General features: G+C 41.7%; 37 protein-coding genes and 1 pseudogene. 25 read left to right on the forward strand and 13 right to left on the reverse strand.

The window, feature by feature from the left end; translation table 11 throughout:
* The 5 genes from glmS to ACT8YW_RS06990 all read left to right on the forward strand — a co-directional run.
* Positions 1–1081 (forward strand): glutamine--fructose-6-phosphate transaminase (isomerizing) (gene glmS, locus ACT8YW_RS06970; RefSeq protein ID WP_444104463.1); only part of this gene is annotated, 1081 nt, incomplete at its 5' end.
* Positions 1082–1199: 118 nt separating this feature from the next.
* Positions 1200–3083, forward strand: coding sequence for an amidophosphoribosyltransferase (locus tag ACT8YW_RS06975; RefSeq protein WP_444104464.1), 1884 nt, complete (start codon positions 1200–1202; stop codon positions 3081–3083).
* Positions 3084–3110: 27 nt separating this feature from the next.
* Complete coding sequence (gene carA / locus ACT8YW_RS06980) at positions 3111–4256, forward strand: glutamine-hydrolyzing carbamoyl-phosphate synthase small subunit (protein ID WP_444104465.1); 1146 nt, start codon at positions 3111–3113, stop codon at positions 4254–4256.
* A gap of 2 nt (positions 4257–4258) precedes the next feature.
* Positions 4259–7486 (forward strand): carbamoyl-phosphate synthase (glutamine-hydrolyzing) large subunit, encoded by a 3228-nt coding sequence (gene carB, locus ACT8YW_RS06985; protein WP_444104466.1) that lies wholly within the window; start codon positions 4259–4261, stop codon positions 7484–7486.
* Positions 7487–7666: 180 nt separating this feature from the next.
* Positions 7667–8713, forward strand: a complete 1047-nt coding sequence (locus tag ACT8YW_RS06990) for a mannose-1-phosphate guanylyltransferase (RefSeq protein ID WP_004325717.1) — start codon at positions 7667–7669, stop codon at positions 8711–8713.
* 3 nt (positions 8714–8716) lie between these two features.
* Here the strand turns inward: ACT8YW_RS06990 and ACT8YW_RS06995 are convergent, their stop codons facing one another.
* On the reverse strand, positions 8717–9613 hold the full coding sequence (locus ACT8YW_RS06995; protein ID WP_444104467.1) for a helix-turn-helix domain-containing protein: 897 nt from the start codon (positions 9611–9613) through the stop codon (positions 8717–8719).
* Between the two features lie 160 nt (positions 9614–9773).
* Here ACT8YW_RS06995 and ACT8YW_RS07000 point away from each other — a divergent pair, with 160 nt between their 5' ends.
* The 5 genes from ACT8YW_RS07000 (at position 9774) to ACT8YW_RS07020 (ending at position 15749) form a co-directional block, all read left to right on the forward strand.
* The gene (locus tag ACT8YW_RS07000) at positions 9774–11033 is read left to right on the forward strand and encodes a TolC family protein (protein WP_186968163.1); all 1260 of its coding nucleotides are present in this window, start codon (positions 9774–9776) and stop codon (positions 11031–11033) included.
* Between the two features lie 16 nt (positions 11034–11049).
* Entirely contained in the window at positions 11050–11970 is a 921-nt protein-coding gene (locus ACT8YW_RS07005) for an HlyD family secretion protein (RefSeq protein ID WP_444104468.1), read from the forward strand.
* 10 nt (positions 11971–11980) lie between these two features.
* Complete coding sequence (locus tag ACT8YW_RS07010; RefSeq protein ID WP_444104469.1) at positions 11981–13450, forward strand: ATP-binding cassette domain-containing protein; 1470 nt, start codon at positions 11981–11983, stop codon at positions 13448–13450.
* A gap of 2 nt (positions 13451–13452) precedes the next feature.
* On the forward strand, positions 13453–14556 hold the full coding sequence (locus tag ACT8YW_RS07015) for an ABC transporter permease (RefSeq protein ID WP_004300010.1): 1104 nt from the start codon (positions 13453–13455) through the stop codon (positions 14554–14556).
* Positions 14557–14633: 77 nt separating this feature from the next.
* On the forward strand, positions 14634–15749 hold the full coding sequence (locus ACT8YW_RS07020) for an ABC transporter permease (RefSeq protein WP_444104485.1): 1116 nt from the start codon (positions 14634–14636) through the stop codon (positions 15747–15749).
* Positions 15750–15846: 97 nt separating this feature from the next.
* Here ACT8YW_RS07020 and ACT8YW_RS07025 read toward each other — a convergent pair whose 3' ends face one another.
* The 3 genes and pseudogenes from ACT8YW_RS07025 to ACT8YW_RS07035 form a co-directional block, all read right to left on the reverse strand.
* The gene (locus ACT8YW_RS07025) at positions 15847–16275 is read right to left on the reverse strand and encodes an Hsp20/alpha crystallin family protein (protein ID WP_004300008.1); all 429 of its coding nucleotides are present in this window, start codon (positions 16273–16275) and stop codon (positions 15847–15849) included.
* 271 nt (positions 16276–16546) lie between these two features.
* Positions 16547–17023 (reverse strand): hypothetical protein, encoded by a 477-nt coding sequence (locus tag ACT8YW_RS07030; protein ID WP_444104470.1) that lies wholly within the window; start codon positions 17021–17023, stop codon positions 16547–16549.
* A 179-nt stretch (positions 17024–17202) separates the two neighbouring features.
* Positions 17203–17322: pseudogene (locus ACT8YW_RS07035) on the reverse strand (vancomycin high temperature exclusion protein); the annotation flags it as partial.
* Positions 17323–18179: 857 nt separating this feature from the next.
* On the opposite strand from ACT8YW_RS07035, the gene ACT8YW_RS07040 reads away from it, so the two are divergent.
* Positions 18180–18884 carry an SGNH/GDSL hydrolase family protein gene (locus tag ACT8YW_RS07040; RefSeq protein WP_444104471.1) on the forward strand — a complete coding sequence of 235 codons (705 nt, stop codon included), beginning with the start codon at positions 18180–18182 and terminating at the stop codon, positions 18882–18884.
* Between the two features lie 114 nt (positions 18885–18998).
* Here the strand turns inward: ACT8YW_RS07040 and ACT8YW_RS07045 are convergent, their stop codons facing one another.
* Positions 18999–19508 carry a 5' nucleotidase, NT5C type gene (locus tag ACT8YW_RS07045; protein WP_444104472.1) on the reverse strand — a complete coding sequence of 170 codons (510 nt, stop codon included), beginning with the start codon at positions 19506–19508 and terminating at the stop codon, positions 18999–19001.
* A gap of 226 nt (positions 19509–19734) precedes the next feature.
* Between ACT8YW_RS07045 and ACT8YW_RS07050 the strand changes: the two genes are divergently transcribed.
* Positions 19735–20484 carry a DeoR/GlpR family DNA-binding transcription regulator gene (locus ACT8YW_RS07050; protein WP_258975922.1) on the forward strand — a complete coding sequence of 250 codons (750 nt, stop codon included), beginning with the start codon at positions 19735–19737 and terminating at the stop codon, positions 20482–20484.
* A gap of 250 nt (positions 20485–20734) precedes the next feature.
* Here the strand turns inward: ACT8YW_RS07050 and uvrB are convergent, their stop codons facing one another.
* On the reverse strand, positions 20735–22765 hold the full coding sequence (gene uvrB / locus ACT8YW_RS07055) for an excinuclease ABC subunit UvrB (RefSeq protein ID WP_444104473.1): 2031 nt from the start codon (positions 22763–22765) through the stop codon (positions 20735–20737).
* Positions 22766–22900: 135 nt separating this feature from the next.
* On the opposite strand from uvrB, the gene ACT8YW_RS07060 reads away from it, so the two are divergent.
* The 5 genes from ACT8YW_RS07060 to ACT8YW_RS07080 all read left to right on the forward strand — a co-directional run bounded on the left by ACT8YW_RS07060 (position 22901) and on the right by ACT8YW_RS07080 (position 26680).
* Positions 22901–24199: a phenylacetate--CoA ligase family protein gene (locus ACT8YW_RS07060; RefSeq protein ID WP_287645623.1), complete on the forward strand. Its 1299-nt coding sequence runs from the start codon at positions 22901–22903 to the stop codon at positions 24197–24199.
* 19 nt (positions 24200–24218) lie between these two features.
* A complete protein-coding gene (locus ACT8YW_RS07065) occupies positions 24219–24644 on the forward strand; it encodes an amino acid-binding protein (RefSeq protein WP_444104474.1) in 426 nt (141 codons plus the stop codon).
* A gap of 330 nt (positions 24645–24974) precedes the next feature.
* The gene (locus ACT8YW_RS07070) at positions 24975–25778 is read left to right on the forward strand and encodes an outer membrane protein assembly factor BamD (protein ID WP_004299990.1); all 804 of its coding nucleotides are present in this window, start codon (positions 24975–24977) and stop codon (positions 25776–25778) included.
* A gap of 14 nt (positions 25779–25792) precedes the next feature.
* The gene (locus tag ACT8YW_RS07075; protein WP_004299989.1) at positions 25793–26128 is read left to right on the forward strand and encodes a DNA-directed RNA polymerase subunit omega; all 336 of its coding nucleotides are present in this window, start codon (positions 25793–25795) and stop codon (positions 26126–26128) included.
* Between the two features lie 108 nt (positions 26129–26236).
* Entirely contained in the window at positions 26237–26680 is a 444-nt protein-coding gene (locus ACT8YW_RS07080; protein WP_444104475.1) for a DUF4293 domain-containing protein, read from the forward strand.
* A gap of 265 nt (positions 26681–26945) precedes the next feature.
* Here the strand turns inward: ACT8YW_RS07080 and ACT8YW_RS07085 are convergent, their stop codons facing one another.
* Positions 26946–27680: a porin family protein gene (locus tag ACT8YW_RS07085; protein ID WP_444104476.1), complete on the reverse strand. Its 735-nt coding sequence runs from the start codon at positions 27678–27680 to the stop codon at positions 26946–26948.
* A 7-nt stretch (positions 27681–27687) separates the two neighbouring features.
* Entirely contained in the window at positions 27688–29454 is a 1767-nt protein-coding gene (locus ACT8YW_RS07090; RefSeq protein ID WP_444104477.1) for a LysM peptidoglycan-binding domain-containing protein, read from the reverse strand.
* A 158-nt stretch (positions 29455–29612) separates the two neighbouring features.
* Between ACT8YW_RS07090 and uvrA the strand changes: the two genes are divergently transcribed.
* From uvrA to ACT8YW_RS07105, 3 genes are all read left to right on the forward strand, one after another.
* Entirely contained in the window at positions 29613–32438 is a 2826-nt protein-coding gene (uvrA, locus tag ACT8YW_RS07095) for an excinuclease ABC subunit UvrA (protein ID WP_004317904.1), read from the forward strand.
* A 104-nt stretch (positions 32439–32542) separates the two neighbouring features.
* The gene (gene ybaK, locus ACT8YW_RS07100; protein ID WP_444104478.1) at positions 32543–33022 is read left to right on the forward strand and encodes a Cys-tRNA(Pro) deacylase; all 480 of its coding nucleotides are present in this window, start codon (positions 32543–32545) and stop codon (positions 33020–33022) included.
* Between the two features lie 98 nt (positions 33023–33120).
* Complete coding sequence (locus ACT8YW_RS07105) at positions 33121–34635, forward strand: peptide MFS transporter (RefSeq protein WP_004299982.1); 1515 nt, start codon at positions 33121–33123, stop codon at positions 34633–34635.
* A gap of 76 nt (positions 34636–34711) precedes the next feature.
* Here ACT8YW_RS07105 and ACT8YW_RS07110 read toward each other — a convergent pair whose 3' ends face one another.
* Entirely contained in the window at positions 34712–35209 is a 498-nt protein-coding gene (locus ACT8YW_RS07110; protein WP_444104479.1) for a GNAT family N-acetyltransferase, read from the reverse strand.
* A gap of 163 nt (positions 35210–35372) precedes the next feature.
* Here ACT8YW_RS07110 and ACT8YW_RS07115 point away from each other — a divergent pair, with 163 nt between their 5' ends.
* From ACT8YW_RS07115 to ACT8YW_RS07130, 4 genes are all read left to right on the forward strand, one after another.
* Positions 35373–35699, forward strand: a complete 327-nt coding sequence (locus ACT8YW_RS07115; protein ID WP_120490036.1) for a PadR family transcriptional regulator — start codon at positions 35373–35375, stop codon at positions 35697–35699.
* 21 nt (positions 35700–35720) lie between these two features.
* Positions 35721–36818 carry a PspC domain-containing protein gene (locus ACT8YW_RS07120; RefSeq protein ID WP_444104480.1) on the forward strand — a complete coding sequence of 366 codons (1098 nt, stop codon included), beginning with the start codon at positions 35721–35723 and terminating at the stop codon, positions 36816–36818.
* A gap of 154 nt (positions 36819–36972) precedes the next feature.
* Entirely contained in the window at positions 36973–37971 is a 999-nt protein-coding gene (locus ACT8YW_RS07125; RefSeq protein WP_444104481.1) for an MBL fold metallo-hydrolase, read from the forward strand.
* A 160-nt stretch (positions 37972–38131) separates the two neighbouring features.
* Positions 38132–38638, forward strand: coding sequence for a flavin reductase family protein (locus ACT8YW_RS07130; protein WP_444104482.1), 507 nt, complete (start codon positions 38132–38134; stop codon positions 38636–38638).
* Positions 38639–38771: 133 nt separating this feature from the next.
* Here the strand turns inward: ACT8YW_RS07130 and ACT8YW_RS07135 are convergent, their stop codons facing one another.
* The 4 genes from ACT8YW_RS07135 to ACT8YW_RS07150 all read right to left on the reverse strand — a co-directional run bounded on the left by ACT8YW_RS07135 (position 38772) and on the right by ACT8YW_RS07150 (position 45875).
* Complete coding sequence (locus ACT8YW_RS07135; protein ID WP_444104483.1) at positions 38772–40874, reverse strand: prolyl oligopeptidase family serine peptidase; 2103 nt, start codon at positions 40872–40874, stop codon at positions 38772–38774.
* Positions 40875–40922: 48 nt separating this feature from the next.
* Positions 40923–42254 carry a multidrug efflux MATE transporter BexA gene (bexA, locus tag ACT8YW_RS07140; RefSeq protein WP_118029784.1) on the reverse strand — a complete coding sequence of 444 codons (1332 nt, stop codon included), beginning with the start codon at positions 42252–42254 and terminating at the stop codon, positions 40923–40925.
* Positions 42255–42337: 83 nt separating this feature from the next.
* Positions 42338–44191, reverse strand: coding sequence for a membrane protein insertase YidC (gene yidC / locus ACT8YW_RS07145; RefSeq protein ID WP_444104484.1), 1854 nt, complete (start codon positions 44189–44191; stop codon positions 42338–42340).
* A gap of 58 nt (positions 44192–44249) precedes the next feature.
* The gene (locus tag ACT8YW_RS07150) at positions 44250–45875 is read right to left on the reverse strand and encodes a CTP synthase (RefSeq protein ID WP_117610616.1); all 1626 of its coding nucleotides are present in this window, start codon (positions 45873–45875) and stop codon (positions 44250–44252) included.
* A gap of 189 nt (positions 45876–46064) precedes the next feature.
* On the opposite strand from ACT8YW_RS07150, the gene ACT8YW_RS07155 reads away from it, so the two are divergent.
* Positions 46065–47573 carry a DUF3078 domain-containing protein gene (locus tag ACT8YW_RS07155; RefSeq protein WP_004299972.1) on the forward strand — a complete coding sequence of 503 codons (1509 nt, stop codon included), beginning with the start codon at positions 46065–46067 and terminating at the stop codon, positions 47571–47573.
* Positions 47574–47778: the final 205 nt, after the last annotated feature.

Consider the following 47778-nt stretch of genomic DNA (forward strand, 5'->3'; position numbering starts at 1 on the left):
CTTTATGTTGAAAGAGATTTTCGAACAGCCCGATTGTATTCATGATTGTATGCGCGGACGTATTAATGTGGAAGCTGATAATGTGGTACTTTCTGCTGTGATAGATCATCGGGAAAAGCTGCTGAATGCCAAACGGTTTATTATTGTTGCTTGCGGAACTTCCTGGCATGCCGGACTGATCGGTAAGCATTTGATTGAGAGTTTCTGCCGCATACCGGTGGAAGTGGAGTATGCTTCCGAATTCCGCTACCGTGATCCGGTGATTGACGGGCAGGATGTGGTGATAGCAATTTCCCAGAGTGGCGAGACGGCAGATACATTGGCTGCTGTGGAATTGGCGAAAAGCCGCGGGGCATTTATATATGGTATTTGCAATGCGATTGGCTCTTCTATTCCCCGTGCCACTCATACCGGTTCATATATTCATGTGGGTCCGGAGATCGGAGTGGCTTCTACCAAAGCATTTACCGGACAGGTCACTGTATTGGCGATGTTGGCATTGACACTTGCCAAAGCGAAAGGAACCATTGACGAACAGCATTATCTTTCAATCGTACAGGAGTTAAATCATATTCCGGAAAAAATGAAAGAGGTGTTGGATTTGAATGATACTTTGGCGGAGTTATCGAAAACTTTCACTTATGCGCATAATTTTATTTACCTGGGACGCGGATATAGTTATCCCGTTGCTCTGGAAGGTGCATTGAAATTGAAAGAAATATCGTATATTCACGCCGAAGGTTATCCGGCTGCGGAGATGAAGCATGGACCGATTGCCCTGATCGATGCGGAAATGCCGGTAGTGGTGATTGCTACCCAGAATGGATTGTATGAGAAAGTATTAAGTAATATTCAGGAGATTAAGGCACGGAAAGGAAAAGTGATTGCATTTGTGACGAAAGGAGATACCGTTATCAGCAAAATCGCTGACTGTAGTATCGAACTTCCTGAAACAATCGAATGTCTCGATCCGTTAATTACTACGGTACCTCTGCAACTTCTTGCTTACCACATTGCGGTATGCAAAGGGATGGATGTGGATCAGCCGAGAAATCTGGCGAAGTCGGTAACAGTAGAGTAATGTAATTTACAATTAGACAATTTACGATTGAAGAATCAATGATGGATAGTAAGTTGTTTGATTGGCGGGTGGTAATTTAAATTGTAAATAGTAAATCGTCAAATCGTAAATAGTATAGATGGAACAATTGAAACATGAATGTGGCGTTGCCATGATACGCTTGCTCAAACCGTTAGAGTATTACGAGAAAAAGTACGGGACATGGATGTATGGTCTTAATAAACTCTACCTGTTGATGGAGAAGCAGCATAATCGTGGACAGGAAGGTGCGGGACTGGCATGTGTGAAACTGGAAGCAAATCCGGGTGAAGAATATATGTTTCGTGAACGCGCTTTAGGTTCCGGAGCCATTACGGAAATCTTTGAAAACGTTCAAAACAATTTTAAGGATCTCACTCCCGAACAGTTGCACGATGCAGCGTATGCCAAACGAACTTTGCCTTTTGCCGGTGAAGTATATATGGGACATCTTCGTTATTCCACTACGGGAAAATCCGGAATCTCTTATGTGCATCCATTTTTAAGAAGAAATAACTGGCGTGCCAAGAATCTGGCCCTCTGCGGAAATTTCAATATGACAAATGTGGACGAGATATTTGCCCGTATCACTGCCATTGGTCAGCATCCGCGTAAATATGCCGATACATATATCATGTTGGAGCAGGTGGGACACCGTCTTGACCGTGAAGTGGAGCGTGTATTCAATCTTGCCGAAGCCGAGGGGCTTACGGGCATGGGAATCACTCATTATATAGAAGAATATATTGATTTGGCAAACGTGTTGCGCACTTCCAGCCGCGAATGGGATGGGGGATACGTGATCTGCGGATTGACCGGGAGCGGCGAGTCCTTCGCCATCCGCGACCCGTGGGGAATCCGGCCTGCATTCTGGTATCAGGATGATGAGATAGCTGTTCTTGCTTCCGAACGTCCGGTGATCCAGACTGCTTTGAATGTTCCGTTTGAGGAAATCAAAGAATTGCAACCGGGGCAAGCATTGTTAATCAGCAAAGAAGGTAAAATCCGTACTTCGCAAATTAACAAGCCGCGCGAAAATCATGCCTGTTCTTTCGAACGTATCTATTTCTCCCGTGGGAGTGATGTCGATATTTATAAGGAAAGGAAACGGTTGGGTGAAAAGTTGGTTCCGAGAATATTGAAAGCTATCAATAATGACATCGATCATACGGTTTTTTCTTTTATTCCCAATACTGCGGAGGTGGCTTTCTACGGAATGTTACAGGGACTGGACGATTACTTGAATGAGGAGAAAGTGCAGCAAATTGCTGCATTAGGGCATCATCCGGATATGGAGGAACTGGAAGTCATTCTTTCCCGCCGCATCCGTAGCGAAAAGGTGGCGATCAAGGATATCAAACTCCGTACGTTTATTGCCGAAGGAAACAGTCGTAATGATCTGGCAGCCCATGTGTATGACATTACATACGGAAGTCTGGTACCCGGTGTTGATAATCTGGTGATTATTGACGACAGCATTGTGCGTGGTACTACGTTGAAACAAAGTATTATCGGTATTCTCGACCGTCTCGGTCCGAAGAAGATTGTGATAGTATCTTCTTCTCCGCAAGTACGTTATCCTGACTATTACGGTATCGATATGGCAAAGATGAGCGAGTTTATCGCTTTCAGGGCTGCTGTCGAACTTTTAAAGGAGCGGGATATGAAAGATGTGATTGCGGCTGCCTACCGTAAATCGAAAGAGCAGGTAGGACTGCCGAAAGAGCAGATGGTAAACTATGTGAAAGACATTTATGCTCCGTTCACTGATGAGGAAATCTCTGCCAAAATGGTAGAACTGCTGACACCCAAGGGAACCAAGGCGAAAGTGGAAATCGTCTATCAACCGTTGGAGGGATTGCACGAGGCTTGTCCGCATCATAAAGGCGACTGGTATTTTAGCGGTAACTACCCTACACCGGGAGGTGTGAGAATGGTGAACCGGGCGTTCATCGACTATATAGAACAAATGTATCAATTCTAACAACCATACAACGATTCAATAATAAGAATGAGAAATGTGACATTAATCCTTGACGACGGGAGCCGGTTTTCCGGTAAGTCGTTTGGCTACGAGAAGCCGGTGGCAGGCGAAGTAGTTTTTAATACTGCCATGACCGGATATCCGGAGAGCCTCACTGACCCTTCATACGCCGGACAGTTGATGACGCTTACCTATCCTCTGGTAGGCAACTACGGTGTTCCTCCTTTTACCATCGAACCGAATGGACTTGCCACTTTCATGGAAAGTGAGAAAATCCACGCGGAAGCGATTATCGTAAGTGACTATTCTTATGAATACAGTCACTGGAATGCGGTGGAAAGTCTCGGTGACTGGTTGAAACGCGAGCAGATTCCCGGTATCACAGGCATTGATACGCGCGAGCTGACTAAGGTTCTTCGTGAACATGGAGTAATGATGGGAAAAATCGTTTTCGATGATGAACCGGATAATGTGCCTGAAGCAGTATACGCAGGCGTCAATTATGTAGATCGTGTATCTTGCAAAGAGATTATTTGCTATCTTCCTGCCGGAGCTTCACAAACTTTCTCTGTAAATAGCTCTTATGCGCAGCTTAATTCTCAATTCTCAACTTTCAATTCTCAATTTAAGAAGGTTGTCCTGGTAGATTGCGGTGTAAAGACAAATATTATTCGTTGTCTGCTGAAACGTAATGTAGAAGTGATCCGTGTACCTTGGGATTATGATTATAACGGACTTGAATTTGACGGGTTGTTTATCTCCAACGGACCGGGTGACCCGGATACTTGTGATGCTGCGGTACAGAATATACGGAAGGCGATGGTAAACGAGAAACTGCCTATCTTCGGCATCTGTATGGGTAACCAGTTGCTTTCAAAAGCGGGCGGAGCCAAGATTTATAAATTGAAATACGGACATCGTAGCCACAATCAGCCGGTGCGTATGGTAGGTACGGAACGTTGTTTCATTACTTCACAAAATCATGGTTATGCCGTAGACAATAATACGTTGACTGCAGAGTGGGAACCGTTGTTTATCAATATGAACGATGGGTCCAACGAGGGAATCAAACATAAAAAGAATCCCTGGTTCTCTGCGCAATTCCACCCGGAAGCTGCGAGTGGACCTACGGATACGGAATTCCTGTTCGACGAATTTGTAAAACTATTGTAACAATGAAAGAAAATATAAAGAAAGTATTGCTATTAGGTTCAGGTGCTCTGAAAATCGGTGAGGCTGGTGAATTTGACTATTCCGGTTCACAGGCACTTAAAGCCTTGAAAGAAGAGGGTATTGAAACCATTCTTATCAATCCGAATATTGCTACGGTGCAGACTTCCGAAGGAGTGGCAGATCAAATTTACTTTCTTCCGGTGACTCCGTACTTCGTAGAGAAAGTAATCCAGAAAGAAAAACCGGAAGGAATTATGCTGGCGTTCGGTGGTCAGACGGCTCTGAACTGTGGAGTAGCATTGTATAAAGAAGGTATTCTTGAAAAATATAATGTAAAAGTGCTGGGTACTCCGGTACAGGCCATTATGGATACCGAGGATCGTGAACTTTTCGTTCAGAAACTGAATGAAATCAATGTAAAGACCATTAAGAGTGAAGCCGTAGAAAATGCGGAAGATGCGCGTCGCGCAGCAAAAGAACTGGGATATCCGGTGATTGTTCGTGCTGCTTATGCATTGGGAGGTTTGGGCTCCGGTTTCTGTGATAATGAACAGCAATTGGATGTTTTGGTAGAAAAGGCATTCTCTTTCTCTCCGCAGGTATTGGTGGAAAAATCTCTTCGCGGCTGGAAAGAAGTGGAATATGAAGTGGTACGTGACCGTTTCGATAACTGTATCACCGTTTGTAATATGGAAAACTTCGATCCGCTGGGTATCCATACCGGTGAGTCTATCGTTATTGCTCCTTCACAGACGCTTACCAATAAAGAGTATCATAAACTTCGGGAATTGGCAATACGTATCATCCGCCATATCGGTATCGTGGGTGAATGTAACGTACAATATGCCTTCGATCCCGAATCCGAAGATTACCGGGTGATCGAAGTAAATGCCCGTCTTTCCCGTTCATCGGCTTTAGCATCTAAGGCAACCGGTTATCCGCTGGCTTTCGTTGCTGCCAAATTGGGATTGGGTTATGGACTCTTCGACCTGAAGAACTCTGTAACCAAGACTACTTCCGCTTTCTTCGAACCGGCACTGGATTATGTCGTATGTAAGATTCCGCGTTGGGATTTAGGAAAATTCCACGGTGTAGATAAAGAGTTGGGTTCTTCTATGAAATCTGTGGGTGAAGTGATGGCTATCGGACGCACTTTTGAAGAAGCTATCCAGAAAGGTCTTCGTATGATCGGACAGGGAATGCATGGTTTTGTGGAGAACAAAGAATTGGTTATTTCCGACATCGACAAAGCCTTGCGCGAACCGACCGATAAACGTATTTTCGTGATCTCGAAAGCGTTTCGTGCCGGCTACACCATCGATCAGGTGCATGAATTGACTAAGATTGATAAATGGTTCTTGCAGAAGTTGATGAATATCATGAAGACTTCTGAAGAACTGCATAGTTGGGGAAACAATCACAAACAGATTGCCGATCTGCCGAACGAATTGCTTCGTAAAGCTAAGGTTCAAGGTTTCTCTGATTTTCAGATTGCCCGTGCCATCGGTTACGAAGGGGATATGGAAGATGGGATTCTTTATATCCGCAAATACCGTAAAGAGGCAGGCATTCTTCCGGTAGTGAAACAGATCGATACGTTGGCAGCCGAATACCCGGCACAAACCAATTATCTGTATCTTACTTATAGCGGTGTAGCAAATGATGTGCGTTATCTGGGCGACCATAAATCCATCGTCGTATTGGGTTCCGGTGCTTATCGTATCGGTTCTTCCGTAGAATTCGACTGGTGTGGCGTACAGGCTTTGAATACCATTCGCAAAGAGGGATGGCGCAGTGTCATGATTAACTATAATCCTGAAACCGTATCTACGGACTACGATATGTGTGACCGTTTGTACTTTGATGAATTGACTTTTGAACGTGTGATGGATATTCTGGAACTGGAAAATCCGCATGGGGTAATTGTATCTACCGGTGGTCAGATTCCAAATAACCTTGCTTTGCGTCTGGATGCACAGAAGATTAATATTCTAGGTACGAGTGCCAAGAGTATTGATAATGCCGAAGATCGTGAGAAATTCTCTGCCATGCTTGACCGTATCGGTGTGGATCAGCCTCGTTGGCGTGAGTTGACTTCTATGGATGACATTCAGGAGTTTGTTGAGGAGGTAGGTTTCCCCGTACTTGTTCGTCCGTCTTATGTGCTTTCGGGAGCTGCGATGAATGTTTGTTCCAACCAGGAAGAATTGGAACGTTTCTTGAAACTGGCAGCTAATGTATCGAAGAAACATCCGGTGGTAGTAAGCCAGTTTATCGAACACGCCAAGGAAGTGGAAATGGATGCCGTGGCGCAGAATGGAGAAATCGTGGCATACGCTATTAGTGAGCATATCGAATTTGCGGGAGTACACTCCGGTGACGCGACTATTCAGTTCCCGCCGCAAAAGCTGTATGTAGAAACTGTTCGTCGTATTAAGCGTATCAGCCGTGAGATTGCCAAGGCTTTAAATATCTCCGGTCCGTTTAATATTCAGTATCTGGCGAAAGACAATGATATCAAGGTGATTGAATGTAACTTGCGTGCCAGTCGTTCTTTCCCGTTTGTCAGCAAAGTGTTGAAGATCAATTTTATCGAATTGGCAACGAAAGTTATGCTCGGTCTGCCTGTGGAGAAACCGGAAAAAAATCTCTTCGAACTGGATTATGTGGGAATCAAGGCTTCCCAATTCTCTTTCAACCGCTTGCAGAAGGCCGATCCGGTGTTGGGAGTAGATATGGCTTCTACCGGTGAAGTGGGTTGTATCGGAATGGATACTTCCTGTGCCGTACTCAAAGCAATGCTTTCCGTAGGCTATCGTATTCCGAAGAAGAATATCCTGCTGTCTACGGGAACAATGAAACAGAAAGCCGATATGATGGATGCGGCCCGTATGTTGGTGAATAAGGGATACAAACTCTTTGCAACGGGTGGTACACACAAAACGCTTGCAGAGAATGGAATTGAAAGTACTCATGTCTATTGGCCGAGTGAGGAGGGACATCCGCAAGCATTGGAGATGCTTCATCGCAAGGAGATCGACATGGTAGTCAATATCCCGAAGAATCTGACAGCCGGAGAATTAAGTAATGGGTATAAAATCCGTCGTGCTGCCATTGACTTGAATATACCGTTGATTACAAATGCCCGTCTGGCTAGTGCATTTATCAATGCCTTCTGTACGATGAGTGTGGATGATATAGCTATCAAGAGCTGGGCAGAGTATAAATAAGGGAATCAGTTGTTATGTAATAACTGGAAGAAGCCGTTTCCATATTTTTAGGAGGCGGCTTTTTTAGTTGTATCATTTAAACGTAAATAGAATTTGACTACTTTCTTTCATTTTCCTTGTAGAATTAGACATTTTGGAGTAAATTGCGCAATTATTAAAAAAAACAGGAGAATAACAGGTATGGATAATCATGTTGTAATAATGGCTGGTGGCATAGGGAGCCGCTTTTGGCCGATGAGCACTCCGGAATGTCCTAAACAATTTATTGATGTAATGGGATGTGGCCGGTCGCTGATTCAGTTGACGGCAGATCGTTTCGACGGTGTTTGCCCCAGGGAAAATATGTGGGTCGTAACTTCTGAAAAATACATTGATATTGTTCGGGAGCAGTTGCCGGAAATTCCGGAAAGTAATATTTTGGCGGAGCCTTGTGCGCGCAATACTGCGCCCTGCATTGCTTTTGCTTGCTGGAAGATCAAGAAAAAACATCCGAATGCTAACATTGTAGTAACTCCTTCGGATGCATTAGTCATTGATACGGGAGAATTCCGTAGAGTGATGGAGAAAGCTCTTCGTTTCACAGATGATGGCAGCGCTATTGTAACGATAGGTATCCGGCCAACTCGTCCGGAAACCGGATACGGATATATTGCTGCTGCCGATCAGCTCCAGACAGATAAAGAAATTTATACAGTAGATGCTTTTAAGGAAAAACCGGATAAAGAAACTGCCGAAAAGTATCTGGCAGAAGGCAATTTCTTCTGGAATGCGGGAATCTTTGTATGGAATGTGCGTACTATTACTTCCGTGATGCGTGTATATGCTCCGGGCATCGCACAAATTTTCGATCGCATTTTCCCCGATTTCTATACAGAGAAAGAGAATGAAACAATCAAGAAGTTATTCCCTACTTGCGAAAGCATTTCTATCGACTATGCAGTGATGGAGAAAGCACAGGAGATTTATGTACTTCCCGCTTCTTTTGGCTGGTCAGATCTGGGCACATGGGGAGCACTTCGCGGTTTGCTTCCACAGGATAAGTCTGGAAATGCAACCGTAGGAACCGATATCCGTTTGTATGAAAGTAAAAATTGTATTGTGCATGCCAGCGAAGAAAAACGAGTAGTTATTCAAGGCTTGGATGGATATATCATTGCAGAGAAAGATAACACATTATTGATCTGCAAGCTGGAAGAAGAGCAAAGAATTAAGGAATTCTCGAAATAAAATTTATTTCGAGAATTGATATTCATGTGGTGTCATTCCTGTCATTCGCTTAAAGAACTTCGAGAAAAAAGAAGGATTAGGGAAGTTCAATTCATCAGAAATTTGATAAACAAGCAGATTGCTATGTTTTAGCAATACTTTAGCTTCTAATATAATGGACTGGTTTATCCAGTCCATTACTGTTTGTTGACTGGTTTGGCGGATGATAGTATTAAGATAACGAGGAGTGAGACATAGTTTATCCGCATAAAAACTAACATTACGTTCTTTCTTGCTATAAGCATTGACTAAAGAAATGAAACGCTGGAAAATCTCTTCCTGATGTGTCTGACAGCTCTGTTCTTTTTGATTGTTGTTTTTGACAAGATATTCTATATTGCACAAAAGACTGATTAGTAGATATTGAATAGCTTCCCGTCGGAACGTCGGTTCTTGTAATATATTCCATATTAAAGCAAAATAACTCTTAAACAAGTCGTATTCATGTGAGGTCAGAGATAATATGAGATTTTTCTGTAACTGTGAGAGATGAGTGAAGAAATTGTCTTTTCCGGCTATAGAAAGAAATTCCGCGTCCATGGCTACCATCTGCATATCAAAATCCGGAGAGACTTCTATAATCTGAAGAATGGAATTTGGAACAATTAATAGTAGCTTGTCCGGCTGAAAAGTTTCTTCTATCAGGTTGATTAATACGCGCGCATATCCCTGTTTGATAACTGCGATACGTCCCTCTTTGATACGATAAGGTTGATCTATTGTGATAAGATTGGATTCTATTTTGGCGAAGCTGTTTACGAATCCGAAATGCGGAGATATAAAACGAAATTCGTTAAATCGGACGACATCTGGATTTACTAAGATTTCGAGACCTATGTTCAATGGTATTTTCTTTTCCATTTCTATCTGTTTTTCCGCCAAAGATAATAAAAATCAGCAAATAGCCTTTTATTCTTTCTCTTTATCGAACTATTGGAACATTTTTACTAACTATCGGAATGTGAATGTATTTTTGAAACCTCTATCTTTGTCCTTTGAAGAAATTAAAGAAATGATGTGTATGAAAAGAATGTTTTTCAGTTTCTCCTTTTTATTGTTTGTATCGGGAATAAATGCGCAGATAACGTTGGAAGAATGTCAACGGAAGACGCAGGAAAATTATCCGTTGGTACATCAGTATGGCCTGGTGGAGAAAACAAAGGAATATAATCTTGAGAATGCGGCAAAAGGATATTTGCCACAGTTTGCCCTTTCGGCTAAAGCTTCTTATCAGAGTGAGGTAACAGAAATTCCGGTGAAGCTTCCCGGAGTGGATTTGAAAGGACTGCCGAAAGATCAATATCAGGTGATGTTGGAGTTACAACAGAAAATCTGGGATGGCGGAGGAATCCGGATGCAGAAGAAACAAACGACTGCGGAAGCGGAGATAGAGAAAGAAAAGCTGAATGTGGATATGTATGCGCTGAATAGTCGTGTAAATGACCTTTATTTTGGAATTCTTTTGTTGGACGAGCAGCTGAAACAGAATGCATTGTTGCAAGATGAACTGGAGAGAAATTATCGCCAGATTACTGCCTACGTAGAAAATGGCATTGCCAATCAGGCCGATTTGGATGCTGTAAAAGTGGAGCAGTTGAACACAAAGCAGAAAAGAGTTGAACTGGTTTCGTCGCGTATGGCATATTTGAATATGCTTTCACTTCTGGTAGGAGAGAAGTTGTCGCAGGAAACGGTTTTGGAGAAACCTGTTCCTCAAGATGAGATTTCGGCTGTCAGTGAGATTCGTCGTCCGGAATTGTCTTTGTTTAATGCGCAAGGAGTCGGATTACAAGTACAGGAGAAAGCTTTGAATGTGCGTCATCTTCCACAGTTCGGATTGTTTGTGCAGGGAGCCTATGGAAACCCCGGACTGAATATGCTGAAAAATGAATTTTCTCCTTACTATATTGCGGGTGTTCGCCTTTCATGGAATTTCGGTAGTTTGTACACCTTGAAGAATGACCGGAAGGTAATTGAAAATAAACGCCGGCAATTGGATAATAACCGGGATGTATTTCTTTTTAATACAAGATTGGAGATGACACAACAGGATCAGGCCATCCAATCATTGGAAAAGCAAATGCAGGATGATGATGAGATTATCCGTTTGCGTACCAATATTCGCAAATCGGCAGAAGCCAAAGTGGCGAATGGAACATTGACGGTGACCGAGATGCTTCGGGAATTGACCAATGAGAGTTTGGCACGTCAGTCGAAAGCGTTGCATGAAATTCAACGGTTAATGGGAATTTATCAATTGAAATATACTACGAATGATTAATATAACTTCTTTAGATATGGAACGAATGACAAAGATAGGAATGGTTGGAGTGGCATTGATAATGTTGGCTGCTTGTGGTAAGGGAATACCCAGCTATGATGCAACCGGCACGTTTGAAGCCACGGAAGTGATAGTCTCTGCCGAAGCTGCCGGAAAGTTGTTGCGACTGGAGGTAGAAGAGGGGACAAGACTGAAAGCAGGTGAGGAGATTGGACTGGTGGATACGGTGCAATTGTATTTGAAGAAATTACAACTGGAGGCCAGTATGAAATCTGTGGAAAGCCAACGTCCGGATCTTGCTAAACAGATAGCTGCTACCAAACAGCAAATAGTAACAGCTGAACGTGAAAAGAAACGCGTGGAAAACCTGCTTGCCGCTGGAGCGGCGAATCAGAAACAGTTGGACGACTGGGATGCACAAGTCAAATTGCTTGAAAGGCAGCTTGTCGCACAGGAATCATCATTGCAGAATAGTACAAATAGCCTGATAGAACAAGGAAATTCGGTTGCCATACAGGTTGCACAGATGGAGGATCAGTTAGCTAAATGTCATGTCCAGTCGCCTATCGGAGGTACAGTATTGGCAAAATATGCAGAAGCCGGTGAATTGGCGGCGATAGGTAAACCGCTGTTTAAAGTGGCTGAAGTGGATCGCATGTATTTGAGGGCTTACATTACCTCCGAACAGTTGTCGCAAGTGAAACTGGGAGATGAGGTAACTGTGTATGCCGATTATGGAAACTCGGAGCAGAAAGCTTATCCGGGGGTAGTGACCTGGATTTCCGACCGTTCGGAGTTCACTCCCAAAACGATTTTGACGAAAAACGAACGTGCTAATTTGGTATATGCAGTGAAAATTGTCGTGAAGAATGACGGAGCATTGAAGATTGGTATGTACGGAGGAGTGACATTGAAAAAATTAATGATTAAAAATTAAAGGAGAGGAGATGGAAAAGGGAGAACCCATAGTGGTTGTGAAAGAAGTCGGCAAGAACTATGGAACAGTGGAGGCGCTGAAAGACGTTTCTTTCGTTGTGGAACGAGGAGAAATCTTTGGGTTGATAGGGCCTGATGGTGCCGGTAAGAGTTCCTTATTCCGTATTCTGACTACTTTGTTGCTGGCGGATAAAGGAACGGCCATGGTTGCCGGGCTGGATGTGGTAACGGATTATAAACAGATTCGTACGAAGGTGGGATATATGCCCGGTCGTTTTTCACTTTACCAGGATCTTTCGGTAGAAGAGAATCTGGAGTTTTTTGCTACCGTGTTCCATACGACAGTTCAGGAGAATTATGATTTAATTAAAGATATCTATCAACAGATAGAACCGTTCAGGAAAAGAAGGGCAGGGGCTTTGTCTGGTGGTATGAAGCAGAAACTGGCATTGAGCTGTGCTTTGATTCATAAACCGGATATTTTATTCCTGGATGAACCTACTACCGGAGTAGATCCCGTGTCGCGTAAGGAATTCTGGCAAATGCTTCGAAACTTACGGGAACAGGGTATTACCATTGTCGTTTCTACTCCTATCATGGATGAGGCCAGGCAATGTGACCGGATTGCTTTCATCAATCATGGACAGATTCATGGCATTGATACCTCCGAACGTATTCTTCATCAATTTGCGTCTATTCTTTGCCCTCCTTCTTTGGAGCGGGAGGAAGTGAAGCATGAAGTAGCTCCGGTCATTGAGGTGGAACAGTTGACAAAGTGTTTTGGAGATTTTACCGCAGTAGATCATATCTCCTTTCAGGTGAACCGGGGCGAGATATTTGGCTTTCTGGGTGCTAATGGAGCAGGAAAAACGACAGCTATGCGTATGCTTTGCGGATTAAGTAAACCGACATCAGGCATCGGAAAGGTGGCAGGATATGATATTTACCGGGAGGCCGAACAAGTTAAGAAACATATCGGATATATGAGCCAAAAGTTTTCGCTATATGAAGACCTGAAAGTGTGGGAGAATATCCGTCTGTTTGCCGGAATTTATGGCATGAAGGAACAAGAGATAGAACGGAAGACAGAAGAATTGTTGGATCGTTTGGAGCTTACTGCCGAACGGGATACTCTGGTGAAGAGCCTTCCGGTGGGATGGAAACAGAAATTGGCTTTTTCAGTATCAATATTCCATGAACCGAGAATCGTTTTTCTGGATGAGCCGACCGGCGGAGTAGATCCTGCTACGAGAAGACAGTTCTGGGAATTGATCTATCAGGCAGCCGATCAGGGTATTACCGTGTTTGTCACTACCCATTATATGGATGAAGCGGAATATTGCAACCGGATATCTATCATGGTGGACGGTCAGATTAAAGCACTTGATACACCTGCCCGTCTGAAACAACAATTCGGTGCGGAAACGATGGATGACGTTTTTCAGAAATTAGCCCGCGGTGCGGTGCGCAAAGCAGATTGATTATGAGACAGTTTATAGCTTTTATAAAGAAAGAGTTTTATCATATTTTCCGTGACCGGCGAACCATGTTGATTTTGTTGGGGATGCCTGTCGTGCAAATTATTCTATTCGGTTTTGCTATCAGCACGGAAGTGAAGAATGTTCGGTTGGCGGTGCTCGACCCTTCTAATGATGTGGTAACGCGAAAAATAATTGATCGTTTGGATGCCAGTGAGTATTTCACCGTTACTGCACGTTTTCATTCGCCCCAGGAAATGGAAGCTGCTTTCCTAAAGAATGAAGTTGATATGGCGATTGTCTTTAGCGAACGGTTTGCGGATGATCTCTATACGGGTGATGCTCGTGTACAGCTGATAGTAGATGCAACAGATCCCAATATGTCGACTTCGCAAGTTAATTATGCGACAGGAATCGTTTCTATGGTAGGCCAGGAGATGATTCCCCCGAATATGTCGGCTGCCCGCCTGACTCCTGATATCAAATTGCTCTACAACCCGCAGATGAAGAGTGCTTATAACTTTGTTCCGGGAGTGATGGGCTTGATCCTGATGCTGATTTGCGCCATGATGACCTCGATTTCCATTGTTCGTGAGAAAGAAACAGGCACGATGGAAGTATTATTGGTTTCACCTGTGAAGCCGCTATTTATTATTTTGGCAAAGGCTGTACCTTATTTTGTGCTGTCGTTCGTCAATCTGATAACGATTCTTTTGCTTTCGGTCTTTGTGTTAGATGTTCCGGTGGTAGGAAGTTTGTTCTGGTTAATCACGGTATCTTTGCTGTTTATCTTCGTATCCTTGGCATTGGGCTTATTGATTTCATCAGTCACACGTACACAGGTTGCGGCCATGCTGGTTTCCGGATTGATGCTGATGATGCCCACGATGCTTTTATCGGGCATGATTTTCCCTATAGAGAGTATGCCGGTGATACTTCAATGGATCTCGGATATACTTCCGGCACGTTGGTATATACAGGCTGTGCGTAAACTGATGATTGAAGGAGTACCAGTTGCATTGGTGTATAAAGAGATTGGTATCTTGTTATTGATGGCGACGGTACTTATTACGATCAGTATCAAGAAATTTAAGTATAGATTGGAATAATATGTCGATATGCCAATTGGCTGCATGAATACTATACAGTGTGCTAATGGGCAGATTGATAAATGGAAGAATTATTTATGATAAAGTTCCTGATAGAAAAAGAGTTTAAACAATTGCTTCGCAATTCGTTTCTTCCGAAATTGATTCTTGTATTTCCATGCATGATTATGCTGTTGATGCCTTGGGCGGTAAACCTGGAAATCAAGAATATACAGCTGAATATTGTGGATAATGACCATTCGGCTATTTCACAACGTTTAGTCAATAAGATTGCCGCCTCTACCTATTTCCGTCTGGTGGAAGTGCCGGCTTCGTATGAAGAAGGCCTACGGAATATTGAAATTGGAACGGCGGATATTGTGATGGAAATTCCGCGGCATCTGGAACGGGATTGGATGAATGGCGAAGATACCCACATACTGATAGCAGCCAATGCTGTGAATGGGACAAAAGGAGGGCTGGGGAGTTCTTACCTATCTTCTATTATTAATGATTATGCAGCCGGGCTACGTTCGGAATATCCTGCAACAGCTACAGTCTCCGGTGCTTTCCCTTCGATAGGCATTGATACACAGGGATTGTTTAATCCGAATCTGAACTATAAACTCTATATGATTCCGGCATTGATGGTCATGTTATTGACTCTGATTTGTGGTTTCTTACCTGCATTGAATATAGTTAGCGAGAAGGAAGTAGGAACGATTGAGCAAATCAATGTGACGCCGGTTCCGAAGTTTATCTTTATTTTGGCAAAGCTCCTGCCTTACTGGTTGATTGGTTTTGTGGTGCTGACTGTATGTTTCATATTAGCTTGGTTAATTTATGGCATAGTGCCGGTCGGTCATTTTCTATTGATTTACTTTTTCGCAGTTCTTTTCGTTCTGGTAATGTCCGGTTTCGGACTTGTTATTTCCAACTACTCGGCAACGATGCAACAGTCTATGTTTGTTATGTGGTTCTGTTTGTTGGTGGTGATTTTGATGAGTGGTTTGTTTACTCCCATTAGCAGTATGCCGGAATGGGCTCAAATAATTACCAGGCTCAATCCTTTGAGGTATTTTATGGAAGTGATGCGAATGGTGTATTTAAAGGGGAGTGGTTTCTTTGATTTACTGCCGCAGTTTGGAGTATTGTTGTTTTTTGCAGTAGTGTTTAATAGTTGGGCAGTGATTAGTTATCGGAAGAATAACTAAGGATAATAATATAAAAACAGCTCGTTTCCCTTTCAGGGAAAGAGCTGTTTTATTATTTCTTATCACCGTTTCCGGTGAACAGCAAGTGGTTACCGTATTACTTTATTTCGATTTGCCGATTGGGCTTCTTCACTTCTTCTTCAGAGAGTTTCGGAAGTTCGATGTTTAAAACACCATGTTCTACGGATGCGGCAATTTTTTCTTTGTCCACATTGTCCGGTAGAATCATTGTTTGCTGGAACTTAGAGTATGAGAATTCGCGACGCAGATAGCGACCGTCTTTCTTTTCCTCCTTGTTTTCAGTCTTCTTCTCCATACTGATAACGAGGTTGTTGTCTTCATCAATGCGAACATTGAAATCATCCTTCGTCATACCAGGAGCAGCCAATTCCACTTTGTACTCTTTTTCTGTTTCCAAAACATTAATTGCAGGTGCAGTAGCATTTGCTTTTACCATCCAATCGTTATCAAAGAAATCATTAAAGATACTTGGTAACCAACTTTGAGTTCTTCTAACAGGCATCATAATTTTAGTCTCCTATCTTTAAGTTAAACATTCAATTAATAAATTTAGAACTTCGGTGTTTTCACTTCCGATGGTATCGGTTATCCCGCCTTCCATCGTCCGCTCTCGAACCGTTGTTCGCTTCTATAAATGCAAACCTTATGCCAAGAGGTTTTAGAGACTAAAATTGTCTATTTGTCATTTTTATAATGTCAATTTTGCAATATGAATGACAAAATGTATCCTGTTTTTATTTATTTTATATAAGATAGATGTTAATTTGATAACCTGTTTACTTCTTCTCGATCAGTTTGAACCTTATTCTTAGTGTTTGCCTTTCTTCGTCATAATCATAACTAATGATTTTGAAGGTACCCACTTCAGAAGTATTGGATACATGCAATCCGATGCAGGCGCAGGCATCATAATCTCCAATGCGGACAATGCGAAGAGTTTCGCTTGCATCGGCAGGTAGCTTACTTAAATCTACAATATCTTTGGCCTGTTCATGAGTCATAAACTCAACAGTCACAGGTAGGTTCTGACTGATTGCCTCGTTCACTTTATCTTCAATAGACTGGATTTGTTCCGCTGTCGGACATGACGAAAGTATATAGTCACATTTGCTCTTTTTCCTTTCGATGTGGGCATTGCGAGAACGTGGGCAACCAAAGGTTTTCACCATGGTGGCATTGAGTAAATGCTCTGCTGTATGCATAGGAGGGTATTCCTGCTTGTTGTGATCGTTGAGTTGAATTTGTTGTTCCATAAATTATTTCAATAACTTTTGTTGATTTTTAGGATAGTAACATCTGTTTTCTGAACTGTAATCTTTGCCATATTCTGATTTTTCAGTAAAGGTAGAGCTATATTGGGGAATAAAGAAATGTATATCACTTTTTATTCAGGATATGTTAAACTCACTTCCATGCATCGGAGGTATCTCGCTTATTCAATTGTTATTTTCTCCCCCAAGAAATGAGGTTGTTTATCTATACCTAAATCTATAAACATTTTGACTCTTGCGAGTAATTCCCGGATGTTAGTTTTCAGTCCGGTATAAGCATTTTTAGGAAATCAAGCATATAGATATAAAAAAAGGAGCAACGCCTTGCTCCAACCTTTGTTAACCTTAAATCTAATACTATGAAAAACACAATGCAAAGATACGGACTGTTGTGAAATTAGCAAATAATCCAAGAAAAAACGCATGTTATATAACATAGATTAAGAAAAAGCGCCTTCGTTTTAACGGTTATTCGATATTTTGGACGACAGATAAATGCGTATGCTTCCATTTTTCTTTCTTCATCAACTTTTTTAATAATTACTATGAACTGATTTAACAGCCGAATTTATTCGAAAAAAACAAAGCTACAAATAAATTTTAGCACATGCGATTTGCGTTATAAAGATTCAAAAAATATAAATAATACGCTTAGTGTTTCAAAGGGGGGGGGCTTTTTTAGATAGGTGTAACTAGCTGACATATAGTTAGTTATCCGCCTTTGGAGAGTGCTTCACTATGCGTTCGGCAAAAAGGCGCTTTTTTATTCCCCAAATGGAGGCTCTAAAAACGTGCGACAGAGCCTCTGTTTGATACATTCAGAGGCTTCGTTTCAGGCAGATGAAGCCTCTAATTTTTGCCTCTCCAAAGAAAGGCTATTAATGTGCGAACGTATACGACTATTTAGAACCGAAACCAAACGAAAAGAACCAATAAATTTAGAAGCTCCCCGCGTATGGCGTATTTTTGCTGGAAACCTGAAAATAATAACAAATATGCAGAAAAAATCTCTCCCGTCTGACATTTATCAGCACATTATGGCATGGAAATGCACAAAAAATGGCCACACAAAGTATAGTGCATCGCTTTTCTTTTTATCTTTGCATGAAATATAATATTACTAATACTTAATATAAACATGGATAAAAGAAGATGGGGCCAATGGATATTATTGGCTGTTGTTTGCTTGAGTTTCTCGATAGGAGAAAGCTATGCACAGAAAAATGATTTTGCTAATCTACGTCGTTATTCAAAAGAAAATGCAGCACTTCCACAAGCGACAAAGAAAGACAAACGGGTTATTTTTATGGGAAATTCCATTACGGAAGGATGGGTAAGGACTCATCCGGATTTTTTCAAATCAAATGGTTACATTGGCCGTGGAATCAGTGGGCAGACTTCCTATCAATTCTTGTTACGTTTTCGGGAAGATGTGATTAATCTTTCTCCTGCTTTAGTGGTGATTAATGCCGGAACAAATGATGTCGCTGAAAATACACAAGCTTATAATGAAGATTATACATTCGGAAACATCGTTTCTATGGCGGAACTGGCAAAAGCAAATAAAATAAAAGTAATTTTGACTTCCGTATTGCCTGCTGCTGCATTTAAGTGGAGAATGGGAATAAAAGATGTTCCGCAGAAAATTAAATCTTTAAATGACCGGATAGAGGCTTATGCAAAAGCAAATAAAATTCCATTTGTTAATTATTACAAGGCAATGGTGGTTGACGAAAATCAGGCCTTGAATCCTCAATATACTAAAGATGGAGTTCATCCGACGAGCGAGGGGTATGATATTATGGAACCGTTGATTAAAAATGCCATAGAGAAGGCGCTTTGATTTATTATCGCTTGAAGTAGGAATAATCCAACTATAAGAAATGGGAGGATTGCATGAATAGATTCAGTCGTAATGAACGATCAGTCTATATCTGCAATCCTCCTTATTTATGCTTTAGAGAGTGTCCATTATGTCTTTCCAGCTATTCACTCGCATATAGTCCGTGATAAACATATTATGCGGTTGAGTGAAAATATATCTTTCTCCATCAAAGACATTCAAATTTTTAGGATGGTCGTCAATCATTATATCTCCTTTGATACTGTCTTTGCGTCCGCAAAATATCATTTGTTCCCAAGTGATAAAAGGGAAATGTTCGTTCAGCCATTCCTGTTTCTCTATCAAACTTTGAGGATATTCGGTAGCTGAAGATACGATCAGGACTTTATATTTTTCATTGAGATACTTCAATCCTTCGACACTTCTCGGAATGACAGGTGCTGTTCTAAAGAACCCTTTACTCCGTACATGCCTGTCGCAAGATGGAAAAGCCTCATTCTCTGTCTTTCCATATAAACTCTCGATTGCTAATTGGATGCCGGATTCTCTATATTCCCAATCAATGAATTGGGTATATACATCTGCCAGAACTCCGTCCATGTCTACTAATACTTGTTGCTTCATATTTTTGAATTATTAAGATTTGAATTTCTATTTATTGTCAAATATAATAAACTACGTTCCATTTTCTCTTTGCTGGCTTTCATCAGACGTTGCGATTTTCTTGTTTTTGAGGTAATTTGATTTAAATAAAACCGCAAAAGTTTGAATAAACCTTCAAATTATTTCTTTTATCTTCCGAAATATATGTATATTTGCGGTAATATGCAATAGTTGGAGGAATCGTAATATGCTAAAAGAAGAAAGACATCAGTATATATTAAACCGTTTAAATGAGAATTATCGTGTTTATATTACGGCATTAAGTCAAGAATTGGGAGTGTCTGATGATACATTACGTCGTGATCTCATCGATTTGGATGAACAGGGGCTGCTGACTAAGGTTCATGGTGGCGCTATTGCCAAGTCGGGGATATCACATCTTTTTGTCGACCGGCTAAATCTGGGAATTGTAGAGAAGCAGGAAATAGCATCCAAGGTGGTTCCTTTGTTTCAGCCGGGTGACATTGTGCTGATAGATGGCGGTACTTCAAATCTTGAAGTAGCTCGTCAAATTCCGGCGAATATGGAATTGACGATTTATACGAATAGTTTTCCAATTGTAAATGTATTGATGAATCATCCTAAGCTGGAACTGATCTTTCTGGGAGGAAAGGTATTTCCTTCTTCTCAAGTAACTGTTGGTATTTCTGTTTATCAGGCTTTGCAGACTGTGCGGCCGGACTGGCTGGTGTTGGGAGTTTGCAGCGTCCATCCTCAACAAGGTTTGACAGCTCCGGATCGTGAAGAAGCAATGGTGAAGCGCTTGATGGTGGAACGTGCCAAAAAGAAGATCGTCTTGGCGGACAGCCATAAACTAAATAAAGCGGAAGATTACATTATTGCTTCTTTGGGAGATATAGACTATCTGGTTACAGAAGACTCAAAAGTGGAAGCTATAATGGAACATTGGCCAAAACACTCCTATGTTATTTTATAGAATTTGAATGTGAAGATGACGTATAGACATAAAAAAAGGAGCAACGCCTTGCTCCAACCTTTGTTAACCTTAAATCTAATACTATGAAAAACACAGTGCAAAGATACGGGATTCCGGTAACTTTGCAAATTATCAGCCCTTAATTGGTGTTTTTATAACACTAATTAATAGACTAAATGCGAAGTTACAGGTTTGTTAAGAGTTTCAACCCTTAGCAATCAGGTTATGATAGGTGAACAATGGGGAAATTTTATCCCCATTTCTCTTTCATCAAGTCCTCCAGTTTCAATAATTCGTCACGATATTGTGCGGCTTCGATAAATTCGAGTTTCTTGGCTGCTTCCTGCATCAGTTTGCGGGTACGCTCGATACTCTTTTCCATTTGCGCTTTACTCATATACTGCACTATCGGATCTGCTGCGATATTCGGAGTAGAAGGTTCTACATAAGCATGTCTTTCTTTCAACAGTTCATCGGCTTCTTTTGCATTGCCGAATACAGACAAGTTTCTGGCCTTTTTAATCTGTTGCGGAGTAATTCCGTTTGCCTCATTATATGCCAACTGCTTTTCGCGACGACGGTTCGTTTCATCAATCGTCCGTTTCATACTATCCGTCATCTTATCAGCATACATGATTACCTTACCGTTCACATTACGCGCGGCACGTCCCGCAGTTTGTGTCAACGAACGGTGGGAGCGGAGAAACCCTTCTTTGTCTGCATCGAGAATAGCGACGAGAGACACTTCCGGAAGGTCGAGACCCTCACGAAGCAGGTTCACCCCGATAAGTACGTCGTAAACTCCTTGCCGGAGATCATCCATAATCTTCACACGTTCCAGTGTGTCGACATCACTATGGATATAGGTACATCTCACATTATTATTAAGAAGATATTCTGCCAGTTCTTCTGCCATTCGTTTGGTTAGTGTAGTGACGAGTACGCGTTCTTCCTTTTCAATACGGAGCTGGATTTCTTCCATTAAATCGTCAATCTGATTGAGACTCGGACGCACTTCGATGATAGGATCAAGCAGACCGGTAGGACGAATCACCTGTTCCACGACGATTCCTTCCGACTGAATCAATTCATAATCCGCCGGTGTAGCACTAACGTAGATTACTTGTTTTGCCATCTCCTGAAACTCTTCAAATTTCAACGGGCGGTTGTCCATAGCGGCAGGCAATCGGAAACCATATTCCACAAGATTGATTTTTCGTGCACGGTCTCCTCCATACATTGCACGGATTTGGGGTACGCTTACGTGGCTTTCGTCGATAACGATCAGGAAATCATCCGGAAAGAAATCGAGCAAACAATAGGGGCGGGTACCGGCAGCACGGCCGTCGAAATAACGGGAATAATTCTCAATTCCGGAACAATGTCCCAATTCCCGAATCATTTCCATATCGTAAGTTACTCGTTCATACAATCGTTTGGCCTCGTATTCTTTGCCGATAGATTCGAAGAAAGCTACTTGCTTGGTCAAATCATCCTCTATTTCATGAATAGCGTGGAGAGTAGCCTCTTTGGTAGTCATGAACAGGTTGGCCGGATAAATCTTATAGGCGTCAAATGGTGCGATAGTAACTCCTGTGATAGGGTCTACCTCTTCGATGCCGTCAATCTCATCCCCCCAGAAGGTGACGCGGAGCAGGTTGTCGGTATAAGCCAGATAAATATCCACCGTGTCGCCCTTGACCCGGAAATTGCCACGGTTCAAGTCGATATCATTGCGAACATACAAACTGTCTACCAAACGACGTAGAAACACATTGCGGTCCATCATCCGTCCCCGTTCTATTTCGATGACATTTTTGTAGAAGTCCGAAGGATTTCCCATACCGTAGATACAAGATACGGAAGAAACCACTACCACGTCTTTTCGCCCGGAGAGTAGGGCGGAAGTGGCAGAGAGCCGGAGCTTGTCGATTTCATCATTGATGGCGAGATCCTTCTCTATATATGTATCACTGTTCGGCAGATAGGCTTCCGGCTGGTAATAATCATAGTAAGAAACGTAATATTCTACCGCATTATTGGGGAAAAATCCTTTAAACTCACTGTAGAGCTGGGCAGCCAGTGTTTTGTTATGGCTCAAAATCAAGGTGGGTTTATTGATATTGGCGATCACATTGGCAATGGTAAATGTTTTTCCCGACCCGGTCACTCCTAATAAAGTCTGTGCGGGAACTCCCTGAAGTACCCCTTCAGTAAGTTGTGCTATAGCTTCCGGCTGATCTCCGGTAGGTTTATAAGCTGATGTTAGTTCATAATTCATAGTTAAATCCTAAAAAGTGGAGCAATATTCGGTAAAATAATCGAGATAACAAATCATTTTTCCAAATAAATCCTTTACTTTGCAACATATTAATATCAAAAAACAGATTCATACAACTAGTAATACCAGAAACACATGATTTGGAATGAGAGCATTGAGTGTATGGACCGCGAAAGTCTTCGCAAGATTCAAAGCATACGACTCAAGAAAATTGTAGATTACGTTTATCACAACACGCCTTTCTATCGAAAGAAGATGCAGGAAATGGGGATTACTCCCGATGACATCAATAGTATTGATGATATTGTAAAACTGCCATTTACCACGAAACATGATTTAAGAGATAATTATCCGTTCGGACTTTGTGCCGTGCCGATGAGCCAGATTGTACGTATTCATGCTTCTTCCGGAACAACCGGAAAACCGACGGTTGTAGGATATACCCGTAAGGACTTGTCTACATGGGCGGAATGTATATCACGTGCTTTTACCGCTTATGGAGCGGGGCGTTCTGATGTTTTTCAGGTATCTTATGGATACGGACTGTTCACGGGCGGATTGGGAGCACATGCAGGAGCCGAAAATATCGGTGCTTCTGTTATTCCGATGTCCAGTGGTAACACGGAAAAACAGATAACCTTGATGCACGATTTCGGATCGACAGTGCTTTGTTGTACTCCTTCCTATGCGCTTTATCTGGCAGATGCAATCAAAGATTCCGGTTTGCCACGTGAAGAATTCCAACTGAAAGTCGGTGCTTTCGGTGCAGAACCCTGGACGGAAAATATGCGTCATGAGATAGAAGAAAAGCTGGGAATCAAAGCATATGATATTTATGGATTGAGTGAGATTGCCGGACCGGGTGTCGGGTACGAGTGCGAATGTCAGCACGGGACTCACTTGAATGAAGACCATTACTTCCCGGAAATCATCGACCCGAATACATTGCAACCGGTGGAATCCGGTCAAACGGGCGAACTGGTATTTACTCATTTAACTAAAGAGGGTATGCCGTTGCTTCGTTACCGTACGCGTGATTTGACGGCTTTGCATCATGATAAATGTTCCTGTGGGCGTACATTGGTACGTATGGATCGTATTTTGGGACGTAGTGATGATATGTTGATTATCCGCGGTGTGAATGTATTCCCGACGCAGATTGAATCAGTCATTCTTGAAATGGAAGAGTTTGAACCGCATTATTTGTTGATAGTAGGTCGTGAAAACAATACCGATACAATGGAACTCCAGGTTGAAGTACGTCCGGAATTCTATTCGGATGAGATCAACAAAATGCTGGCTTTGAAGAAGAAACTGGGAGGACGTTTGCAAAGCGTACTCGGACTGGGAGTCAACGTGAAACTGGTAGAGCCTCGCAGCATTGAACGCAGCGTAGGTAAAGCGAAACGTGTAATTGATAACAGAAAGATTTAATACTTAAAACTTTACGATAATGGTAGCAAAACAACTTTCTATTTTTTTGGAAAATAAGTCAGGCCGTTTGACGGAAGTGACTGAAGTGCTGGCGAAAGAAAATATCAATCTTTCCGCCTTGTGCATTGCCGAAAATGCTGATTTTGGTATTTTGCGTGGAATTGTATCCGATCCGGATAGAGCATACAAAGCTTTAAAAGATAATCATTTTGCAGTGAATGTGACTGATGTAGTAGGTATAAGCTGTCCCAATGTGCCGGGTGCTTTGGCAAAAGTGCTGGGATATTTATCAGAAGAGGGTGTATTTATTGAATATATGTATTCGTTTGCCAATAACCATATTGCAAATGTAGTGATTCGCCCCAGCAACCTGGATAAGTGTATCGGGGTATTGAAAGAAAAGAAAGTCGATTTACTGGCTGCAAGTGACTTGTATAAACTGTAAATATAACAGTGAGCAATAAATAATGAACGGTAAACAGTTGTGTTATCTAATTCAAGGACAACGCAATTGCTTACCGTTTTTACTATAAATATAGTGACGCTGTCCGGTGAAGATAGCGACGGTATATGCCAACGATACCGTCACTATCCCGAACACATACCGTCACTATTGTGATTCGTTTATAATCTGCTGTTTATAGTTTGTCGTTTGTAATTCGACGTCATTTTCTCTCCTTTTGTCGATGTTTAACGCCTTTTATGTATTAAAAAACACAGATTAATTGCTAAATTCCCAGCGAATAAGTAACTTTGCGCATTATTTTTAAATAGGATGAAGAAAAATATCATTATAACTTTGCTTGCAGCAGCTACTCTTACATCATGTGGGGAGTATAATAAATTGCTGAAAAGCACCGATTACGAATACAAGTACGAAGCCGCCAAAAACTATTTTGCGAAGGGACAGTATAATCGTTCAGCTACCTTGCTGAATGAGTTGATAACCATTCTGAAAGGAACCGATAAAGCGGAAGAATCTTTGTATATGTTGGGAATGAGCTACTATAATCAGAAAGATTATCAGACAGCTGCCCAGACATTTATCACCTATTTTAATACGTATCCACGTGGCACTTTCACCGAACTGGCACGTTTCCATGCAGGTAAAGCTTTATTCCTGGATACTCCGGAACCACGTTTGGATCAATCAAGTACTTATCAGGCTATCCAGCAGTTGCAGATGTTCATGGAGTATTTCCCGAACAGCACAAAGAAGCAGGAAGCACAAGATATGATTTTTGCTTTACAGGATAAACTGGTTTTGAAAGAGCTTTATTCAGCAAGGTTATATTATAATCTGGGTAATTATTTGGGCAATAACTATGAGTCTTGTGTAATCACAGCTCAAAATGCATTGAAGGATTATCCTTATACTGATTATCGTGAAGAACTTTCCATTTTGGTTCTGCGTGCAAGACACGAAATGGCTATCTATAGCGTTGAGGATAAGAAGATGGATCGTTACCGCGAGACGATTGATGAATATTACGCTTTTAAGAATGAATTTCCTGAAAGTAAATATTTGAAAGAAGCCGAGAAGATATTCAATGAATCACAAAAAGTAATTAAAGACTAAATTTAAATAGATTTATGGACTACAAAAAAACGAATGCTCCTGCTACAACAGTAACCCGTGACATGATGGAACTCTGTGCTGATACAGGTAATGTTTATGAAACAGTTGCCATTATTGGTAAGCGTGCTAATCAGATCAGTGTAGAAATCAAAAACGATCTTTCTAAGAAACTGGCAGAGTTTGCTTCTTACAATGACAATTTGGAAGAAGTGTTTGAAAATAGAGAGCAAATCGAAATTTCTCGTTATTATGAGAAATTGCCGAAACCGGACTTGATTGCTACGCAAGAATACATCGAAGGGAAAATATATTATAGAAATCCGGCTAAGGAGAAAGAAAAACTTCAGTAATTTATTTTCTGACGAAGAATTTGATAGTCAAGTAGTAAGTGGGATGATTATCCCTGCTCCTTATTGCTTGGCTATTATTGTTTAACTCAACTACTATTTAGAATACTTATGATTCAACGAATTCAAACTGTTTATTTATTGATTGTTGTAGGATTGCTGATTACAGCCATGTGTTTGCCGATGGGCTACTTTATTGACGCAATGGGAGAACATCCTTTTAAGGCATTAGGATTGGAAGTAAACGATGCTATTCAGTCTACATGGGGCTTATTCGGAATTCTGATGGTTAGCACCATCGTGGCTGTGGCTACTATCTTTTTGTATAAGAACCGTATGTTGCAGATTCGCATGACAATTTTCAATAGCTTATTATTGGTAGGTTATTACATTGCTGCCCTTGCTTTTTATTTTGCATTGAAGAATGATGAAAATATGTTCCGTATAGGCTGGGCATTGTGTTTGCCACTTATTTCCATCATTCTGAATATATTGGCTGTTCGTGCTATCGGACGCGATGAGGTGATGGTGAAGGCTGCGGATAGATTGAGATAAGACTTTTCCCTATATTTGGGTGATTCGTTAATATGATTTGAAAAGCATCGCTTTATAAGAGTTAAAGCGATGCTTTTTGTTCTCTAAAGCTATGCTTTAGCATCTCTAAAACGGGGCATTTACTGAATATCCCTGTTTTAAAGATACAAATAAGGCAACTAATTCATTGCGAGTTAGTTGCCTTATTTATTTAAAGAGTATCCCTAAAGCGATGCTTTGTAGATATTCAAGCTCCTTCTCTCGAAAGTGGAGGAGGGAGAGGATTTTATTTCTTCAAGTCAAATAAGTACGTGAGCTTTATGGTAATGGTTCCATGCGCTGCACGGGCGAAATAATCTTTCTTAGTAGTGCTGTAGAAATCAGACAGGGCAAAGTAATAACGACCTTCAACGATGAAGCTACCGGCTTTCTTTGTTCTAAGTTCTACACCACCGCCACCGGCAATACCATAGTCAAATTTATTTTGAATCTTAACTCCGTACAGGGCTTTCTGTGTATCAGATAAGCTATTCATATCAATACCTTTTATTGTTTCCGATTCACTGATTAGAAAGCTGATTTGAGGACCTGCATGGACAAAGAATTGCAATCCTCTGTCTCGTCCGAAAGCAAGATGGGCTAGAAAAGGAATATCAATATAGGTCATTTTGCGGGTATAAGTTTTGCTCGGATCCTTCGAGGTGACTTCATATCCGTTATCGTCCAATGATACCGTTTCAAACAATTGGTCCCAGCCCCTTTGTGATACATTCAATTCGACTTGTGCACCGCAAATCATGGCAAAATACTTCTCGGATATATAACGTGCCGTCAACCCTCCGGTAATTCCCATCAAGCTATTTTGCTTGATGGTGGGAGTAAAAGAAGCACTGTTTAAGTTGACACCTCCATTGACACCTACTGATAAATTGCTGCGTGCTTCTCCAATCTGGGCAGTGGCAGGAAGAGCAAATCCCGTAAGTAGGAGTGTTGCAATCAAAAATGGTTTTATCTTTATCATTTTCGTATTATTCGAAGTCAAGTTTTACTAATTCAAAATTCTTAGTGAAACGTATGAAGAACACTTTCTTGTTAATAAATCCTCCCCAGTTGTTCACGCGCTGGAATTTGAATCCTGTCTGGATTGGAGTCAGGTTCATCTTAGGCAGATTGTTTTCCAATTCCGAGCCATAGAGCGATAATCCCTTCAAGAAGAAGAAACCGGTGTCGAAGCCAAGCATTGCGTAGTTGGGGTATTTGCTTGCCAAATCTTTACTATACCATTTATGATAAGCGTTGGTGAATTGCACGGCTGCCGGAAACAATGTATTCGTATAGAATGAAGAGTAGAAATATACATCCAACTCAAAGAAATTTTCCAGATGATCTCTGGTGTAAGTCTGCCATTCCGGGTAGCCGAACAGGTGAATTTTTTCTGCAGGATTCTCTCTGACTAACAACGTCAGTTGAGGAAGTACCTTAATCAGTAAAACATTACTGCCCGATGTCGGGATAAAAATGTTTTCTTTATCACTGCGAAGTGTTGCTTTCAATGTTTCTTTAGTTGCGCTTTCGCTGACGGTTCTCATAGGAATTCCTTTGCTCTTCAACTCTTGTTTCAAGCCGCTGATAAATTCCGCTTTCTCCTTGTCAGCACTCGACGGTTCGATGAAAATAACGTTCGCATTAGGGAATTGGCGGGTGAAATGCTCATAAACCTCTGAATATAAATAAGATTGAGGCGTATTAATCTGATAAACTGCCGGATTGTTGAATACCTCTTCTCCTTTTTGAGAGAAAGGAATCACCAGGCGTATGTCGTTCTTCTCTGCGAAGTCGGACAATGGCTTTATTTGATTCTGATGCATCGGACCGAAGATGATATTCATACTTTTCATCTCGTTCTTGGCAAGAATCGTATTTAATGTAGAAACGTCTTTTCCACAATCATATACATATAGATCAAGAGAAATACCTGTACGCTTCAGACTGTCTACTGCCATCAGGAAACCTTCGTAATATTCCACCATGCGTTTGTCTTCCTGGAAAGGCAACAATAAAGCTGCTTTAATGGTAGACAGCTTTTGGGGAGTCTCTTTACTTTTGCGGAAAAGCTCGCTATTGCTGGGAGGAATAGCGTAAGGATCTTCCTTCTGTGTAGGTTGCACGGTCGTTGCTGCCGGGTAAGGGATGCAAAGGAATTGTCCCTTTTTCATGCCTTTTTTCAGTTCCGGGTTAGCTGCAATTAACTCCTGCTCGCTGATTCCATATTCACGGCTCACGCTAAAAATAGTCTCTTTGCGTTTTACCTTATGCATATCCTTGCATTTCGGAACAACAGGACCTTGAATGGTGGTCTGTTCGGTAGGCGTTTGAGTTGCAGTAGCAGTTTGCTCTTCTTTTTTCTGCGGAATCAGGATGACCTGTCCGATGCGGAAATTTTCGGCACTCAAACCGGGGTTTGCTTCACAAATATCTTTGGCGGATACATTATACATGGTTGTCAGTTTGTATAGTGTTTCTCCGGCTTGAATCGTATGGAATGTTTCTCCCTTCTGACTCTCTTTTCCCGTAGGAATTTTGATTGTCTGTCCGGCATAGATCTTTTCGTCACAGCCCGGATTCAGACGTATGATGTCTGATGTAGTGACATTATACATCTTGGAGATGGAGTATAAACTTTGTCCTTTTTCGATGGTATGCAAGAAATATGATTGGTTTTCTTGTGCATAACTGATAGCATATGAAACGCTTATAAAAAGCAAAAATAAGAATATACGGTTTATCGGTTTCATCAAATTATAACTATTGGTTCTTGAAATCAAGGAACAAAGGTACAAATAATGCCCTATATCTTCATAAGATTTGAGTTAAGAAAATAATATTGTGCTTTTTTAGGAGCATATTTCGGGCGGAAACATTAATTTTGCAACATTTATGGAAGGATATGAATATGCAGGAAACAGAATATATTAATGTGTACGGTGCGCGCGTGCACAATTTAAAGGATATTGATGCCGAAATTCCCCGTAACAGTTTGACTGTTATCACCGGATTGAGCGGTAGTGGAAAATCTTCTTTAGCCTTCGATACGATTTTTGCCGAAGGACAGCGTCGTTATATCGAAACTTTTTCAGCGTATGCCCGTAACTTCTTGGGCAATCTGGAACGTCCGGATGTCGATAAGATAACAGGTTTGAGTCCGGTTATCTCCATTGAACAGAAAACAACGAATAAAAATCCCCGTTCTACCGTAGGAACGACTACGGAGATATATGATTATCTCCGTTTGCTATATGCCCGTGCGGGAGTGGCTTATTCGTATCTGTCGGGTGAGGAGATGGTGAAATATACCGAAGAGCAGATTCTGGACTTGATTCTGAAAGATTATAAAGGAAAGAAAATATATCTGCTGGCTCCGCTAGTTCGTTCACGTAAGGGACATTACAGGGAACTTTTCGAACAAATACGTAAAAAAGGATACCTGTATGTACGGGTGGACGGTGAAGTGCGTGAAATAACGCATGGCATGAAACTCGACCGCTATAAAAATCACGATGTAGAAGTGGTTATTGATAAATTAGTGGTAGCGGAGAAAGATGACCGGCGCTTGAAACAGAGTGTGGCAACCGCTATGCGCCAGGGAGATGGGTTGATGATGATTCTGGATGCCCAGTCTGAAAGTATTCGTCATTATAGTAAACGGCTCATGTGTCCTGTCACCGGATTGTCTTATCGTGAACCGGCTCCGCATAACTTCTCATTCAATTCACCGCAAGGGGCATGTCCGAAGTGTAAGGGATTGGGAGTAGTCAATCAGATTGATGTGGACAAAGTGATTCCCGATCGTGAACTTTCTATTTATGAAGGAGCGATAGCACCTTTGGGAAAATATAAGAATGCGATGATTTTCTGGCAAATCGGTGCTTTGCTCGAGAAGTACGACGCAACACTGAAAACTCCGATAAAGGAGTTGCCGGACGATGCGATTGATGAAGTATTGTACGGTTCTGACGAACGGATTAAAATCAAGAGTTCGCTGATCGGTACTTCCTCCGATTACTTTGTTACTTACGAAGGAGTGGTGAAGTATATTCAGATGTTGCAGGAAAAGGATGCTTCTGCAACAGCACAGAAATGGGCGGAACAATTTGCCAAAACAACGGTTTGTCCCGAATGTAAAGGGGCTCGTTTGAATAAAGAAGCTTTGCATTTTCGTATCCATGATAAGAATATCAATGAGTTGGCGAATATGGACATCAACGAGTTGTACGACTGGTTGATGAAGGTGGATGAGTTCCTGTCCGATAAGCAGAAGAAAATATCGGTGGAGATTCTGAAAGAGATTCGCACACGTTTGAAGTTCTTGCTGGACGTGGGTCTGGATTATCTGGCATTGAATCGTAGCTCTGTTAGTCTTTCCGGTGGTGAGAGTCAGCGTATCCGCTTGGCTACACAGATTGGTTCGCAATTAGTGAATGTACTTTATATTCTCGACGAGCCGAGTATCGGTCTGCATCAGCGTGATAATCTGCGTCTTATCAACTCGTTGAAAGAACTCCGCGACATGGGGAACTCCGTGATTGTAGTGGAACATGATAAGGATATGATGCTGGCTGCCGATTATGTCATCGATATGGGTCCGAAAGCCGGACGTCTCGGAGGCGAAGTCGTTTTCGCCGGAACCCCGCAGGAGATGCTGAATACAGATACAATGACTTCGCAATATCTGAATGGCAAGATGAAGATAGAAATCCCTGCCAAGCGTAGAAAAGGAAATGGGAAATCTATCTGGCTGAAAGGAGCGAAGGGGAATAACCTGAAGAATGTAGATGTTGAATTTCCGTTAGGTAAACTGATTTGCGTAACTGGTGTGTCAGGAAGTGGAAAATCCACCTTGATTAATGAAACTTTGCAACCGATTCTTTCACAGAAGTTCTATCATTCTTTGCAAGATCCTTTGGAATATGATTCGATTGAAGGGTTGGAAAATATAGATAAGGTAGTAGATGTGGATCAATCACCTTTGGGACGTACGCCACGCTCCAATCCTGCGACTTATACCGGTGTGTTTTCTGATATCCGTAACCTGTTTGTAGGTCTGCCGGAAGCTAAGATTCGCGGTTATAAACCGGGACGTTTCTCCTTTAATGTTGCAGGTGGGCGTTGTGAAGCATGTACGGGAAATGGTTATAAGACGATTGAAATGAATTTCCTTCCTGATGTATATGTGCCTTGTGAGGTTTGTCACGGTAAACGTTATAACCGGGAAACACTGGAAGTACGTTTCAAGGGAAAATCAATTGCCGATGTACTTGACATGACGATCAACCGTGCTGTGGAATTCTTTGAAAATGTGCCGCAAATCTTGAATAAGATTAAAGTCTTGCAGGATGTCGGACTCGGATATATAAAACTGGGGCAATCTTCTACCACTCTTTCCGGCGGAGAAAGCCAGCGTGTGAAACTGGCAACGGAGCTATCGAAAAGAGATACGGGCAAAACTCTTTATATCCTTGACGAACCGACTACCGGACTTCATTTTGAAGATATCCGTGTATTGATGGGAGTATTGAATAAGCTTGTAGATAAAGGTAATACTGTTATCGTCATCGAGCACAATCTGGATGTGATTAAAATGGCGGATTATATTATCGATATGGGCCCTGAAGGTGGTAAGGGCGGGGGAGAACTCCTTAGTTACGGAACACCGGAAGAAGTTGCGAAGAGCCCTAAAGGATATACACCTAAGTTTCTTCGCGAAGAGCTGGGTCTCTAATTTAAATCATAGAGTGCCAACTTATCGGACAATCTTCGATGAGTTGGCACTTATCATATCATATTCTTTATTTATCAGATATAGAACTTATAAATACAACGAAAATGAAAATCAATAAAACAAATGCCGCACGGCTGTTAGATAAGGCTAAGATAGCCTATGAATTAATTCCCTACGAAGTAGATGAAAACGACTTGAGTGCTGTTCATGTGGCAGCAAGTTTAGGAGAGAACATCAAGCAGGTCTTTAAAACGCTTGTTCTGCACGGCGATAAAAGCGGATATTTTGTCTGTGTCATTCCGGGAGAACATGAAGTTGATTTGAAACTGGCAGCTAAAGCTTCGGGTAACAAGAAGTGCGAGTTGATTCCCGTAAAAGAACTTCTGCCACTTACCGGATATATCCGGGGAGGTTGTTCGCCGATCGGTATGAAAAAGCATTTTCCTACTTATATTCATGAAACCAGCCAACAATTTCCGTATATTTATGTAAGTGCCGGTGTACGGGGACTTCAGATAAAAATAGCTCCGGAAGATTTGATTCGTGAATCCAGGGCGGAAATTTGTCGTTTATTTGAGGAGTAGTTTAACAAATCATTGTGCAAAAACTCGAGAAAAAGTATATATTTGCAAAATATATGTGGTATCGACCATTAAATCATTAATTTAATAATTTATATTCTATGTTTAACAAACACCCTAAAGGACTGATAGCAGCCGCTTTAGCCAATCTAGGTGAGCGTTTTGGCTTTTATACTATGATGGCTATCCTTGTGCTTTTCTTGCAAGCCAAGTTTGGAATGAATGGAAAAGAAGCAGGATTTATTTACTCAACTTTTTATTTTTCTATTTACATTTTGGCGTTGGTCGGAGGTATTATTGCCGATAAAACGAGGAACTACAAAGGAACTATTTTCACAGGAATTGTGTTAATGGCAGTTGGTTATTTATTATTGGCTATTCCATCTAAGACTCCGGTAGATAACAAGATGCTCTATCTGGTTATTACTTGTGCTAGTTTGTTTGTTATTGCATTTGGAAACGGATTATTTAAAGGAAATTTGCAGGCATTGGTAGGACAGATGTACGATAATCCTCAATATGCCAACATGCGTGACTCCGGTTTCTCTTTATTTTATATGTTTATTAATATCGGTGCTATTTTTGCTCCGTTTGCAGCTGTAGGCGTGCGTAATTGGTGGTTATCTACTTTCGGTTATAATTATGATGCTGACCTTCCTGCTTTGTGTCATGGTCAATTAGCAGGTACTTTGTCGCCTGAAGCTACTGAAACTTATCATACCTTAGTTACCAAAGCTTCTACTGCTCCTGTACAAGACTATACGGCTTTCGCTTCAGATTATTTGAATGTCTTTACTACTGGATTCCATTACGCATTCGGGGTAGCTATTATTGCTATGGCTATTTCTTTAACCATTTATTGGTTGAATAAGAAAAACTTCCCAGATCCCAGCAAAAAGACCGTTGCTTCTTCAGCATCTTCTACAGTTGTAGAAATGAGTGCACAGGAAGTAAAACAACGTATGTATGCTCTGTTTGCTGTATTTGGTGTTGTTATTTTCTTTTGGTTTTCATTCCATCAAAATGGTCTGACTTTGACTTATTTTGCGAAAGAATATACTGACTTGAATCTGTTTGGTATGCCTATTTCAGCAGAGCTCTTCCAATCGTTAAATCCATTTTTTGTAGTGTTCCTGACTCCGGTGATTATGGCTATTTTTGCAAGTCAGCGTAGACGTGGTAAAGAGCCTTCGACTCCTAAAAAGATTGCCATCGGTATGGGAATTGCTGCATTGGCATTTATTGTAATGGCAGTTGGATCTTATTTTGCTAATTTGCCGTTGCATGAGGATATTGTAGCTGTTGGAACTTCACCAGTGAAAGTTACTCCATTTTTATTGATGCTGACCTATCTGATCTTAACAGTAGCTGAACTGTATATCTCTCCTTTGGGAATTTCATTTGTGTCTAAGGTTGCTCCTCCTAAATATCAAGGTATTATGCAAGGAGGATGGTTGGGAGCGACAGCACTGGGTAATCAGTTGCTAGTGATTGGTGCTATCCTGTATGAATCAATTCCTATTTGGATGACATGGACTGTGTTTGTTGTAGCTTGTACGATTTCAATGTTTACAATGATTTTCATGTTAAAATGGTTGGAACGTGTAGCGAAATAAAATCTTGCCATTAACTAAATAAACAAAATGCCCCGGAACAAGTATCATAAATGTTCCGGGGCATTTTGTTTGTATATCAAATATCCAGTCCCATAATATAATCATTCATATAATACCCGTTACCAATCGGGAAATCACCTTCCCGCAACTTTCTCATTCCCATGTGCTCGTAAAACTGCAAAGCCTTATTATTACGATTTACGTTGAGTTCCATCAAACAAGGTTCCGGGTGTATTTCTTTGATACACTTGATTGCTTCCTTGAATAAAAAACTGCCGCAATGCGTGCCCTGAAAACGTGGGAGGACATATATCTTCTGAAGATGGAATACATCCTTTTCCTGTTGTTGAATGGAAACGTATCCGTATGGTTCATTCTCCTTATAAGCAATGGAGTACACATGTCCTTCTTCCTCCATTTGTTTGCGCACATTGGAAGGAGCATACATCCAGTCCATCATATAATCCAGCTGTTCGGGAGATAAAATTTCCTTGTAGGTGGCGGGGAATACCTCCTTTGCCATCTTATGAATAAGCTCGCAATCGGCTACTGTTGCTTTTCGAATTGTAAACATATCTATTATCTATTCTTGGTTTAATGGGCACAAATATAGCCATTATTTCTTTTTATAATAAGGTGGAGAGTCTCTAATGTTTTAATTATTATTAATTTATAGTACTTTGTAATGCAAGGTACTAAAGTAATGCATATATTTGTGCATCTAAAAGAAGTGAATAATGAAAGTAGACAATGTAAAATCACAGATGAGGAAAGGCATGCTTGAATATTGCATCATGCTTTTGCTACACAAGGAACCCTCTTATGCTTCTGATATCATTCAAAAATTGAAAGAAGCCCAACTGATCGTAGTGGAAGGCACCTTGTATCCATTGCTTACCCGTCTGAAAAATGACGACCTGCTAAGTTATGAATGGGTAGAATCTACCCAAGGACCTCCCCGCAAATACTATAAATTGACCGAACAGGGAGAAGTCTTTTTGGGAGAGCTGGAAATTTCCTGGAAAGAACTTAATGACACAGTGAATCATATAGCCAATAGATAATCCGAAAAAGAAGAAATAAAAATGAAAAAGACATTGACCATAAATTTAGGAGGAATTGTCTATCATATAGATGATGATGCCTACCGATTGTTAGACAATTATCTGTCTAACCTCAAACATTACTTTCGTAAACAGGAGGGTGCGGAAGAGATCGTAAACGATATTGAAATGCGTATTGCCGAACTGTTTGCCGAGAAAGTAAATGAAGGGAAACAGGTCATCACAGTTTCGAATGTAGAAGAAATCATCGCCCGCGTCGGCAAACCGGAAGACTTTGGAATTGCTGATGAGGATATGGACTCACAGAAAAGAACGGAACAAACATCGTCCGCTAATCAAGGCAGTACGCAAACCGCTGCTCAACGCCGCTGGTTCCGTGATCCGGATAATAAATTGTTGGGAGGCGTAGCGGCAGGGTTGGCAGCTTACTTCGGTTGGGACATCACATTAGTGCGTATATTGATGATTATCCTGGTATTTGTACCTTATTGCCCGATGATTATACTTTATATTATCGGATGGATCGTTATTCCAGAAGCCCGTACTGCCGCGGAAAAATTGAGTATGCGTGGAGAAGCAGTGACCATTGAGAATATTGGCAAAACAGTGACAGACGGTTTCGAACGTGTAGCGGACGGAGTTAACAACTATATGAACTCCGGCAAACCTCGTACCTTTCTTCAAAAGATAGGCGATGTATTTGTTTCCATTGCTGCTGTTCTCTTTAAAATATTTCTGGTAGCTCTTGTCATTCTCTGCTGCCCTGTTTTGTTCGTACTGGCCGTTGTACTGGTAGCACTGGTGTTTGCAGCAATTGCCGTGGCAGTTAGCGGAGGAGCATTGCTTTACGAGATGCTACCTGCCATCGACTGGATGCCGGTTGCTTCCGTATCTCCAATGATGACACTGCTAGGTACGATTGCCGGAGTTGCCCTCATCGGTATTCCATTAGGAGCTTTCTTGTATACTATCTTGCGGCAATTATTCCATTGGCCACCGATGGGAACAGGCTTGAAATGGTCGCTATTGATTCTATGGATATTGGGTGCAGTTATAATGATTATTAATCTTTCAGCTCTTGGTTGGCAACTGCCTTTGTATGGCTTGCACTGCTCTTAACGAAGTCTCATTCTATTAAAAAAGGATAATATTTATTCCTTTATAAGTAAATGTACCCCGATAGTGTGTCCGGGGTACATTTTTTGTTTACTCTAATTCATCGTAAATCGAGAAATTTTTAGTAAGTTTGTAAATACGTATTCAGGAAATAAAAATGGGTGAACATATATGTTTTAGGAGAAACGAACGTTTAGCGACAGTCAACCCTTATTGGAGAGGAAATCCGATGGTGCGTGGGCGTTTTTTTAATCGGCAGCATCGCTTCCGTCCGGGGATGGGGAGTGTACTGAAATGGCGTCTTTCGCCCAATCCCCAACGCAAAGAGAAGAAAACGGTGAAATGGGATCCAAAAGTTTGTTATCTCCGTTCATTGGATGCGGTGGTGGGAGATTCCCTGATATGGCTCGGACATAATTCTTTCTTTCTCCAGTTAGCAGGTAAACGAATCATGTTCGATCCTGTGTTCGGCAGTATTCCTTTTGTGAAGAGACAGAGCGAGTTTCCCGCTAATCCTGACATATTTACAGGGATTGATTATCTACTTGTCAGCCATGACCATTTCGATCATTTGGATAAACAGAGTATAGCCCGTTTACTGAAGAATAACCCGCAAATGAAACTCTTTTGCGGCTTGGGAACCGGTGGGCTGATTCAGGGATGGTTTCCCGAAATGAAAGTGATTGAAGCCGGATGGTATCAACAAATGGAAGATGAGGGATTGAAGATTACTTTTCTACCGGCACAACACTGGAGCAAACGTTCCGTACGTGATGGTGGCCAGCGACTGTGGGGAGCTTTCATGCTGCAAGGAAATGGAATTTCTCTTTATTATAGCGGTGATACAGGTTATTCCAGTCACTTCCGTGAGATTCCCGATCTGTTCGGAGCACCGGATTATGCTTTGTTAGGCATCGGGGCATACAAACCTCGCTGGTTTATGCGTCCCAATCATATATCGCCTTACGAATCATTGACTGCCACCGAGGAAATGCATGCTGGTCTTACCATTCCCATGCATTATGGCACATTCGATTTGTCTGACGAGCCTTTGCATGATCCCCCGAAAGTCTTCGCAACAGAGGCTAAGAAACGGAAGATTCCGGTGAAGATTCCCTATTTGGGAGAGATTGTGAAATTGAATAAACAGAAATAATTAGATAAGTACCTGCCATGAATTAATCGTTATTTTTCTAGGTACGGAATTTCACGGTTTTTAGTGTTGTTATTGTTGCAAAGTAACCGTGTTAATCTGTGTAATCCGTGCCTAAATTATTATATAAACTAATTATGAATACATATTTACGAATAAAGAGATGAAGAAATTAGAAGTAAAAGATTTGAAAGAAAACTTTTTCGAAGCGATTGGAAAAGAGTGGATGCTGGTTACAGCCGGAACAAAAGAGAAGTTTAACACGATGACAGCAAGTTGGGGTGGCATCGGCTGGTTGTGGAATAAACCGGTTGCTTTCGTTTTTATCCGTCCCGAACGGTATACATACGAGTTTGTAGAGAAGAACGATTACCTGACACTTTCTTTCTTAGGAGAAGAAAATAAGAAAATTCACGCTGTTTGTGGTTCCAAGTCGGGACGTAATATAGATAAAGTAAAAGAAACCGGATTGAAACCTGTATTTACAGAAAAAGGAAATGTCCTGTTCGGGCAGGCACGTTTGAGTCTGGAATGTAAGAAACTTTATGCTGACACTATCAAACCGGAATGTTTTCTGGATAAAGAATCAATAGAAAAGTGGTACGGTGGTGCTCATGGAGGTTTCCATAAGATGTATATTGTAGAAATTGAAAATATTTATTCGGAGTAAATTTAGCGAACTTTTTTATAATTTTAGCCGATTTTGATGAATGCAATGGAGAAGCTCCTGAACTCAAAAGATTGAGAACAGGGGCTTCTTTTAGTTTACTATGTTTATTCTACTATGTAATTAACGTAAAATTTTATTTAGACGGAGCTTTCTTCACCCATTTGTCCAACCATTCAAAGAATGTGCGTTGCCATAGAACCCCATTCTGTGGCTTCAATACCCAGTGATTTTCATCCGGATAAATCAGCAACTCTGCAGGAACACCACGCATCACGGCAGCATCAAAAGCAGCCATTGCCTGATTAGCCAGGATACGGTAGTCTTTTTCTCCATGAATACAGAGAATAGGAGTATCCCATTTCTCTACGAATAGGTGAGGAGAGTTGGCAAACGTACGCTGTGCCACCGGATTCTGTTTTTCCCAGTATGCGCCTCCCATATCCCAGTTGGCAAACCATTTTTCTTCAGTTTCCAGATACTGCATTTCCATGTTGAAGATACCATCATGAGCAATGAACGCTTTGAACCGTTTGTCGTGATGTCCGGCCAACCAATATACGGAGAATCCTCCGAAGCTGGCACCTACGCATCCCAGACGATCTTTGTCCACATACGGCTCTTTTGCCATTTCATCGATAGCAGTGAAGTAATCCTTCATACACTGGCCACCGTAATCGCCGCTAATCTGTTCGTTCCATTCCACACCGAATCCCGGCAAACCGCGACGGTTCGGAGCAACGATGATATAATCATTAGCTGCCATAATCTGGAAGTTCCAGCGATAAGACCAGAACTGGCTTACCGGACTCTGCGGACCTCCTTCACAGAACAGCAAAGTCGGATATTTCTTGTTCGGATCAAACTGTGGAGGATAAATCACCCATGTCAACATCTGTTTGCCATCTGTTGTTTTCATCCAGCGACCTTCCACTTTACCCATTTCCAGCTGGTCATAGATTTGTTTGTTCTCCTGTGTCAGTTGAGTGGTAGAACCATCCAGTGCCACAGTGTAAATCTCATCACCCATACTCATTGAATGGCGTTTCGCGATCAGCTTATCTCCGAAAAGAGCTACCCCTTCGTAATCGTACATTCCTGAAGTAATAGCCTTTACCGAATCATTTGTCAGGTCAAGCGCATAAATCTGTGACTCTCCATGCCATACACCTGTGAAATAGATCACTTTTGCATCTGCTCCCCAGACAAAAGCATCTACATTCGATTCGAATGCCTTGCTCACAAAACGCTTCTCGCCGGTTTCCAGGTTCATGATGAACAAACGGTTCAGATCAGCTTCGTATCCGTCACGTTCCATGCTCTGCCAGGCAATATACTTGCCGTCCGGTGAGTATTGCGGATTGGTATCATATCCTTTGTTCTCTTCAGTAATATTTTCCGTTTTCTTGGTGTTCAGGTCATATACATAAATATCCGAGTTGGTAGAAATCGCATATTCCAGTCCCGTCTTTTTGCGGCAAGTATAAGCCACTTTGTCCGAGGTTGTATTCCAGGCAAGTTGCTCAATGCCACCCCAAGGCTTCATCGGACTTTCATACGGTTCGTCGTTCAGAATATCCACGATATTGGAAATGCCGTTACCATCAAAGTCGGCAACAAAAGGATGCGGAGCGGTCGTCACCCATTCATCCCAATGTTTGTACATCAGGTCGGTAACGATGATACCGGTAGCTTTCGGCAGGTCCGGATACTTATCAGCAGTGCTTTCTTTCGTCTTTACTTGTGAAATAAACAGCAGTTTTTTGCCATCCGGTGAGATGGAATATCCTTCAATATCTCCGTCGTAGTTGGTCAGCTGCTTGCGCCCGCTACCATCCGGATTCATTTCATAAAGCTGGCTGCTTCCGTTGTCATTACTTAAGAATGCCAGTTTGGTGCCTCCCTTAATCCAAGTCACCTCATTTTCCTGATACGGGGTATGAGTGATTTGTTGATTTTCGCTTCCATCTGCGTTCATTACGAAAACTTCGCGGTTACTTTTGTTTTCCGGTACGCTGTAATACGCTACCGTATACGCAATTTTCTTTCCGTCGGGCGATACGGCGAATCCGCCGATACGTCCCATAGCCCAAAGTGCTTCGGGAGTCATGCGCTTCCCTTCGATCTTAATATCCGATTTCTCGATAAGCACCTGATCTGTCTTGCCTGCGTCTTTGGTTCCTCCGCAGGCAGCTAACAACATTGCTGCCGACATCATAATTAAATTAGCTTGTCTCATATATTTTATAAAATGTTTATTTTCTTGCGAAGATAGTGAAAAAAGGATTTAAATCTTCTTTTTCTGCCAGTTTCCTTTCTTCATATACCAGTAGCAGAACATCAGCGTGAAAATACCATATACGCATTCCGTTGTCCAGGCAAATGCGACGTCCATCCGCAGGTACATGATGAAATATGCAGAGTATGTGACGTAGATAGCCAATACACAAAGTTCCATAGCCAGTGCAGTCCGCGTATTCCCTGTACCTGATACCGATTGGAAATAAACATTGGCAGGCACCAGTACCAGATAGGCAGAACACAATACCCACAGTGAAGGCACGGATGCTGCTCTCAAATCCGGCATATCTGTATAAATACGTAGGATCAGATCCGGAAATAGACAGAAGAATATCAGAATTGGCAATACAAATATATATCCAATGCGAATGTGCTGCCTGATAGTACCCCGTACACAATCCTGTTCACCTGCACCGATCAGATTGCTGACCAATGAACCACAGGTGGATGCAAATGCCATTGCAATCATAAACGGGATTCCCGACACGTTTCGGATAATGTTCGCGATTGCCAAAGAGCGCTCTCCCAAATGTTCCACAAATAGAAAGAACATAAACCAGGTAGACAAAGAAACGAAGTTCTGAATCATTGTCCACACAGAAACATTCAGTATTCGTTTCAGTGTTTTCCCTTGGAACTTAGGCAGTATATTCAATGCATACTTCCTGCAGTCAATCCGTTTCCAGGTATAGATGATAAAGAAAATCACCGATACCATTTCAGCCAGCGAAGAGCCGATAGCAGCACCGGCAATTCCCAATTGCGGGAGACCGAATTTACCGAAAATCAGGATATAATTGAATACCACATTCGAAAGTACCATCACAATAGAGTTCAAAGTCAGCGTCTTGGTCTGCGTCGTACCTACAAAGAAGGCGCGGAACATCACCATGATAAAAGAGAAGAAGAACCCGTACACACGCCAATGAATATAACTCTCGGCTGCATCGTAAATGTGAGGAGACGAAATGATATTCTTGAGGATATATGGTGAGAATACGATGGAGAACGTGAATAAAATCACTGCCATGGCAAGCAGGAAATATATGCCCTGATAAAAAATGGGTCCGATTTCCTTGTAGTTTCCTTCTCCATTGCGACGCGCAATTAATATCTGGGCACCGATGCTGAAACCGAATGCCATCATGAAAATGGCAAGGTAATATACACCTGCAATGGCGGAAGCACCTAATTCGATTTCTCCGACACGTCCCAGAAAAGCAGTGTCCGTCATACCAATCATCTGTTCCATAATCAGACTGATTAGGATAGGGTAGGAGATTGTCCAGATTTGTTTATAAGAATATTTAGTTTTCATCCTATTTTATTTTTTAGAGAAAGAAAGCCGGGCGACCAAAATAGGTGTCCGGCTTTCTTAGAATAGATTTCGGGAATTACTCCTTATTTTTTATTCTGTCTTTGCTGCTGCAATTGCTCTTGTTGCTTTTGCATCGCCTCCAGGCGAGCAGCAAATCCGGTCTTTTTCATTTGTTTCGGGTCTTTCTTTTTCGCTTCAAGAATAGCCAGCAATTTGGTTTCGTCAGTCGTTCTACGAAGCAGAATCATAGTACCCACACTAATCAGCGTTGACACGAAGTAGTAATAGTTCAAACCTGACGGATAATCGTTCAAGACGAACAAGAACATAATCGGCATCAGATACATCATCCATTTCATTGCTGCCATTTGTGGCTGCGCTCCGGTATCCTGCATAGACATCGTGTACTTCGTGTTCAAGATGTTTGTCAACGTCATCAGCAAGCAGAACAAGCTAAGGTGGTTACCTAGGAACGGGATATGGAACGGGAATGTGATGATAGCGTCATAAGTAGAAAGGTCGTCCGCCCACAAGAAACTCTGTTGACGCAGCTCGATAGCACTCGGCACGAACATAAACAAAGCCATCAGGATAGGGAACTGCAATAACATCGGCAGACAGCCGCCCATCGGGCTTACCCCGTACTGGCTGTAAAGGCTCATCACCTCCTGCTGTTTCTTCATTGCATCTTCCTGCTTCGGATATTTCTTGCTGATTTCGTCAATTTTCGGTTTCAATACACGCATCTTGGCAGAAGACATGTACGTTTTCCAGGTAGCCGGATAAACCACAACTTTCACCATGATGGTTAGAATCAACAGTACGATACCCATGCTCAATCCCCAACCGGATAACCAGTCGAATACGTTGATTGTGATAAACTGGTTAATCCAGCGAATCAACGGCCAGCCCAGATAAACCAGTCTGTGAAGTTCCCATTTCTCGTCGCGGCCTTTATCCAATGCTTTCAGCGTCTTAAAGTGGTTCGGGCCGAAATAGAAATACATCTCTGTCGGTTCTTTGCCAGTCGGATCAAAGAAAGTATTCATTTCAGCAGAATAATCTTTGATATATCCGCTTCCTTGCTGCTCCATTTTTGACTTTACGGAAACCTTGTCAAAATCCTGTTCAGCAATAAATACAGAAGAGAAGAACTGATTCTTGAAAGCTACCCAATCAATGCGTCCCGGCAAATTCTGACTGTCATCTTTGGCAGCAGACAAGTTGTCTACATTGTCACCTGTTACTTTATAAGTCAGTTCCGACAGACGATTCTCATAAGTGAATCCTTTTTCCAGTTGGCGGGCACGTTGTGACCAGTCGATGTCCACATACTTAGTACTAGCCAACTTGTCTTCCATGCCTGTCGCTTTGATTTCAAAGTTCATCAGGTAGCTATCCGGTTTCAGCGTATAGATGAAATCGATATAGCTTGCGCTATCCGCAGCCAGACGCATTGTAACACTACTGTCCGTCTTGTTCACAGCTTCAAAGAAATAATCTTTGGTCTGGATGGCTCCTGCCTTGTTGTAAAAGTTGAAGTTCATCGAAGCATCGTCACCGTCGAACAACATGACCGGCGTCTTTTTGTCTTGTGCCATATAATCTTTCAGCATGGCTGAATAGACACGTCCGCCTTTGGTTGTGAAAGTGATTTCCGCTACATTATTCTGGATGCTGATTTTAGAGTCGGTTCCATGCAAGGCATTGAAAAACAAAGCAGAAGAATCGGCAGCCGATGCCACCTCTTTTTGGCTGTTAGCCAGTGCAGCTTCCGTTTTAGCCTTCAACGCTTCCTCCTGCTGCTGTACCACGGCAATAGAATCGTAGTATTTCTTTTGCGCAGCTATCTGTTCCTCGCTTGGACGGCTCAAAAAACTGAATCCTACCAATAATATACCTATCAGAACGAGACCTGTGATGGTGTTTTTATCCATTCTTATTTTAATTACAAATTATATAAATTACAAACTACCGGTTGTTTACCACGTATCGTTAGCCGTTCACCGTTGCTTTTTCGTTTTCGATGGCAGCTTTCACAAATGCAACGAACAACGGATGAGGGTTCAGTACCGTACTGCCATATTCCGGATGGAACTGTGTGCCGACAAACCATTTCAAAGTCGGGATTTCAACGATTTCTACCAGATCCGATTCCGGGTTGATACCTACACATTTCATGCCGGCAGCTTCATATCGGTCTTTATAATCATTGTTGAACTCATAGCGATGGCGGTGACGTTCCTGAATATGTTCCTGTCCGTAAGCCTGATATGCTTTCGAACCTTTCTGCAATACACATTCGTAAGCGCCCAGACGCATCGTACCACCCATATTGGTGATTGCTTTCTGTTCTTCCATGATATCAATCACGTTGTGCGGAGTCTTTTCATCCATTTCACGTGAGTTGGCATCTGCGTATCCCAGTACGTTGCGTGCAAACTCAATAGCAATACATTGCATACCCAGACAAATACCGAAAGTCGGGATGTCATGTGTACGTGTATATTTGATAGCGACAAACTTGCCGTCGATACCCCGTTGGCCGAATCCCGGACCAATCATTACGCCCGCCATACCTTTCAGAGCTTCACATACATTTTCGTCTGTCAGCTTCTCGCTGTTTACGAAATGAACTTCCACTTTGCGGTCATTGTAAGTACCCGCTTGCGATAAAGCTTCACGGATAGATTTGTAAGCGTCCTGCAAATCGTATTTTCCAACCAGTGCAATATTGATCGGTTCTTTTGTCTCTGCAGCGTGACGACGTTCCAGGAATTTACGCCATGGACCGAGTCCCGGAGTTTCTCCTACCGGCAGTCCCATCTTTTCGAGGATAGTGCTGTCCAGCCCTTGCGCTTGCATCAGGATAGGTACTTCGTAAATTGTTTCCGCATCAATAGATTGCACAACGGCTTTATCGTCTACATTACAGAATTGTGCCACTTTCTTACGTAGTCCGTCACTTAGCGGATGCTCGGCACGCAGTACCAGTACATCCGGCTGAATACCCACACTTTGGAGTTCCTTTACAGAATGTTGCGTCGGTTTTGTTTTCAATTCTCCGGCAGCAGCAAGATAAGGAACATAGGTCAAGTGTACGCAAAGAGCGTTCTTACCGAGTTCCCATTTCAACTGACGGATACTTTCGAGGTAGGGGAGTGATTCGATGTCACCTACCGTACCACCGATTTCAGTAATCACAAAATCAAACTTGTATTTATTACCAAGCAGTTTTACATTCCGTTTGATCTCGTCTGTGATGTGAGGAATCACCTGGATCGTTTTACCCAGATAGTCTCCACGACGTTCCTTGTCAATGACGCTCTTGTAGATACGTCCCGTAGTAATGTTGTTCGCCTTTGTCGTTTGTATACCCAGGAATCGCTCATAGTGTCCCAAGTCGAGGTCGGCTTCGTGTCCGTCTACGGTTACATAGCACTCTCCGTGCTCATAAGGATTCAATGTTCCCGGGTCGATGTTGATATACGGGTCAAACTTCTGGATGGTTACATTATAACCTCTTGCTTGCAGCAACTTACCGATGGATGATGAGATGATCCCTTTTCCTAAAGAAGAGGCAACACCACCGGTGACGAAAATATACTTTGTTTCTCCCACAGCTATAACTGTTTTAATAATTGTTTACTTAGTAGTATTCTTACGAACTTAAAAACCGCAAAATTATAAAAAAAAGAGGAAGATTACAGTCTTTCGTCTCCACAATTTTATTAAAAAATGCAATTTTAAAAGAATCCTATGATTTCTGAACAAAATAATGTAGCTTTGCACCCTAAACCATAGACAAATATGATGAGAATTACTACTTTATGTTCAGCGTTTATTCTGTCAATCTTATCGTTATCGCTTTTTGCACAGGAATCTGTCGATCCCTCTCCACTTCCGACTGACTCTCTGCAGCCTGCTCCTGAAGCGATTAAACCAGCCAAAACGGTTAAATCTTCAACAGTTGTGGCAAAAGCCAGAGTTGTGAAAGCAGATACGCTTTCGGCGGAGCTTCAGAAATATTTGATGCTCAAACTGAATATGTCGGGGCCGACTCCGAAACTGGATACCGTTTCTTATTTATATAATAAGTATGTCGCGCAATTAGATTATTTGAACGACCTGTCTGTGCCGCCACGTTATATTCCGTCTGATCCCGATTATTTTCGTCTGTTCACACCATTGGCATATTATTATGCTCCGATGGCACAATATTCGAAATTGGAATGGAAGCCTATGCAATGGGACACCACTCCTCAACTGACAGCGGAACTTCTGCCTTATGATACTCTGGCATTTACCAAAACCCAGCGTGCCGAGAAAATAGTGAACAGTGCATTGATGGATCTTTATTTGGAACGTCCGAACTTGGTTGTCACTACAGAAGACCGCATCATGAGTCGTGATGTATTCCGTCACGATGTGAAGCCGAAAATATCTCCCAAAGCAAACGTTATTCATCTGTTTCAACCGGAAAATATGGATGATAATGTAGGGAAAGCCAATATGAAGATTAGTCGGCCGAACTGGTGGGTGACCGGAGGTAACGGATCGTTGCAGATTAGCCAGAACCACCTTTCGGATAACTGGTATAAGGGAGGTGAAAGTAACTTCTCCGGATTAGCCACTTTTCAGATTTTTGCCAACTATAATGACAATGAAAAGGTGCTGTTTGAGAACCAGCTGGAAGCTAAAGTAGGTATGACTTCCACTCCGTCAGATGAATACCATAAATATCTGTTCAATACAGACCAATTTCGTTTGTATAATAAATTAGGTTTGAGAGCTTTCAAGAATTGGTATTATACCATTTCGTCCGAGTTTAAGACACAGTTTTTCAATGGATATAAAGCTAACAGCGAAGAATTGGTTTCATCTTTCATGTCTCCGGCAGATTTGGCGGTCAGTGTCGGTATGGATTATAAATTGAGTAAGAAGAAATTTAATCTTTCTGTGTTTATGGCGCCGTTGACTTATAACTTGCGTTATATCGGTAATTCTGAAGTAGACGAAACAAAGTTTGGCTTAGACAAAGGAAAATGCTCTAAAAACGACTTTGGCTCCCAGTTGCAATCCACATTGAACTGGACCATCATCTCTGCAGTAACTTTAGAGTCTCGTCTCAATTATCTGACCAACTATCATTGGGCACGTGTAGAATGGGAAAATACATTCAACTTCGTTTTGAACCGTTATCTTTCTACCAAGCTCTATATACATACCCGTTTTGACGATAGCTCGAAACCGACTGAAGGAGATAGCTTTTTCCAGTTGAAAGAATTGCTTAGCTTCGGTATCAATTATAAGTGGTAAGTAAGAAATAGAGATCAGGCGCGGAAATTCTGCGCCTGATTTGTTTAGGGATGTTGTATAAAATATGGGTGGTAAAATAGAACCAATGTGATAGCGGATTTTTCACGTCCAAGATAGTCTTAACTGTATATTTCTATTTGTGTGTAAAAAAAGAAAGCGTTTTTTGTTGTTGTCTTGTTATAAGTTTATGTATCTGTGTCGCGGA

Source organism: Bacteroides sp., assembly GCF_052357945.1.
Lineage (GTDB): Bacteria > Bacteroidota > Bacteroidia > Bacteroidales > Bacteroidaceae > Bacteroides.

What these genes read in the sequence shown, in the direction of transcription:
- ACT8YW_RS06975 (WP_444104464.1), top strand. Translation starts at nt 1,200, where the DNA reads ATGGAACAATTGAAACATGAATGTGGCGTTGCCATGATACGCTTGCTC.
- carA (WP_444104465.1), top strand. Translation starts at nt 3,111, where the DNA reads ATGAGAAATGTGACATTAATCCTTGACGACGGGAGCCGGTTTTCCGGT.
- carB (WP_444104466.1), top strand. Translation starts at nt 4,259, where the DNA reads ATGAAAGAAAATATAAAGAAAGTATTGCTATTAGGTTCAGGTGCTCTG.
- ACT8YW_RS06990 (WP_004325717.1), top strand. Translation starts at nt 7,667, where the DNA reads ATGGATAATCATGTTGTAATAATGGCTGGTGGCATAGGGAGCCGCTTT.
- ACT8YW_RS06995 (WP_444104467.1), bottom strand. Translation starts at nt 9,613, where the DNA reads ATGGAAAAGAAAATACCATTGAACATAGGTCTCGAAATCTTAGTAAAT.
- ACT8YW_RS07000 (WP_186968163.1), top strand. Translation starts at nt 9,774, where the DNA reads ATGAAAAGAATGTTTTTCAGTTTCTCCTTTTTATTGTTTGTATCGGGA.
- ACT8YW_RS07005 (WP_444104468.1), top strand. Translation starts at nt 11,050, where the DNA reads ATGGAACGAATGACAAAGATAGGAATGGTTGGAGTGGCATTGATAATG.
- ACT8YW_RS07010 (WP_444104469.1), top strand. Translation starts at nt 11,981, where the DNA reads ATGGAAAAGGGAGAACCCATAGTGGTTGTGAAAGAAGTCGGCAAGAAC.
- ACT8YW_RS07015 (WP_004300010.1), top strand. Translation starts at nt 13,453, where the DNA reads ATGAGACAGTTTATAGCTTTTATAAAGAAAGAGTTTTATCATATTTTC.
- ACT8YW_RS07020 (WP_444104485.1), top strand. Translation starts at nt 14,634, where the DNA reads ATGATAAAGTTCCTGATAGAAAAAGAGTTTAAACAATTGCTTCGCAAT.
- ACT8YW_RS07025 (WP_004300008.1), bottom strand. Translation starts at nt 16,275, where the DNA reads ATGATGCCTGTTAGAAGAACTCAAAGTTGGTTACCAAGTATCTTTAAT.
- ACT8YW_RS07030 (WP_444104470.1), bottom strand. Translation starts at nt 17,023, where the DNA reads ATGGAACAACAAATTCAACTCAACGATCACAACAAGCAGGAATACCCT.
- ACT8YW_RS07040 (WP_444104471.1), top strand. Translation starts at nt 18,180, where the DNA reads ATGGATAAAAGAAGATGGGGCCAATGGATATTATTGGCTGTTGTTTGC.
- ACT8YW_RS07045 (WP_444104472.1), bottom strand. Translation starts at nt 19,508, where the DNA reads ATGAAGCAACAAGTATTAGTAGACATGGACGGAGTTCTGGCAGATGTA.
- ACT8YW_RS07050 (WP_258975922.1), top strand. Translation starts at nt 19,735, where the DNA reads ATGCTAAAAGAAGAAAGACATCAGTATATATTAAACCGTTTAAATGAG.
- uvrB (WP_444104473.1), bottom strand. Translation starts at nt 22,765, where the DNA reads ATGAATTATGAACTAACATCAGCTTATAAACCTACCGGAGATCAGCCG.
- ACT8YW_RS07060 (WP_287645623.1), top strand. Translation starts at nt 22,901, where the DNA reads ATGATTTGGAATGAGAGCATTGAGTGTATGGACCGCGAAAGTCTTCGC.
- ACT8YW_RS07065 (WP_444104474.1), top strand. Translation starts at nt 24,219, where the DNA reads ATGGTAGCAAAACAACTTTCTATTTTTTTGGAAAATAAGTCAGGCCGT.
- ACT8YW_RS07070 (WP_004299990.1), top strand. Translation starts at nt 24,975, where the DNA reads ATGAAGAAAAATATCATTATAACTTTGCTTGCAGCAGCTACTCTTACA.
- ACT8YW_RS07075 (WP_004299989.1), top strand. Translation starts at nt 25,793, where the DNA reads ATGGACTACAAAAAAACGAATGCTCCTGCTACAACAGTAACCCGTGAC.
- ACT8YW_RS07080 (WP_444104475.1), top strand. Translation starts at nt 26,237, where the DNA reads ATGATTCAACGAATTCAAACTGTTTATTTATTGATTGTTGTAGGATTG.
- ACT8YW_RS07085 (WP_444104476.1), bottom strand. Translation starts at nt 27,680, where the DNA reads ATGATAAAGATAAAACCATTTTTGATTGCAACACTCCTACTTACGGGA.
- ACT8YW_RS07090 (WP_444104477.1), bottom strand. Translation starts at nt 29,454, where the DNA reads ATGAAACCGATAAACCGTATATTCTTATTTTTGCTTTTTATAAGCGTT.
- uvrA (WP_004317904.1), top strand. Translation starts at nt 29,613, where the DNA reads ATGCAGGAAACAGAATATATTAATGTGTACGGTGCGCGCGTGCACAAT.
- ybaK (WP_444104478.1), top strand. Translation starts at nt 32,543, where the DNA reads ATGAAAATCAATAAAACAAATGCCGCACGGCTGTTAGATAAGGCTAAG.
- ACT8YW_RS07105 (WP_004299982.1), top strand. Translation starts at nt 33,121, where the DNA reads ATGTTTAACAAACACCCTAAAGGACTGATAGCAGCCGCTTTAGCCAAT.
- ACT8YW_RS07110 (WP_444104479.1), bottom strand. Translation starts at nt 35,209, where the DNA reads ATGTTTACAATTCGAAAAGCAACAGTAGCCGATTGCGAGCTTATTCAT.
- ACT8YW_RS07115 (WP_120490036.1), top strand. Translation starts at nt 35,373, where the DNA reads ATGAAAGTAGACAATGTAAAATCACAGATGAGGAAAGGCATGCTTGAA.
- ACT8YW_RS07120 (WP_444104480.1), top strand. Translation starts at nt 35,721, where the DNA reads ATGAAAAAGACATTGACCATAAATTTAGGAGGAATTGTCTATCATATA.
- ACT8YW_RS07125 (WP_444104481.1), top strand. Translation starts at nt 36,973, where the DNA reads ATGGGTGAACATATATGTTTTAGGAGAAACGAACGTTTAGCGACAGTC.
- ACT8YW_RS07130 (WP_444104482.1), top strand. Translation starts at nt 38,132, where the DNA reads ATGAAGAAATTAGAAGTAAAAGATTTGAAAGAAAACTTTTTCGAAGCG.
- ACT8YW_RS07135 (WP_444104483.1), bottom strand. Translation starts at nt 40,874, where the DNA reads ATGAGACAAGCTAATTTAATTATGATGTCGGCAGCAATGTTGTTAGCT.
- bexA (WP_118029784.1), bottom strand. Translation starts at nt 42,254, where the DNA reads ATGAAAACTAAATATTCTTATAAACAAATCTGGACAATCTCCTACCCT.
- yidC (WP_444104484.1), bottom strand. Translation starts at nt 44,191, where the DNA reads ATGGATAAAAACACCATCACAGGTCTCGTTCTGATAGGTATATTATTG.
- ACT8YW_RS07155 (WP_004299972.1), top strand. Translation starts at nt 46,065, where the DNA reads ATGATGAGAATTACTACTTTATGTTCAGCGTTTATTCTGTCAATCTTA.